This window comes from Streptomyces sp. NBC_00459, from assembly GCF_036013955.1.
Classification (GTDB): domain Bacteria; phylum Actinomycetota; class Actinomycetes; order Streptomycetales; family Streptomycetaceae; genus Streptomyces.
Map to the genome: position 1 here is coordinate 7,037,555 of NZ_CP107903.1, position 57,671 is coordinate 7,095,225.

The 57,671-nt window shown below is 70.2% G+C and carries 50 protein-coding genes and 5 tRNA genes (2 of these 55 running past the window's edge); 40 read left to right on the plus strand and 15 right to left on the minus strand.

Annotated features, from left to right (window positions below; translation table 11 throughout):
- Positions 1-3,267, minus strand: the 5' portion of a protein-coding gene (locus OHN74_RS31215) for a sensor histidine kinase (protein ID WP_327697902.1). 600 nt of this gene lie to the left of the window's left edge; only the first 3,267 of its 3,867 coding nucleotides appear in the window; it begins with the start codon at positions 3,265-3,267; its stop codon lies beyond the left edge, outside the window.
- A gap of 608 nt (positions 3,268-3,875) precedes the next feature.
- Between OHN74_RS31215 and OHN74_RS31220 the strand changes: the two genes are divergently transcribed.
- The 10 genes from OHN74_RS31220 to OHN74_RS31265 all read left to right on the plus strand — a co-directional run bounded on the left by OHN74_RS31220 (position 3,876) and on the right by OHN74_RS31265 (position 8,526).
- Positions 3,876-4,064 carry a hypothetical protein gene (locus OHN74_RS31220; protein WP_189149967.1) on the plus strand — a complete coding sequence of 63 codons (189 nt, stop codon included), beginning with the start codon at positions 3,876-3,878 and terminating at the stop codon, positions 4,062-4,064.
- Between the two features lie 209 nt (positions 4,065-4,273).
- Positions 4,274-5,050, plus strand: coding sequence for a fumarylacetoacetate hydrolase family protein (locus OHN74_RS31225; RefSeq protein WP_327697903.1), 777 nt, complete (start codon positions 4,274-4,276; stop codon positions 5,048-5,050).
- Complete coding sequence (gene gltX / locus OHN74_RS31230) at positions 5,043-6,527, plus strand: glutamate--tRNA ligase (protein ID WP_327697904.1); 1,485 nt, start codon at positions 5,043-5,045, stop codon at positions 6,525-6,527. The genes OHN74_RS31225 and gltX overlap by 8 nt, the downstream gene beginning before the upstream one ends.
- A gap of 121 nt (positions 6,528-6,648) precedes the next feature.
- Entirely contained in the window at positions 6,649-7,158 is a 510-nt protein-coding gene (locus OHN74_RS31235; RefSeq protein WP_327697905.1) for an RICIN domain-containing protein, read from the plus strand.
- Positions 7,159-7,188: 30 nt separating this feature from the next.
- Positions 7,189-7,920, plus strand: coding sequence for an HAD family hydrolase (locus tag OHN74_RS31240; protein WP_327697906.1), 732 nt, complete (start codon positions 7,189-7,191; stop codon positions 7,918-7,920).
- A gap of 91 nt (positions 7,921-8,011) precedes the next feature.
- Positions 8,012-8,083, plus strand: a tRNA-Gln gene (locus OHN74_RS31245).
- 49 nt (positions 8,084-8,132) lie between these two features.
- Positions 8,133-8,205: transfer RNA gene (locus OHN74_RS31250), tRNA-Glu, on the plus strand.
- 62 nt (positions 8,206-8,267) lie between these two features.
- A tRNA-Glu gene (locus OHN74_RS31255) sits at positions 8,268-8,340 on the plus strand.
- 20 nt (positions 8,341-8,360) lie between these two features.
- Positions 8,361-8,432 (plus strand) — tRNA-Gln (locus tag OHN74_RS31260).
- A 21-nt stretch (positions 8,433-8,453) separates the two neighbouring features.
- Positions 8,454-8,526, plus strand: a tRNA-Glu gene (locus OHN74_RS31265).
- 93 nt (positions 8,527-8,619) lie between these two features.
- Here OHN74_RS31265 and OHN74_RS31270 read toward each other — a convergent pair.
- Positions 8,620-9,261 carry a MerR family transcriptional regulator gene (locus OHN74_RS31270; protein ID WP_327697907.1) on the minus strand — a complete coding sequence of 214 codons (642 nt, stop codon included), beginning with the start codon at positions 9,259-9,261 and terminating at the stop codon, positions 8,620-8,622.
- Positions 9,262-9,358: 97 nt separating this feature from the next.
- Here OHN74_RS31270 and OHN74_RS31275 point away from each other — a divergent pair, with 97 nt between their 5' ends.
- Complete coding sequence (locus OHN74_RS31275) at positions 9,359-9,859, plus strand: DUF4188 domain-containing protein (protein ID WP_327697908.1); 501 nt, start codon at positions 9,359-9,361, stop codon at positions 9,857-9,859.
- A gap of 151 nt (positions 9,860-10,010) precedes the next feature.
- On the opposite strand, the gene ndgR is transcribed toward OHN74_RS31275, so the two are convergent.
- A complete protein-coding gene (gene ndgR / locus OHN74_RS31280) occupies positions 10,011-10,727 on the minus strand; it encodes an IclR family transcriptional regulator NdgR (RefSeq protein WP_055524291.1) in 717 nt (238 codons plus the stop codon).
- Positions 10,728-10,922: 195 nt separating this feature from the next.
- Between ndgR and leuC the strand changes: the two genes are divergently transcribed.
- From leuC to OHN74_RS31300, 4 genes are all read left to right on the plus strand, one after another.
- Positions 10,923-12,353, plus strand: coding sequence for a 3-isopropylmalate dehydratase large subunit (gene leuC / locus OHN74_RS31285; protein WP_327697909.1), 1,431 nt, complete (start codon positions 10,923-10,925; stop codon positions 12,351-12,353).
- A 6-nt stretch (positions 12,354-12,359) separates the two neighbouring features.
- Positions 12,360-12,953, plus strand: a complete 594-nt coding sequence (gene leuD, locus OHN74_RS31290; protein ID WP_327697910.1) for a 3-isopropylmalate dehydratase small subunit — start codon at positions 12,360-12,362, stop codon at positions 12,951-12,953.
- A gap of 266 nt (positions 12,954-13,219) precedes the next feature.
- Positions 13,220-13,450, plus strand: a complete 231-nt coding sequence (locus tag OHN74_RS31295; RefSeq protein WP_327697911.1) for a hypothetical protein — start codon at positions 13,220-13,222, stop codon at positions 13,448-13,450.
- A 138-nt stretch (positions 13,451-13,588) separates the two neighbouring features.
- On the plus strand, positions 13,589-14,245 hold the full coding sequence (locus OHN74_RS31300; protein WP_327697912.1) for an HU family DNA-binding protein: 657 nt from the start codon (positions 13,589-13,591) through the stop codon (positions 14,243-14,245).
- A gap of 112 nt (positions 14,246-14,357) precedes the next feature.
- On the opposite strand, the gene OHN74_RS31305 is transcribed toward OHN74_RS31300, so the two are convergent.
- The gene (locus OHN74_RS31305; protein WP_327697913.1) at positions 14,358-14,582 is read right to left on the minus strand and encodes a hypothetical protein; all 225 of its coding nucleotides are present in this window, start codon (positions 14,580-14,582) and stop codon (positions 14,358-14,360) included.
- A gap of 9 nt (positions 14,583-14,591) precedes the next feature.
- A complete protein-coding gene (gene cofC, locus OHN74_RS31310; RefSeq protein ID WP_327697914.1) occupies positions 14,592-15,230 on the minus strand; it encodes a 2-phospho-L-lactate guanylyltransferase in 639 nt (212 codons plus the stop codon).
- Positions 15,231-15,445: 215 nt separating this feature from the next.
- Between cofC and OHN74_RS31315 the strand changes: the two genes are divergently transcribed.
- Genes OHN74_RS31315 through OHN74_RS31325 form a run of 3 tightly spaced genes read left to right on the plus strand, consistent with a single transcriptional unit; the run spans position 15,446 to position 18,584 of the window.
- Complete coding sequence (locus OHN74_RS31315) at positions 15,446-16,360, plus strand: lysophospholipid acyltransferase family protein (RefSeq protein ID WP_327697915.1); 915 nt, start codon at positions 15,446-15,448, stop codon at positions 16,358-16,360.
- Entirely contained in the window at positions 16,357-17,367 is a 1,011-nt protein-coding gene (locus OHN74_RS31320; RefSeq protein WP_327697916.1) for an NAD(P)H-dependent glycerol-3-phosphate dehydrogenase, read from the plus strand. The genes OHN74_RS31315 and OHN74_RS31320 overlap by 4 nt, the downstream gene beginning before the upstream one ends.
- Before the next feature lie 59 nt (positions 17,368-17,426).
- Positions 17,427-18,584, plus strand: coding sequence for a D-alanine--D-alanine ligase family protein (locus OHN74_RS31325; protein ID WP_327697917.1), 1,158 nt, complete (start codon positions 17,427-17,429; stop codon positions 18,582-18,584).
- A gap of 83 nt (positions 18,585-18,667) precedes the next feature.
- Here OHN74_RS31325 and OHN74_RS31330 read toward each other — a convergent pair whose 3' ends face one another.
- The gene (locus tag OHN74_RS31330) at positions 18,668-19,171 is read right to left on the minus strand and encodes a DUF3515 domain-containing protein (protein ID WP_327697918.1); all 504 of its coding nucleotides are present in this window, start codon (positions 19,169-19,171) and stop codon (positions 18,668-18,670) included.
- A 20-nt stretch (positions 19,172-19,191) separates the two neighbouring features.
- Positions 19,192-19,425, minus strand: coding sequence for an Lrp/AsnC family transcriptional regulator (locus OHN74_RS31335; RefSeq protein ID WP_006376792.1), 234 nt, complete (start codon positions 19,423-19,425; stop codon positions 19,192-19,194).
- A 217-nt stretch (positions 19,426-19,642) separates the two neighbouring features.
- Here OHN74_RS31335 and OHN74_RS31340 point away from each other — a divergent pair, with 217 nt between their 5' ends.
- Both OHN74_RS31340 and thiD read left to right on the plus strand, forming a co-directional pair.
- A complete protein-coding gene (locus OHN74_RS31340; protein ID WP_327697919.1) occupies positions 19,643-20,608 on the plus strand; it encodes a thiamine-phosphate kinase in 966 nt (321 codons plus the stop codon).
- On the plus strand, positions 20,605-21,396 hold the full coding sequence (thiD, locus tag OHN74_RS31345) for a bifunctional hydroxymethylpyrimidine kinase/phosphomethylpyrimidine kinase (protein ID WP_327697920.1): 792 nt from the start codon (positions 20,605-20,607) through the stop codon (positions 21,394-21,396). Before OHN74_RS31340 ends, thiD begins: the two co-directional genes overlap by 4 nt.
- Before the next feature lie 109 nt (positions 21,397-21,505).
- Here thiD and rpmB read toward each other — a convergent pair whose 3' ends face one another.
- Positions 21,506-21,691 carry a 50S ribosomal protein L28 gene (gene rpmB, locus OHN74_RS31350; RefSeq protein ID WP_073491182.1) on the minus strand — a complete coding sequence of 62 codons (186 nt, stop codon included), beginning with the start codon at positions 21,689-21,691 and terminating at the stop codon, positions 21,506-21,508.
- A 277-nt stretch (positions 21,692-21,968) separates the two neighbouring features.
- Here rpmB and OHN74_RS31355 point away from each other — a divergent pair, with 277 nt between their 5' ends.
- On the plus strand, positions 21,969-23,693 hold the full coding sequence (locus OHN74_RS31355; protein ID WP_327697921.1) for a DAK2 domain-containing protein: 1,725 nt from the start codon (positions 21,969-21,971) through the stop codon (positions 23,691-23,693).
- 133 nt (positions 23,694-23,826) lie between these two features.
- Here OHN74_RS31355 and OHN74_RS31360 read toward each other — a convergent pair whose 3' ends face one another.
- Together OHN74_RS31360 and OHN74_RS31365 are read right to left on the minus strand one after the other, a co-directional pair.
- Complete coding sequence (locus OHN74_RS31360) at positions 23,827-26,778, minus strand: tetratricopeptide repeat protein (RefSeq protein WP_327697922.1); 2,952 nt, start codon at positions 26,776-26,778, stop codon at positions 23,827-23,829.
- Positions 26,775-28,628, minus strand: coding sequence for an HSP90 family protein (locus OHN74_RS31365; RefSeq protein WP_327697923.1), 1,854 nt, complete (start codon positions 28,626-28,628; stop codon positions 26,775-26,777). Before OHN74_RS31365 ends, OHN74_RS31360 begins: the two co-directional genes overlap by 4 nt.
- A 171-nt stretch (positions 28,629-28,799) precedes the next feature.
- On the opposite strand from OHN74_RS31365, the gene recG reads away from it, so the two are divergent.
- The 8 genes from recG (at position 28,800) to mutM (ending at position 36,298) form a co-directional block, all read left to right on the plus strand.
- Positions 28,800-31,028 (plus strand): ATP-dependent DNA helicase RecG, encoded by a 2,229-nt coding sequence (recG, locus tag OHN74_RS31370; RefSeq protein ID WP_327697924.1) that lies wholly within the window; start codon positions 28,800-28,802, stop codon positions 31,026-31,028.
- Between the two features lie 187 nt (positions 31,029-31,215).
- Entirely contained in the window at positions 31,216-31,797 is a 582-nt protein-coding gene (gene rsmD / locus OHN74_RS31375) for a 16S rRNA (guanine(966)-N(2))-methyltransferase RsmD (protein WP_327697925.1), read from the plus strand.
- A 26-nt stretch (positions 31,798-31,823) separates the two neighbouring features.
- On the plus strand, positions 31,824-32,303 hold the full coding sequence (coaD, locus tag OHN74_RS31380; RefSeq protein ID WP_006375441.1) for a pantetheine-phosphate adenylyltransferase: 480 nt from the start codon (positions 31,824-31,826) through the stop codon (positions 32,301-32,303).
- A gap of 125 nt (positions 32,304-32,428) precedes the next feature.
- Entirely contained in the window at positions 32,429-33,502 is a 1,074-nt protein-coding gene (locus OHN74_RS31385) for an ATP synthase F0 subunit B (RefSeq protein ID WP_327697926.1), read from the plus strand.
- Positions 33,503-33,631: 129 nt separating this feature from the next.
- The gene (locus tag OHN74_RS31390; protein WP_327697927.1) at positions 33,632-34,282 is read left to right on the plus strand and encodes a YceD family protein; all 651 of its coding nucleotides are present in this window, start codon (positions 33,632-33,634) and stop codon (positions 34,280-34,282) included.
- 2 nt (positions 34,283-34,284) lie between these two features.
- A complete protein-coding gene (gene rpmF / locus OHN74_RS31395; protein ID WP_007493396.1) occupies positions 34,285-34,458 on the plus strand; it encodes a 50S ribosomal protein L32 in 174 nt (57 codons plus the stop codon).
- Positions 34,459-34,477: 19 nt separating this feature from the next.
- Positions 34,478-35,314, plus strand: a complete 837-nt coding sequence (gene rnc, locus OHN74_RS31400; RefSeq protein WP_443060476.1) for a ribonuclease III — start codon at positions 34,478-34,480, stop codon at positions 35,312-35,314.
- Positions 35,315-35,437: 123 nt separating this feature from the next.
- Positions 35,438-36,298: a bifunctional DNA-formamidopyrimidine glycosylase/DNA-(apurinic or apyrimidinic site) lyase gene (gene mutM / locus OHN74_RS31405; protein WP_327697929.1), complete on the plus strand. Its 861-nt coding sequence runs from the start codon at positions 35,438-35,440 to the stop codon at positions 36,296-36,298.
- Positions 36,299-36,311: 13 nt separating this feature from the next.
- Here mutM and OHN74_RS31410 read toward each other — a convergent pair whose 3' ends face one another.
- Complete coding sequence (locus OHN74_RS31410) at positions 36,312-36,707, minus strand: winged helix-turn-helix transcriptional regulator (protein WP_443060477.1); 396 nt, start codon at positions 36,705-36,707, stop codon at positions 36,312-36,314.
- Between the two features lie 91 nt (positions 36,708-36,798).
- A complete protein-coding gene (locus tag OHN74_RS31415) occupies positions 36,799-37,953 on the minus strand; it encodes a CAP domain-containing protein (RefSeq protein WP_327697930.1) in 1,155 nt (384 codons plus the stop codon).
- A gap of 142 nt (positions 37,954-38,095) precedes the next feature.
- Here OHN74_RS31415 and OHN74_RS31420 point away from each other — a divergent pair, with 142 nt between their 5' ends.
- The 4 genes from OHN74_RS31420 to OHN74_RS31435 all read left to right on the plus strand — a co-directional run bounded on the left by OHN74_RS31420 (position 38,096) and on the right by OHN74_RS31435 (position 44,781).
- Entirely contained in the window at positions 38,096-38,377 is a 282-nt protein-coding gene (locus tag OHN74_RS31420; RefSeq protein WP_327697931.1) for an acylphosphatase, read from the plus strand.
- A gap of 401 nt (positions 38,378-38,778) precedes the next feature.
- Positions 38,779-38,982: a hypothetical protein gene (locus tag OHN74_RS31425; protein WP_006375438.1), complete on the plus strand. Its 204-nt coding sequence runs from the start codon at positions 38,779-38,781 to the stop codon at positions 38,980-38,982.
- A 312-nt stretch (positions 38,983-39,294) separates the two neighbouring features.
- Positions 39,295-43,146 (plus strand): AAA family ATPase, encoded by a 3,852-nt coding sequence (locus tag OHN74_RS31430; RefSeq protein WP_327697932.1) that lies wholly within the window; start codon positions 39,295-39,297, stop codon positions 43,144-43,146.
- Positions 43,147-43,362: 216 nt separating this feature from the next.
- Positions 43,363-44,781 (plus strand): sugar porter family MFS transporter, encoded by a 1,419-nt coding sequence (locus OHN74_RS31435; RefSeq protein ID WP_327697933.1) that lies wholly within the window; start codon positions 43,363-43,365, stop codon positions 44,779-44,781.
- Positions 44,782-44,902: 121 nt separating this feature from the next.
- Here the strand turns inward: OHN74_RS31435 and OHN74_RS31440 are convergent, their stop codons facing one another.
- Positions 44,903-45,874, minus strand: a complete 972-nt coding sequence (locus tag OHN74_RS31440; protein WP_327697934.1) for an LLM class flavin-dependent oxidoreductase — start codon at positions 45,872-45,874, stop codon at positions 44,903-44,905.
- A 134-nt stretch (positions 45,875-46,008) separates the two neighbouring features.
- On the opposite strand from OHN74_RS31440, the gene ftsY reads away from it, so the two are divergent.
- Positions 46,009-47,205: a signal recognition particle-docking protein FtsY gene (ftsY, locus tag OHN74_RS31445; protein WP_327697935.1), complete on the plus strand. Its 1,197-nt coding sequence runs from the start codon at positions 46,009-46,011 to the stop codon at positions 47,203-47,205.
- Between the two features lie 115 nt (positions 47,206-47,320).
- On the opposite strand, the gene OHN74_RS31450 is transcribed toward ftsY, so the two are convergent.
- Entirely contained in the window at positions 47,321-47,983 is a 663-nt protein-coding gene (locus OHN74_RS31450) for a bifunctional DNA primase/polymerase (RefSeq protein ID WP_327697936.1), read from the minus strand.
- Between the two features lie 457 nt (positions 47,984-48,440).
- On the opposite strand from OHN74_RS31450, the gene nsdA reads away from it, so the two are divergent.
- The 5 genes from nsdA to ffh all read left to right on the plus strand — a co-directional run bounded on the left by nsdA (position 48,441) and on the right by ffh (position 56,097).
- Positions 48,441-49,925 (plus strand): transcriptional repressor NsdA, encoded by a 1,485-nt coding sequence (nsdA, locus tag OHN74_RS31455; protein WP_327697937.1) that lies wholly within the window; start codon positions 48,441-48,443, stop codon positions 49,923-49,925.
- A 309-nt stretch (positions 49,926-50,234) separates the two neighbouring features.
- Positions 50,235-51,575 carry an ammonium transporter gene (locus tag OHN74_RS31460; protein ID WP_327697938.1) on the plus strand — a complete coding sequence of 447 codons (1,341 nt, stop codon included), beginning with the start codon at positions 50,235-50,237 and terminating at the stop codon, positions 51,573-51,575.
- Positions 51,572-51,910, plus strand: a complete 339-nt coding sequence (locus OHN74_RS31465; RefSeq protein ID WP_006379495.1) for a P-II family nitrogen regulator — start codon at positions 51,572-51,574, stop codon at positions 51,908-51,910. Before OHN74_RS31460 ends, OHN74_RS31465 begins: the two co-directional genes overlap by 4 nt.
- Before the next feature lie 27 nt (positions 51,911-51,937).
- Positions 51,938-54,415 carry a [protein-PII] uridylyltransferase gene (locus OHN74_RS31470; protein ID WP_327697939.1) on the plus strand — a complete coding sequence of 826 codons (2,478 nt, stop codon included), beginning with the start codon at positions 51,938-51,940 and terminating at the stop codon, positions 54,413-54,415.
- Between the two features lie 122 nt (positions 54,416-54,537).
- Entirely contained in the window at positions 54,538-56,097 is a 1,560-nt protein-coding gene (gene ffh / locus OHN74_RS31475; protein ID WP_327697940.1) for a signal recognition particle protein, read from the plus strand.
- Positions 56,098-56,198: 101 nt separating this feature from the next.
- Here ffh and OHN74_RS31480 read toward each other — a convergent pair whose 3' ends face one another.
- Entirely contained in the window at positions 56,199-57,044 is an 846-nt protein-coding gene (locus OHN74_RS31480; RefSeq protein WP_327697941.1) for an SAM-dependent methyltransferase, read from the minus strand.
- A 200-nt stretch (positions 57,045-57,244) separates the two neighbouring features.
- On the opposite strand from OHN74_RS31480, the gene proS reads away from it, so the two are divergent.
- Positions 57,245-57,671, plus strand: the 5' end (the start) of a protein-coding gene (gene proS, locus OHN74_RS31485) for a proline--tRNA ligase (protein WP_327697942.1). It continues 989 nt past the right edge of the window; only the first 427 of its 1,416 coding nucleotides appear in the window; it begins with the start codon at positions 57,245-57,247; the stop codon falls past the right edge of the window.

Consider the following 57,671-nt stretch of genomic DNA (forward strand, 5'->3'; position numbering starts at 1 on the left):
GCCGGTGGACGACGGGTCCTGGCGGCGGGGCACCGGGCCCCGGCCGTCGAAGCCGGTGGGCGCGGGGAACTGGCCGGTCGAGCCGGAGTCGTACCCGGTCGGCACGGGGAACTGGCCCGTCGAACCGCTGTCGTACGACGACGGTGTGAACTGCCCGTTGCCCTGCGGGTTCTGAGGTCCGCCGGGCGGGGTGCCGAAGACGTCCGAGCGGACGTACGACCCGTTGTTCTGCCGGCCGTTGGTGTCGCCGGAGCCGTTGTAGCCGGGCAGCGGGAACTGGCCGGTGTCCGAAGGGCCGCCCGGCCGCGGGGCGTTGAAGTCGGGGCGGGCGAACTCGGAGGTGACACCCGGGTTCTGGAGATCGTCGAGGCGCGGAACCACCGGCATCTCCGACGTCGAGGCCGGGCCGTGCCGGTCGTCGACGCGGGGCATCCGCGAGGTGGAGTCCGGCTCCTCGTGACCGCGCGGGGTGTCCAGCGAGGCACGCGGTACCGGAGGCTGCGCGTTCTCGTCGCTCCAGCTCGGACGCGCCGGCGCGTTGCCACCGGGCAGTTCCGGACGCGCACCGCCCCGGGGCGGGAGCTGCGGACGGCGCCCGCCGCCCTGGCCCTCCCCGCGCTGAGGCGGTACGGGACCACGCGAGCCGCCGAAGGAGTCCTGACGTCCGTTGGTGTTGCCGTTGTTGCCGAAGGCGTCCTGGCCCTGGCGTCCGCCCGGACCGTCACCGAAGCCGCCGGCGGCCTGGAGGCCCTGCGGAGCACCCGGTGCCTGGCCGCCGAAGCCGCCCGCACCCGCGCCCGCCGGAGCCGGCCTGCCGCCCTGCTGAGGAGCACCGGGACCCTGGGGCCCGCGCGGCGCTCCGCCCTGGCCACCCGGGCGACCGCCCGCGTCCCGGCCGGGCAGTGCGGCCCGTGCACCCTGGCCCGAGCCGACCTGGCCGCGCGGCGCGCCACCGGCGCCGAGGAGCCCGCCACCGGCGGGAGCGCCCTGGCCACCGCCCCGGCGAGCCGCGGCCACACCGGCGGCGGCCTGCGCCGCCGCGGGACCGCCCGCGGGGGCACCGCCCTGGCCGGCCTTGCCCGGAGCGGGCTTCTTGCCGCCCTGGGCGACATCGACGGGAAGCATGACCAGCGCGGTCGTACCACCGGAGTCGGACGGACGCAGCTGGATCCGGATGCCGTGGCGCTGCGAGAGGCGGCCGACCACGAACAGACCCATGCGGCGGGAGACCGACACGTCCACCGTGGGCGGCGCGGCGAGCCGCTCGTTGATCGCCGCGAGGTCCTCGGGCGAGAGGCCGATGCCGGTGTCGTGGATCTCGATCAGGACGCGGCCGTCGGGCAGCGCGTGACCGGTGACCTTGACCTTGGTCTGCGGGGAGGAGAACGACGTGGCGTTCTCCAGCAGCTCGGCGAGCAGGTGGACGAGGTCGTTGACGACCCGGCCGGCCACTTCGGTGGTCGGCACGGACGACAGTTCGATGCGCTCGTACTGCTCCACCTCGGAGGCGGCGGCGCGCAGCACGTCCACCAGCGGGACCGGACGGGTCCAGCGGCGGCCGGGCTCCTCACCGGCGAGGACGAGAAGGTTCTCGCCGTTCCGGCGCATACGGGTCGCGAGGTGGTCGAGCTTGAAGAGGGAGGACAGCTGGTCCGGGTCGGCCTCGCGGGACTCCAGTTCGGAGATGAGCGACAGCTGACGCTGGATGAGGCCCTGGGAGCGGCGCGAGAGGTTGGTGAACATCGCGTTGACGTTGCCCCGCAGGAGGGCCTGCTCGGCGGCCAGCCGGACGGCCTCGCGGTGCACGTCGTCGAAGGCCGCGGCCACCTGGCCGATCTCGTCCCGGGAGTGCACACCGACCGACTCGACGGACGTGTCGACGTCCTGCGGGTCGGACTCGGACAGCTGCTTGACCAGCTCGGGCAGCCGGTCCTGGGCGACCTTGGTCGCGGTGTCCTGGAGCCGGCGCAGCGAGCGGATCATGGACCGGGCGACGACGAATGCGCCGACCAGGGAGACACCGAGCACGAGCAGGATCAGCGCACCGGAGATGATCGCTTCCTGCTCGGCCTCGTTGCGCAGCTCACGAGCCTTCTGCTCCATCTCGCTGAGCAGCGTGATCTCGATGGTCTTCATCTGCTGGATCTTCGCCGAGTCGTCGTCGATCCAGTCCTTGTAGGAGCGCTTCTGCAGCCCCTGGATACCTTCCTTGCTGTCCAGGATGCGCTTGGCGTAGACGTCGGCGGCGGTGATCGTCGGGCTGCCGTCGTCGATCGGCTTGAGGAGGTCCTCGGAGCCGTCGCCGTAGATGCTCTTGAAGCTGTCGAGCTCGGAGTCCTGGCTGTTCAGCGCCGACTCGGCGTAGAGCCGGTCGTTCTCCGACAGCTTGCCCTGCGTCTTGTTGTCCTCGGGCAGCGCCGCCGCGATGACCGCGCGCTGGATCGACGCGTACTCCTTGGCCGAGGAGAAGGCGGCCAGTGAGCGCGTACGCGTGATCATCTCGGGGTTGCTGGTCGCCTCGGCCATGTCCTGGGAGAGGTCGAGCAACTGGGTGACGAGCCGGTGGTAGGCCTCGACCGTCTGCGTCGAGTTGTTCCGGTCCTCGAAGGCGTTGCTTCGGATCTCGCTGAGATTGCCGAGCGCGGAGACGAGGCCCACCAGGCTGTCGCGAACACCCTGGAGGTTGCCGCTCTTGCTGGCGGCGTCGATCTCCTCGGAGCCGTCGATGAAGTTGGCGAGGGCCCGGTCGGTCTTGTCGCGTACGCCCTTGACGCTGTAGTCGGTGGCGGGGGCGCCGTGCGCGAGCGGACCGGCCGACTGGTCGCGCTCCTCCTGGAGCGCGGCGGAGAGCTCGGTCGCCTGCTTGGTGATGTCCGTCAGCAGCCGCATGTTGTCGAGCTGCTGGATGTCGTCCATGTTGTCGCTGATGCGCAGCGCGCCGAGCGAGGTCGCCGCGACCACGGGGAGCGCGAGCAGCGAGACCAGACGGGTCGAGATACGCCAGTTGCGCAGGGCTATTCGCGCACCGGGGCCGGTCGAACCCTTGGCGGGCTTCACCGGCGGCGCGGCGGGCGCGGGCCCACCGGTGGCCGAGCCCTTGCCGCCGGGCGCACCACTGCCGAGACGCGCCGACCGCTCGCCGTTGTCGCCGGTCAGAGCTGCCTGGCCCGGGTTCTGGGCGTGCTGGGGGGAGGAACCGTTACCGGCTCCGTTGTGTGGCTCCGGCTCCGCCGAAGCGCTGCCATCCCTCTTGAAACGTCCCTGCACTAGCGTCGCAACCTCTGGACCAGGCGCCCTTCCGCGTGAACGGACGGACGGTGTCGGCGTCTAGGGGGCGCCCTGAAATACGCCCCCCATGGTGGTCGTGAGTAACCCGGCGCGGTTCCCCCTAACGTGCCGCCGCTCGGCGCTGCGTTCGCGCCCCCTGTGCGCCGGCTCGTCATCCCGCGGCGGTTCGTGGAATTCCAGCACAGTGCCGGATCTCCAACAAGGCCAACGGGTCACGGTGTGACGACGATGACGCCTCGTGAGCGTTGTGTCACGAGGCGTAGAAAGCGATTCCCCGCATACCGGACGAAAATCCACGAGTCGCATGGATAGTCCGGGTGTCCAGGTCGCCATGATCAGGAGCGGAATGAGGGCTTCAGTGAAGCAATGTCCGTTTCGTGGAGGGGGGTTGGGGGCCGGAATTGACCCGTTTGCCCATGGATTCGTGAGCAAACTCACATGCTGTTCGGGGGTCTCGATGACCTCCCCGGGGAAGCGCGTGTTTAGCCTGACGCTTTACAGAGATGGCAAATCCGACAACCCGTGCGCGGACGGCGGCTCCCCGCCCGTCCGGGCGCCCGGACACGACAGGGTCGAGGGCTACAACAGTGAAGACGACGACGATGTTCCACAACATCGCAAACCCGCGCCGCACGACGCTGGCGCACCTGACGGACGCCGACGAGCTGACGCCCGTCGAGCAGCCGGAACACTCCGTGGACCTCCCCACCCAGACCGCCAACCCCCGCCGCACCATTCTCATGGACGCCCCCGTCGCGGCCTCCGTCGGGGAGTAGTACGCGCGAGTGCCGCCCGCTGCTCAGGGCGGACCCCGTGAATGTCCGTCTGTCAAGGGCGCCTGTGCCTCCTCGTGTCCGCTCTCCGCAGGGCGGAGGTCCACGAAGGGCTCGGGCGCCCTCGCCATATTGCGCGAGGCGCCCGGCCACGGCGCGTTAGCCTGGACCGTCAGACTCCAGCCGGACCAGCAGAGGGGCGCAGGAATCCCGTGCGCATCGCCAGATTCTCCATCGACGGGAACGTCGCCTTCGGCGCGGTCGAGGGCGACAAGCCGGACGAACTAGTCCTCGACATCATCAAGGGCATCCCGTTCGCCGACTTCGAGCTCTCCGGCACGAAGGTCCCCCTCGACAAGGTCCGGCTGCTGCCGCCGGTGCTCCCCAACAAGGTCGTGGCCTACGGCCGCAACTACGCGGAGCACGCGAGGGAACTGGGCAACGAGGTACCCGACGTCCCGTTCGCCTTCTTCAAGCCGTCCACCTCGGTGATCGGCTCCGGCGACGACATCCGGTACCCCTCCTTCACCGAGGAACTGCACCACGAGGCCGAACTCGCCGTGGTCATCGGCCGGATGTGCCGCGAGGTCCCGCGCGAGCGCGTCAAGGACGTCATCCTCGGCTACACCTGCGCCAACGACATCACCGCGCGGGACGTCCAGAAGCGCGAGAAGCAGTGGGCCCGGGCGAAGGGCTTCGACACCAGCTGCCCCCTCGGCCCCTGGGTGGAGACGGACCTCGACCCGTCCGACCTCACGATCCAGCTCACGGTCAACGGCGAGCAACGCCAACTGGGCCGCACCAGCGAGATGATCCACTCCATCGAGGACCTGATCGTCAACATCACCGAGGCCATGACGCTGCTCCCCGGCGACGTGATCCTCACGGGCACCCCGGCAGGCGTCGGACCGCTCACCGTCGGCGACGAGGTCGCCGTCACCATCGAAGGCATCGGCACTCTCACCAACAAGGTTGTCAAGCGTGGCTAGCGCATCCGACCCCGCCGTCCGAGTACGGTTCTGCCCGTCGCCCACCGGTAACCCCCACGTGGGCCTGGTCCGTACGGCCCTGTTCAACTGGGCGTACGCCCGCCACACCGGCGGCACCTTCGTCTTCCGCATCGAGGACACCGACGCGGCCCGCGACTCCGAGGAGTCGTACGAGCAGCTGCTGGACTCGTTGCGCTGGCTGGGCTTCGACTGGGACGAGGGCCCCGAGATCGGCGGCCCGCACGCCCCGTACCGCCAGTCGCAGCGCATGGACACCTACAAGGACGTGGCGGCCAGGCTCCTGGAAGCGGGCCGCGCCTACCACTGCTACTGCTCGACGGAGGAGCTGGACGCCCGCCGCGACGCCGCCCGCGCGGCCGGCCGGCCCTCCGGCTACGACGGCCACTGCCGCGAACTGACCGACGAGCAGGTGTCGGCGTACACCGCCGAGGGCCGCAAGCCGATCGTCCGCTTCCGGATGCCCGACGAGACGATCACCTTCACGGACCTGGTCCGCGGCGAACTGACCTTCACGGCCGAGAACGTCCCGGACTACGGGATCGTACGAGCCAACGGCGCACCCCTGTACACGCTGGTCAACCCGGTCGACGACGCGCTGATGGAGATCACGCACGTCCTGCGCGGCGAGGACCTGCTGTCGTCGACGCCGAGGCAGATCGCCCTGTACAAGGCGCTGATCGAACTGGGCGTCGCGAAGTCCGTGCCCTCCTTCGGTCACCTGCCGTACGTGATGGGCGAGGGCAACAAGAAGCTCTCGAAGCGCGACCCGGAGTCGTCGCTGAACCTCTACCGGGAGCGCGGCTTCCTCCCGGAGGGCCTGCTCAACTACCTCTCCCTCCTGGGCTGGTCGCTCTCGGCCGACCAGGACATCTTCGCGATCGACGAGATGGTCGCCGCCTTCGACGTGTCGGACGTGAACCCCAACCCGGCCCGCTTCGACCTGAAGAAGTGCGAGGCGATCAACGCCGACCACATCCGGCTGCTGGACGTGAAGGACTTCACGGAGCGCTGCGCGCCCTGGCTCCGCGCCCCCTTCGCCCCCTGGGCGCCGGAGGACTTCGACGAGACGAAGTGGCTGGCGATCGCCCCGCACGCCCAGACCCGCCTGAAGGTCCTCTCGGAGATCACGGACAACGTCGACTTCCTGTTCCTGCCCGAGCCGGCCTCCGACGAGGCGTCGTGGGCAAAGGCGATGAAGGAGGGCAGCGACGCCCTGCTGATCACGGCGAGGGAGAAGCTGGAGGCCGCGGACTGGACCTCCGCCGAGTCCCTGAAGGAGGCCGTCCTGGCCGCCGGCGAGGCCCACGGCCTCAAGCTCGGCAAGGCCCAGGCCCCGGTCCGCGTGGCCGTCACCGGCCGCACGATCGGTCTGCCCCTCTTCGAGTCCCTGGAGATCCTGGGCAAGGAGAAGACGCTGGTCCGCATCGACGCGGCACTGGCGAAGCTGACGGCGTAGCACGGCACCCAAACGCGGGGCGGCGGCCGTGGTCGCCCGCCCCGCGTTGTTCGTGCGGTGGTTATGGCATGTTCACAAATGATTCATGAGGGCGCTCGCCGCTCGCGGAATCGTCGCGATCATGACTTCTCGGAGAAGGACACTGCGAGTCACCGTCCCCGTGGGGCTGGGCGCCCTCATGCTCGCCGCCGCGGGCTCCCTGTCCACCGCGTCCGCCGAGACCTGGTGGTCGTACTCGAACGAGCGCACCGGTGCCTGTATCACCTCGTCGACCGTGAGCGACGCGGTCTGGGGAGCCACCTGCAACGACGCCCTCGACACCCGTAACTGGTCCTGGGGCAGCGACACGTACACCAACGTCTACGGGGTCAACCGCAGGTTCGTTAGCAGGGCCAACGGCGAATGCCTCACCACCGACGAGAAGACCGTCACCAACTCGGTCTGGACCAGCCCTTGCGGGAGCGCGGGCGGGCAGTGGTGGAACGGCGACGACCACAGGTTCCGGAACGCCAACGGCAACTACCTGCGCACCTCCTCCAGCGGTGACGGCCTCTACACCAGCCCGTACAGCGTGGTCGAGCAGTACGGCATCGAACCGTCCCGGTTCACGTGGTGGGGCCAGCACGACTGACCGTTCCGCTCGGGCGGTACCGTCGGTGTCATGACGATCCGAGCCGTGGTCTGGGACATCGACGACACCCTCTTCGACTACACCACGGCGAACCGCGCCGGCATGCGGGAGCAGCTCGCCGTCGAGGGCCTGCTCGACGGGTACGCCACCGTCGAGCAGGCCCTCGACCGCTGGCAGGAGGCCACCGACCGGCAGTGGGCGCGGTTCGCGGCGGGGGAGGTCGACTTCCAGGGGCAGCGCCGTGAGCGGGTGCGGACGTTCCTGGGCGAGGAGCTGACCGACGCAGAGGCCGACGCCTGGTTCGACCGCTACGTCGTGCACTACGAGGCCGCGTGGGCGCTCTTCCCGGACGTGCTGCCCGTCCTCGACCTCCTCGCCGCCAGCCACCGGCACGGGGTGCTCTCCAACTCCAGCCTCCGCGTGCAGGACCGCAAGCTGCGCGTGCTCGGCGTCCGCGACCGTTTCGAGGCGGTCCTGTGCGCGGCCGAGCTGGGTGTCCACAAGCCGGACGCCCAGGCCTTCCACGCCGCCTGCGACGCCCTGGGCCTGTCTCCGGAGCAGGTGGCGTACGTCGGTGACCATCCGGAGATCGACGGACGGGGCGCCGTCGACGCCGGGATGCTGTCCGTGTGGATCGACCGCGGCGGCCCCGGCGGCGCGGAGCAGGCTTCCACCGGCCCGCACCGGATCGCCTCTCTCGCCGAACTCCCCGCGATCCTCGGCGCCGATACCCGTTTTGGAGCGCCGTCCACCTTCGGGTAATGTTCTTCCTGCGCCGCCGGAGAGCGGGCCGAAAGGCCGGGAACCGGGGGTGCAAGCTAGAACAGGAGCTCCGCAGGGGCTCGCGTTCCAGTGGCCTATGGTGTAATTGGCAGCACGACGGTTTCTGGTTCCGTTAGTCTTGGTTCGAGTCCAGGTAGGCCAGCTCGCAGATTGCTTCAAATCTGCACCCGTGGAGATCAGAATCCACACAAGCCCCCGTTGTGTAGCGGCCTAGCACGCTGCCCTCTCACGGCAGTAGCGCCGGTTCGAATCCGGTCGGGGGTACAGATCCTTCCCGGAGGGTCAGACCGGGTCGCACCCGCTGACTCTCATGCAGGATCGCTAGGGCCCCCGTTGTGTAGCGGCCTAGCACGCTGCCCTCTCACGGCAGTAGCGCCGGTTCGAATCCGGTCGGGGGTACGATTTACTCTAAATCGCCTTGGTCTATGGTGTAATTGGCAACACTACGGTTTCTGGTACCGTCATTCTTGGTTCGAGTCCAGGTAGACCAGCTCAGATCCACTCAAGATCTTGCCCCCGTTGTGTAGCGGCCTAGCACGCTGCCCTCTCACGGCAGTAGCGCCGGTTCGAATCCGGTCGGGGGTACGTCAGGCACAGTGGCCCTCCGCTTCGGCGGGGGGCCATTCTGCATGTGCGGTCATGTGTGGGCGTCCTGCGGCCACGTGCCCAGGCGCCCGCCTACAGCCCGTACCGCCGCGCCGACTCCTCCTCCTGGGCCAGCCGGTGCAGTGCCGTGAGCACCGGTTCGAAGAGCACGGTCGCCGCGACCGCCGTCTCGACCCGCTCCGCGTCCGACGCGTGCGTCTCCAGATAGTCCAGGTCCCGTCTCGCCACCTGGTGCATCAACTCCGCGTACGGCGCCATCAGTTCGGCGTCCCAGGGATACCCCAGCCGGATCAGCGCGGCCACCGCCACCACCAGCGAGCGGTGCACGGGGGAGAGAGGGCTCAGCTCACGCGCGGTCTCCCAGCCGAGGCTCGCCAGCAGTCGGTCCACCTCCCGGCGGGCGGCGACCACGGCGGGGTCCTCCTCGTCCGGCTCGGCGCCCTGCGGCAACGCCCACAAGGCCGCGCCCAGGCGGATCGTGCGGCCCAGGGAATCGTCGTCGACGTGGCCGAGCACCTCACGGGCGGTGGCGACCGGGATACGGCCCACCTGGATCAGCGCACGCACCAGTCGCAGTCGGCGCAGATGACCCTCGTCGTACTCCGCGGTCGTCGTGTTGATCTGCCGGCCGGGCGCCAACAGCCCCTCGCGCAGGTAGTACTTGATCGTGGCGGTGGACACACCGCTGCGCTCGCTCAACTCGGCCAGCCGCATGCCTTGTGCCTTTCCTCGGACAACGGCACGATCCAAGCACGCGGTGGTCGGATAGTGCCGCTAGCCAACGGGACGCGGTCCCGACGGGGGAGGTTCCATGTTCGCGAAGCCCAACGCGGGCCGTACGACAGCGGCAGCCGAGGGGGATGTCGTCGTTCTGCTCATCGGAATGCGCATCAACCATTTCTGGGCCGTGCATCACTGGCTCCCGGTGTTCACGGCCATGCCGCGGATGCTGCGGGAGCTGACGAAGGATCCTTCGCGCGGGCTGCTGAAACACGTGATGCTGACGGCGTCGCCACGGACGTACTACGTCGTCCAGTACTGGGAGTCCAAGGAGAAGCTGTACGCGTACGCCTCGGCGTCGGACATGTTCCATCACAAGGCGTGGGGTGCCCTCAACCGCAAGGAGCGGGAGGGGAAGGTTCGGCAGCATGTGGGGCTGTGGCACGAGACGTATGTGGTGCCTGAGGGGTCGTACGAGTCGATCTACGCGGACATGCCGGCGTTCGGGCTGGCGGCGGCGCACGGGGTGTTGCCGGTGGAGCGGCGGGGGCGTACCGGTAAGGAGCGGTTTGCTCATCGGTCGGCGCCGTAGGGGTTCTGTTGTGGGGCGGGTGCGGGTGCGCTGTGGCTGGTCGCGCGGTTCCCCGCGCCCCTGAAAGCAGGCGGCTGTCCCTCGGTGCGTTTGTCAGTGAAGGCTCGCCGCGGCGTTGAGGCTGGCCTTCTCCTGACGTTCGTACCCTCTGTCAGCCTGTGCGGCGCAGGGCCTCCGACAGGCGGGCCGCCGCGTCGATGACCGCCTGGGCGTGCATACGGCCGGGGTGGCGGGTCAGGCGTTCGATCGGGCCCGAGACGGAGACGGCGGCCACCACGCGGTTCGACGGGCCCCGGACGGGGGCGGAGACCGAGGCGACGCCCGGTTCGCGCTCGCCGATGGACTGGGCCCAGCCCCGGCGGCGCACGCCCGACAGCGCTGTCGCGGTGAAGCGGGCGCCCTGGAGACCGCGGTGCAGACGCTCCGGCTCCTCCCACGCCATCAGGATCTGGGCCGACGAGCCCGCCTTCATCGTGAGCGTCGAGCCGACCGGGACCGTGTCCCTGAGGCCCGAGAGGCGCTCGGCCGCGGCGACGCAGATGCGCATGTCGCCCTGGCGGCGGTAGAGCTGCGCGCTCTCGCCCGTCAGATCGCGGACATGGGTGAGAACCGGGCCGGCCGTCGCCAGGAGGCGGTCCTCGCCCGCTGCCGCCGCCAGTTCCGCCAGGCGGGGGCCGAGAATGAAACGGCCCTGCATGTCGCGCGCCACCATGCGGTGGTGTTCCAAGGCCACGGCGAGACGATGTGCCGTGGGTCGTGCCAGTCCGGTCGCCGCGACCAGACCCGCGAGGGTGGCCGGACCGGACTCCAGAGCGCTCAGGACAAGGGCTGCCTTGTCCAGAACGCCGACGCCGCTACTGTTGTCCATGAAACGATACTCGCGTCTCACTCTGTGAAACGCAAGTTCATTTTCCGGTGGAACGCGCCACTCTGGAAGACACAGCGGCCCGCCGACCAACGGGCCCGGCGGCGGATGCCCGGACAAGGGGTACGGGCGGTTCGCCTCCACAAGATCTCTATCTAGATGGGCCGGCGCCCACACAGGCCGGCCGGAGGGAAAGCGATGGGTAGGACACTCGCGGAGAAGGTCTGGGACGACCACGTCGTCCGGCGCGCCGAGGGCGAGCCCGACCTCCTCTTCATCGACTTGCACCTGCTGCACGAGGTGACCAGCCCGCAGGCCTTCGACGGTCTGCGCCAGAACGGCCGTAAGGTGCGGCGCCTCGACCTCACCATCGCGACCGAGGACCACAACACCCCGACCCTCGACATCGACAAGCCCATCGCCGACCCGGTCTCCCGGGTCCAGCTGGAGACGCTGCGCAAGAACTGCGCCGACTTCGGTGTGCGGCTGCACCCGCTGGGCGATGTCGAGCAGGGCGTCGTCCACGTGGTGGGACCGCAGCTGGGGCTGACCCAGCCGGGCACCACCGTCGTCTGCGGCGACTCCCACACCTCCACGCACGGCGCCTTCGGCGCGCTGGCGTTCGGCATCGGCACCTCGCAGGTCGAGCATGTGCTGGCCACCCAGACGCTGCCGCTGGCCCGACCCAAGACCATGGCCATCACGGTCGACGGCGAACTGCCCGACGGAGTCACCGCCAAGGACCTGATCCTCGCCATCATCGCGAAGATCGGTACGGGCGGCGGCCAGGGCTACATCCTGGAATACCGCGGTTCCGCCATCGAGAAGCTCTCGATGGAGGCCCGGATGACCATCTGCAACATGTCGATCGAGGCCGGCGCCCGCGCGGGCATGATCGCCCCCGACGAGACCACCTTCGAGTACCTCAAGGGCCGCCCCCACGCGCCCGCCGACGCGGACTGGGACGCGGCGGTGGAGTACTGGAAGACGCTGCGCACCGACGACGACGCGGAATTCGACGCCGAGGTCGTCATCGACGGCGCCGCGCTCGCGCCGTTCGTCACCTGGGGCACCAACCCCGGCCAGGGCGCGCCGCTTTCGTCGTCCGTCCCCGACCCTGCTTCGTACGAAGACGCTTCGGAGCGCCTCGCCGCCGAAAAGGCCCTGGAATACATGGGGTTGGAGGCCGGGCAGTCGCTGCGCTCCATCAAGGTGGACACCGTCTTCGTAGGTTCGTGCACCAACGGCCGCATCGAGGACCTGCGCGCCGCCGCCGCCATCGTCGGGGGCCGCAAAGTCGCCGACGGGGTACGGATGCTGGTCGTCCCCGGCTCGGTGCGGGTCGGTCTGCAGGCCGTCTCCGAGGGCCTGGACGTGGTCTTCAAGGAGGCCGGCGCCGAATGGCGGCACGCGGGCTGCTCGATGTGTCTGGGCATGAACCCCGACCAGCTGGCCCCCGGTGAGCGCTCCGCGTCCACCTCCAACCGCAACTTCGAGGGCAGGCAGGGCAAGGGCGGCCGCACGCACCTGGTGTCGCCGCAGGTCGCCGCCGCGACGGCCGTACTGGGCCATCTGGCCTCCCCGGCCGACCTGTCCGACGCCGATGCCCGTACGCCCGCTGGAGTCTGATCAGCCATGGAAGCATTCACCACGCACACCGGCCGGGCCGTCCCGCTGCGCCGCAGCAACGTCGACACCGACCAGATCATCCCTGCTCACTGGCTCAAGAAGGTCACGCGGGACGGGTTCGAGGACGGATTGTTCGAGGCCTGGCGCAAGGACGAGAACTTCGTCCTCAACCGGCCCGAGCGCAAGGGCGCGACGGTCCTGGTCGCCGGCCCCGACTTCGGTACGGGCTCCTCGCGCGAGCACGCCGTCTGGGCGCTGCAGAACTACGGCTTCAAGACCGTCATCTCGTCGCGCTTCGCCGACATCTTCCGCGGCAACTCGCTCAAGAACGGCCTGCTCACGGTGGTTCTGGAGCAGAAGATCGTGGACGCGCTGCAGGTGCTGACGGAGAGCGACCCCGAGGCCGAGATCACGGTCGACCTGGAGGCCCGCGAGGTGCGCGCCGAGGGCATCACCGCGGCCTTCGAGCTCGACGAGAACGCCCGTTGGCGGCTGCTGAACGGGCTGGACGACATCTCCATCACCCTGCAGAACGAGGGCGAGATCTCGGCGTACGAGGCGAAGAGGCCCTCGCACAAGCCGTGGACGCTCAAGGTCTGAGCCGGAAGGCCCTTCGCAAGTAGGGTTTCGGCCACTGCAACACCCCGTCTGTACCCCCGATCGCCACGATTGGGGGTACAGCTGTTTCTGCCTCCGGGCCCTCTTGCGCACCACGCCAGGACCTCCCAACTTCCCATGTTAGAAAGGGTGTTGATGGGGTACGCGGGTCTTGACACATCGACGTCGAGGTGGACACGGAAGGCCGTTTGAGGCGGCAGTTGCCCCCTGAGCAGGCGACAACTCGCCCCAGATGGCACAATCTGTGCATGGAACGCGACGGCCAACTCGAGCTCTACACGGCGGTCGCGGCCCAACTGAAGGAAGCGCACACAAGAGTGCGCGCACTGCAAGTCCCGGAGGGCGTACGGATGGCGCTGACCCGGAAGCTGCTGGTCATTACGGCCGCGGCCAAGCACGATCTCGCCGACGCGACAAGGCGGCTGGAACGCTTCACGGCGGACCTCGACGAGGGTCGAATCCCCGACGAGGACCGCTGAGGAACTCCGTGACAGCCCGAGTTCGTTGCGGCACAAGGGTGATTAGCCCGTTTCGTGTTTGATTTGCGGTATATATCTGCCTAACGTGCGAAAAAGCTTGAACACTTTCGTTCTGGCAATGTCTCCGAAGGGGAAGACGTGAACAAGGCGCAGCTCGTAGAAGCCATTGCGGACAAGGTCGGTGGCCGTCAGCAGGCCGCCGAGGCGGTCGACGCGGTCCTGGACGCCATCGTCCGCGCGACGGTCAGCGGGGACCGGGTCTCGGTCACCGGCTTCGGATCCTTCGAGAAGGTCGACCGCCCGGCCCGTTACGCCCGCAACCCGCAGACGGGTGAGCGGGTTCGGGTCAAGAAGACCTCCGTCCCCCGCTTCCGTGCGGGCCAGGGCTTCAAGGACCTGGTGAGCGGCTCGAAGAAGCTCCCGCGTGGCGGCGAGGTCGCGGTCAAGAAGGCGCCCAAGGGCAGCCTGACCGGCGGCAGTGCTGCCGCAACGGTCAAGAAGGCCGCGGCGAAGAAGGCCACCACCGCCAAGAAGGCGACGGCCGCGAAGAAGACCGTGGCCAAGAAGGCGACGCCGGCGAAGAAGACGACGGCGACGGCGAAGAAGACCACGGCCAAGAAGACCACGGCCACGGCGAAGAAGACCACGGCCAAGAAGACCACGGCCACGGCGAAGAAGACCGCCGCGAAGAAGGCCCCGGCGGCCAAGAAGGCGACGGCGGCGACCAAGGCCCCGGCCCGCAAGTCGGCGGCTCGCACCACCACCGCCAAGAAGGCCACCGCCCGCACCAAGTAGGGGCGCAAGGGCACTCACGCGCCGGGCCGGACTTCCCGAGGGAGTCCGGCCCGCGGCGTGTCCGGACCTCCTGGAGGCGCTCGGAAGGGGCGGCGCCCGGAAGGTCGGTGTCTCAGAAGGTCTGCAGCGTGATGAGCGTGATCCGGGGGGTGCCCCCGGGCCCGCCCTGGGAGCCGTCCGCTCCCTCGACCTCGATGCGCACCCGCTGCCCGGGCCGCAACAGCCTCAGCCCGCCCGCGTCGAACGCCGGCGCGTCGAAGGTGACGGGGGTGCCGTCGTCGAGCAGCACACTGCCGCTGCGTGTTCCGGCGTCGTAGGTGTACGCGGTCGCCTGCATGGAGGCAGCCTACTGGCCCGCGATCAGCAGTCCCTCGACGGCGGTCGCCGTCCGTGTCCCCACGCCCAGGGCGAGCGCCGCCCGCAGATCGTCGCCGGTGTCCACGTCCTGGCGTACGGAATTCACCGAGGTGAGTCCGAGTTCCACGGCGCCGGAGTCCTGGTGGCGGATACGGGAATGCGGACCGAAATGCGGAAGCAATTCCTGACCGGGCCGGGCGGTCAGCAGAGTGGTGCCGACGGTGGCCGCGTCCGCGAGGAAGGCGCGCGGGAATTCGGCGGCGGCAGTCAGGACGCGGGCAAGCTCCGGGGGGCGCAGGGCCGGCAGATCGGCGTTCAGGGCGGCTACAGGGCTGTCGGGCCGTCGAGTCCGTACGACCGCCGCTCCGTGCGCCAGAGCGGCGTTCAGGCCGCCCAGGGGCTCGTCGGAGACGATCGCGGCTCCCAGGGCCGCCAGCTCACGGGCGGCCAGGGCGTCGTTCGTGACGACCGCCACATCGTGGACCGCCGTGCAGGCGAGCACCGCTGCCACCGTGTCCTGGGCGAAGGCCAGGGCGAGACCGGGGCGGAGTCCGTCGTGGGCGGTGTCCGCGAGCCTGCTCTTGGCCCGAGCCAGGGGTTTGAGGGGTATGACCACTGTCCACTGCACGAGCGTTCCGTCCCTCCCTCGTCCACCCCGGCTGCTCAACCGGTGCTCTCCTGGCCGCAACCATTGTCACCTGGCTGTCATCAAAGCCCATCCGGCGGTGTCGGTACCGGGGCGTACGGTGTTCTCGACAGACCGGAAGCCCGGGGCGACACTTGTGCGGCCCCCGGGTCCACCGGCAGAGGTCCTGGTCCAGGCCTTAGAGGAAGGTGTCCCGCGTGCCCCGCCGCAGAATCGGCTTCTGGTACCGCCTCGCGGCGGTCATCTGCAAACCGCCGTTGGTGGTTCTGATCAACCGGGACTGGCGCGGAATGGAGAACATTCCGGCGGCGGGCGGATTTATCACCGCGGTGAACCACAATTCGCATGCGGACCCCTTCGCCTACGCGCACTACCAGTACAACAGCGGCCGTGTTCCGCGTTTTCTGGCGAAGAGCGGGCTTTTCAGGAAGGGATTCGTCGGCACCATGATGCGTGGCACCGGACAGATCCCCGTCTACCGCGAGACCACCGACGCGCTGAGCGCCTTCCGTGCCGCGATCGCCGCCGTGGAGCGCGGCGAATGCGTCGTCTTCTATCCCGAGGGCACCATCACCCGCGATCCGGACCAGTGGCCCATGACCGGCAAGACCGGCGCGGCCCGGGTCGCCCTGCAGACCAGGTGCCCGGTGATCCCGGTGGCCCAGTGGGGCGCGAACGAACTGCTGCCGCCGTACGCCAGGAAGCTCAACCTCCTTCCGCGCAAGACCCACCATGTCCTCGCGGGCCCGCCCGTGGACCTGACGCGGTTCTACGACAAGGAGATGAGCCCCGACCTCCTGAAGGAGACGACGGAGGTCATCATGGCCGCGGTCACCCGCCTGCTGGAGGAGATCCGCGGCGAGAAGGCGCCCGAGATCCCCTACGACCCGCGCCAGGAGCGGATCGAGCAGCGCCGCCGCACGGCCGCGGAAGAGGCGCAGGACGCGCTGGACGCGCAGGAGAGAGCCGTCGCCCGGGCGGCCGGAGAAGGACCGCGGGCGCAGTCGGCGGCCGTGCACGAAACCGCGGTGCACGAAGCCGCGGTGCAAGAAGCCGCAGTGCCAGAAGCAGCAGAAACACGGGAAGTTCAGGAAGAGGGGCAGGGCAAGTGAGCGAGCCGGTCAAGGCGGCGGTGTTCAGCGCTGGATCATGGGGGACCGCCTTCGGCATGGTGCTCGCCGACGCCGGCTGCGAGGTGACCCTGTGGGCGCGGCGCCCCGAACTCGCCGAGGCGATCAACTCCACGCGGACGAACCCGGACTACTTCCCGGGTGTCGAACTCCCGGAGAACCTCCGTGCCACCACGGACCCGGCGGAGGCAGCGCGCGACGCCGACTTCACGATACTCAGCATCCCCTCGCAGACCCTGCGCGGGAATCTGGCCGAGTGGACACCCCTGCTCGCCCCCGACACGGTCCTCGTCTCCCTCATGAAGGGTGTCGAACTCGGTTCCGCGATGCGGATGAGCGAGGTCATCGAGGACGTCGCCAAGGTGGGCCAGGACCGCATCGCGGTCGTCACGGGCCCCAACCTCGCCCGGGAGATCGCCGCCCGGATGCCGGCCGCCGCCGTGGTCGCCTGCACGGACGACGCCGTGGCCCAGCGACTCCAGAGCATCTGCCACACCCCGTACTTCCGCCCGTACACCAACACCGACGTGGTCGGCTGTGAACTGGGCGGCGCCGTCAAGAACGTGATCGGTCTGGCCGTCGGTATCGCGGACGGCATGGGCCTCGGCGACAACGCGAAGGGTTCGCTCATCACGCGAGGCCTCGCCGAGACCACCCGCCTCGGCCTCGCGATGGGCGCCGACCCGCTCACCTTCGCCGGACTGGCGGGCCTGGGCGACCTGGTGGCGACCTGCTCCTCGCCCCTCTCGCGCAACCACACCTTCGGCACCAACCTCGGCAGGGGCATGACCCTCCAGGAGACCATCGCGGTCACCAAGCAGACCGCCGAGGGCGTCAAGTCCTGTGAGAGCGTGCTGGATCTGGCCCGCAGGCACGGTGTCGACATGCCGATCACGGAGACGGTCGTCGGCATCGTGCACGAGGGGAAGCCTCCCGTCGTGGCTCTCAAGGAACTGATGTCGCGCAGCGCCAAGCCCGAACGACGCTGAGCAACAGGGGTCTGCGGGCGCTGACTCAGCGCACCGCCACCGGGTACCCTCAACCCGATATGAGCACCGAGAACCTCCCCCAGAGCCCCGGGCAGCCGTCCCGTAAGCCGCGTGTGGCCGTCGTCTTCGGCGGTCGCAGTTCCGAACACGGGATCTCCGTGGTCACCGCCGGCGCCGTGCTGCGTGCCATCGACCGGACGAAGTACGACGTCCTGCCGATCGGCATCACCCAGGACGGCCGCTGGGCGCTCACCGCGGACGAACCGGAGCGCATGGCGATCGTCGACCGCAAGGCGCCGAACGTCGACCAGCTCGCCGAGTCGAGGGAGGGCGGAGTGGTCCTCCCCGTCGACCCGTCGAACCGCGAAGTCGTCTACAGCGAACCGGGATCGGTGCCCAAGGCCCTCGGCGAGGTGGACGTCGTCTTCCCCGTGCTGCACGGCCCGTACGGCGAGGACGGCACCCTCCAGGGGCTGCTGGAGCTCTCCGGTGTCCCGTACGTCGGCGCGGGCGTGCTCGCCTCTGCCGTCGGCCAGGACAAGGAGTACATGAAGCGGGTGTTCACGTCGTTCGGCCTCAAGGTCGGCCCGTACGTGGTGATCCGGCCGCGTGAGTGGGAGCGCGACGAGTCGGCCGCCCGCAAGAAGATCATCGACTTCGCCGGCGAGCACGGCTGGCCGCTGTTCGTGAAGCCCGCGCGCGCGGGATCGTCGTTCGGCATCACCAAGGTCGACGAGCTGAGCGGCCTCGACGAGGCGATCGCCGAGGCCCAGCGCCACGACCCGAAGATCATCGTGGAGGCCGCGCTGCGCGGGCGCGAGATCGAGTGCGGGGTGCTGGAGTTCGAGGACGGCCCGCGTGCCTCCGTACCCGCCGAGATCCCGCCCGTTCAGGCGCACGCCTTCTACGACTTCGAGGCCAAGTACATCGACTCGGCCGACGGCATCGTCCCGGCCCCCCTCACCGAGGACCAGACGGCGGAGGTCCGCCGCCTCGCGGTCGAGGCCTTCGACGCGGCGTCCTGCGAGGGTCTCGTCCGCGCGGACTTCTTCCTCACGGAGGACGGCGAGTTCGTCATCAACGAGATCAACACGATGCCCGGCTTCACCCCGATCTCCATGTACCCGAGGATGTGGCAGGAGACGGGAGTGGACTATCCCGAGCTGGTGGATCGCCTGGTGCAGGCGGCGCTGCGCCGCTCAACAGGCCTGAGGTGAAGCGCCCCTGAAGGGGCGCGGGGAACTGCGCGACCAGCCACGACGGACGCGCACCCAACAACGCAACAGGCCACATACAGCGCCTAGTTGGCAATCCCTTCCGGCACTGCCTTCTTGATGGCCGCAGCCAGATCGACAAGCGCCCCCGAGGTGTCCCGACCCGACGGAACAGTCACCTCGACATAGGCGAGCCGCGACGAAGTCGTGAAGCGGGACGACCCGTCGTCCCGCTTCTCCATCAGCCACCCGACCCCGTTCACCTCACCCCCCACCGCATCCGGATCCGCACCGGTGGCGACCTTGGGGTCGGTCATCCTGGGCGGCCGTACGACACCGCAGCGCAGTATGATCGCCGGGCTGCTGCCCCAGCCCGCGGTCAGTGCGGACCGGGGCTCGGGATCGTCGCGGCTCAGGCCGTCCACCTTCGACGGCAGCGACTTGTCCAGGTTCCGGCACAGCTTCGCGGCCTTCCCGTCCGGCACGGGAACCGTGACCGCGGCGCTGTCGTCTGCTGAGGAGCAGCCCGTGACGACGATCAACAGGGCGAGCGCGGGCAGAGCGAGCGGCCGGTGACGCAAGAAGTTCACCGGCACAGGGTAGACGGGGGCTACAGGTGCACCACCGGGCAGGTCAGAGTGCGGGTGATGCCGTCCACTTGCTGGACCTTCGCGACCACCATGCGGCCGAGGTCGTCCACGGTGTCGGCCTGGGCGCGCACAATCACGTCGTACGGTCCTGTCACGTCCTCGGCCTGGGTCACCCCCGGGATCTTGCTGATCGTCTCGGCGACGGTCGACGCTTTGCCGACCTCGGTCTGGATCAGGATGTACGCCTGTACCACGGAACCTCCAGGGCGGCCACGAGGATCATGTGGGGAAAAGGAACGCCACGGTATCGCGTCGTCACGCGCCACGGGGAGACCTGCGGCGACCGGGAACCCGCACCGGGGTGCACACGCGGCACAGGTTGACGGTCACCTCGACCGTACAGAGGTCCATGGGGCCTCGCGACCGGGCAGGAACAGCAACGGGGACAGCACCAGAAGGGGACGTACGACTATGAAGGGCACTGTGGGCGAACTGGGGGAGTTCGGGCTCATCAGGGAGCTCACCTCCCGGCTCACCACCACCCCGGCGGTCCGGGTCGGTCCCGGCGACGACGCCGCCGTGGTCGCCGCGCCCGACCGCAGGGTCGTGGCGAGCACCGACATCCTCCTGGAAGGGCGGCACTTCCGCCGCGACTGGTCCACCGCGTACGACGTGGGCCGCAAGGCAGCCGCCCAGAACCTCGCGGACATCGCCGCCATGGGCGCCGTACCGACCGCGCTGCTCCTCGGCCTGGTCGTCCCCGCCGAACTCCCGGTCACCTGGCCCGTCGAACTGATGGACGGTCTGCGGGACGAGGCCCAGGTCGCGGGCGCCGCCGTGGTCGGCGGTGATGTCGTACGGGGGGACACGATCATGGTCTCCATCACCGCGCTCGGTGATCTCCGCAACCACGAGCCGGTGATCCGCGGTGGTGCACGGCCCGGTGACGTCGTCGCCGTGACGGGCTGGCTGGGCTGGTCGGCGGCCGGGCACGCGGTGCTCTCGCGCGGCTTCCGCTCGCCGCGCGCCTTCGTCGAGGCCCACCGTCGTCCCGAACCGCCGTATCACGCGGGCCCGGCGGCGGCCGGCCTCGGCGCGACCGCGATGTGCGACGTGAGCGACGGGCTGATCGCCGACCTCGGGCACATCGCCGAGGCCAGCAAGGTCCGTATCGACATCCGTTCGGGCGCGATCGACATCCCCACCCAGATGAACGACATCGGGCAGGCCGTGGGCGTCGACCCCATGCAGTGGGTGCTCACCGGCGGCGAGGACCACGCGATCGTGGCGACCTTCCCGCCGGACGTGAAGCTGCCCGCCCGCTGGAAGGTGATCGGCGAGGTCCTCAACCCGTCGGCGCTGCCCCAGGTGACGGTCGACGGGGCACCGTGGACCAGCAAGGGCGGCTGGGACCACTTCGCGGACATCGAGTCGTGACCGCGCTTCCGCGCGTCCTCACGGTCGCGGGCTCCGACTCCGGTGGCGGCGCCGGGATCCAGGCCGACCTGAAGACGATGCTGGCGCTCGGAGTGCACGGCATGAGCGTGCTCACGGCGGTCACCGCGCAGAACTCCCTGGGCGTACAGGGTGCTTGGGAGCTGCCGGTGGAGGCGGTGCGGGCCCAGTACCGCAGCGTCGTCGGCGACATCGGAGTGACCGCGGTGAAGACCGGGATGCTCGCCTCGGCCGAACTGGTCGAGGCGGTCGCCGAGTTGATCGCGGCGACGGACGTGCCGACGGTCGTCGACCCGGTGGGCGTCTCCAAGCACGGGGACCCGCTGCTGGCCGCGTCCGCACTCGATTCCGTACGGACGCTGCTGCTGCCGGTGGCGACCGTGGCGACGCCGAACCTCGACGAGGTGGCGCAGCTCACGGGCGTACGCGTCGAGTCGGAGGGCCAACTGCGCGAGGCCGCTGCCGCCGTGCTGGCGTACGGGCCGAAGTGGGCGCTGATCAAGGGCGGCCATCTGCCGGGCGAGGCCGTCGACCTGCTGACGGACGGGTCCGAGGAGCACTGGCTGCGCGCCCCGCGCCTCGACAACCGGCACACGCACGGCACGGGCTGCACGCTGGCGTCGGCCATCGCGTCGGGGCTGGCGAAGGGCGAGTCGGTACCGGAGGCGGTGGCGGCGGCGAAGGAGTACGTCACCGGGGCGATCGCGGCCGGGTTCGCTCTGGGGGGCGGGATCGGTCCGGTGGACCACGGGTGGCGGTTCCGGGCGTAGAGAACATCCGTCGGGGCGCATCTGCTCTGCGGGTACGGCAAAAAGCCGGCCCACCGAGGTGGACCGGCTCTGTGCAGCGAACCAACAGTGGCCGCGCGCTAGCTGAGCGTCAGCGCGAGACCTTGCCGGCCTTGATGCACGAGGTGCAAGCGTTCACGCGCTTCGGCGTCCCACCGACCACGGTACGTACGCGCTGGATGTTCGGGTTCCAGCGACGGGGTGTACGGCGGTGCGAGTGGGAGATGCTGTTGCCGAAGCCCGGCCCCTTGCCGCAGACGTCGCAGTTGGCAGCCACGGGTCACTCCAAAGACTTCAGATGCTCTTACGGGTTGATCCCGGCACGCCGGGATCAGGATCGGAGGATCTGAGTGGCAGTACCAGGGAGAAGGCCCGATGTGCGACGGCCATCTGGGATGGCCTTCTCGATCGGGCAACCGGAGCAGCATACAACGACTGCGCCAGTACAACGAAACTACCATGGCTGATCAGGGCTTCACTCCCGGCCCCGGGCCACCCGGCATTCACCCGGGGTCTACGCTGCGTGCCACGTCCAGCAGCTCAAGGAGGCGCAGGTGCCGCAGGTGCCGCAGACATTCTTCGATGCTCTCGCGGTCCGCACCTGGTGCGGACTCGCGCTGGCCGCGCTCGGGCGGGCGCGCGAGGAGATCGACGCGATCAATGTCTACCCGGTCGCCGACGGGGACACCGGCACCAACCTCTATCTGACGCTGGAGTCGGCGTGCGCGGCGGTCGAGGCCGCCTTCGCCGGGCACGAGACGGGGGCCGGACCGACTGGCACGGCCGGGGCTCCGACCCTGGCCGACGCGACCCGGGCGATGGCCCACGGCGCGCTGATAGGGGCGCGCGGCAACTCCGGCACGATCCTGGCGCAGCTGCTGCGCGGCATGGCCCAGGTGCTGGCCGCCGACGCGGACGGTGGGAGCGCTCGCATCGACGGCCCCGGCCTGTGCCTGGCCCTGCGGCACGCGGCGGAGGCCGCCCGGCAGGCCGTGGCCCACCCGGTCGAGGGCACGGTCCTCACGGTCGCCTCCGCGGCGGCCGACGCCGCGACGGAGGCGGAGGGCGACTGCGGGACGGTGGCAAGAGCCGCGTACGAGGGCGCCTCGGCCGCGTTGGCCGCCACCCCGGGCCAGCTGGCCGTCCTGGGGCGCGCGGGCGTCGTCGACGCGGGCGGACGGGGACTGGTGGCGGTGCTCGGGGCGCTGGTGGAGACGTTCACGGGGGAGGCGCCGGGAGGTGGCGCGACAGGGGCCGCGTGGGCGGCACGCGTGCGCGTGCCGGCTCGTTCCGACGCCCTTGGGACGGCGACGCCGGTGCCCGACGGCCCGGACGACTGCGCGGAGGACGCCTCCGGGCCCGCCTTCGAGGTCATCTACCTCCTGGAGGCCGAGGACACGGCCGTCGCCCGGCTCCGGGAGCGGCTGGACCGGCTCGGGGACTCGCTCGTGGTGGTCGGGGGCGACGGGCTGTGGAACGTGCACGTGCACGTCGACGACGCAGGCGCCGCCGTGGAGGCGGGAGTCGAGGCGGGGCGGCCGTACCGGATCAGGATCACGCACTTCGGGATCGGTGACGTACACACCGGTGGCGTCGGACGGCCGCCCCGGGAGCGGGTGCAGCGGGCCGTCGTGGCCGTCGTGCCGGGGGAGGGGCTGGCCGGGCTGTACGGCGAGGCCGGTGCCACCATCGTGCTCGCGCGGCCCGGGGAGCCACCGGCGAGCGGGGAGCTCGTCGAGGCCGTGCGGCGGGCCCACGCGCGCGAGGTCGTCCTGCTGCCCAACGACGCCGACCTGCGCCACACCGCCGCCGCGGCGGCCGAACAGGCCCGCACGGAGGGCATCCGCGTGGCCCTGATCCCGACGCGGTCGGCGGTCCAGGGCATCGCCGCGCTCGCCGTGCACGAACCGGAACGCCGGTTCGACGAGGACGTCGTCGCGATGACCTCCGCGGCCGGCGCGACCCGCTACGCCGAACTCGCCGTCGCGGAACGCCAGTCCTGGACGATGGCCGGCATCTGCCAGACCGGTGACGTCCTCGGCCTGATCGACGGTGACGTCGCCGTGATCGGCTCGGACGTCACGGCCACCGCGGAGGCCGTCATCGACCGCATGCTCCAGGCGGGGGGTGAGATGGTCACCCTCGTCCTCGGGGACGAGGCGCCCGAGGACATCGCGGGCCACCTGGAGGCCCGGGTCCGTGAGGGGTATCTCGCCGTCGACACCGTGGTCTATCGGGGCGGGCGGCAGGGGGCGTTGCTGCTCATCGGGGTTGAGTGAGGGAGGGTGCGCGTCGGAGGGGTTTCGCCCCCGCCGCCCCTACCCGTCCCATCCCGTTCCTGGGGGCTGCGCCCCCAGACCCCCTTCGCGCTGAACGCGCTCGTCCTCAAACGCCGGACGGGCTGAAGCGCCCCTAGTCCGCCTCCTGCTCCTCCATGAGCTGGAGCATCTGTTCCGCCTCGGCCCGGCGGGACCGGACCGTTTCGGCCTCCTCCTCGTAGGGCTCGAAGTTCTCGTACGCGGTCAGCACCCCGCGCGCGCGTGCCGCCGCGTCCGACGGGCGGCTCAGGTCCGCCTCCAGCCAGCCCGCGGCCAGTTCGGCGCCGGTGCGGCCGTGCAGGCCCTCCTCGCCGAGGGAGGAGAACACGGCGATCGCCTTCGTCATCTGGGCCAGCGCCGCCTCGAACGCGGCCTCGATCGCGCCGTCCTCGGCGTCCTCCGCGGCGGAGCGGGCCAGCAGGTCGCCGAACTGGCGGTGGGTGTGGGCGAGTTCGGCGCCGAGCTGCTCGCGGGACTCCAGCTCCTCCGCCTCGGACAGGGCCTGCGCGCACTCCCGGACCGCTTCGCCCATCCGCTGCCGGGCCCCGTCGAGGCCCGCCTCCATCCGCAGCGCGAGCCACGCGCGGGCGCGCAGGGCACGCACCAGGCCGTGCACGTTGCCGAGCGAGCGCCACAGCTCGCCGGCGCGTTCGTAGGCCTGGTCCGCCTCGGCGGGCAGCCCGGCCTGGCCGAGGGACTCGGCGGCCAGGTGGGCGAGGGTCGCGTGGTCCTGCTGCTCGGGCCAGTGCCGGGCGATCTCCGCGGCCCTCAGCCGGCGTTCGGCGGACTCACGGTGCTCGCCCAGCTCGCCCAGACAGTCGCCGAGCCACCACAGCGTCTGTACGACCGCTCCGTCGCCGTGCGTCTCCGTCCCGAGGTCGGGCAGCGCCGACTCCAGCACCTCGGCAGCCTCCGCCCACCGGCCCTGCCGCAGCAGGAAACCGCCGAGCAGGTGCCGGGCCCAGGCGCCCAGGGTCGGGCCCTCGCCCGCCTCGTCGGCCCAGTGCGCGGCCTCCAGGGCGCGGTCCGCGGCCTCGGCGATCTCGTCGCGCGCCCCGAGGATCTCGGCGAGCTGCAGGTTCAGCTGGGCCTGGCCGGCCGCCTCCAGATACGCCCCGCCGTGCTCCAGGGCCCCACGCAGCGCCCGCTCGGCCCCGGCGATGTCGCCGAGATGGTGGGCGAGGCCGGCCAGCCGTGCCTCGTACTCGACCGCGAACCACGGCAGCCCGGCCGCGACGAACGCATCCGTCGCCCAGGTGAACAGCTCCGCGGCCCCCGCCAGGTCCCCGGTGCGCGTCGCCAGTTCCCCGAGCATGGCCTGCGCCTCCGCGCCGCGTGAGGCGAGCCGCACATCGTTTCCGGCGTGCCCGTCGACGAGTGCCAGCAGCTCCCGTACGGCGTTCTCCGCGGCGGCCAGGACCTGGTCGGTGCCGTCCTCCTCGACCTGCCGCATGAGGATGCGGGCGCGCCCCATCAGGACGGCCGCGGCCTGCCGTACGCCGGTGCGCTCGTCGGAGTAGAGCGCGAGGACCTCCTCGTACGGCTCGGAGACGGTCGCCAGGGCCTCGTCGATGTCGCCCTCCAGGGCGCGTGCGTACGCGGCGCGGGCGCGGGCGGCCAGAGCCTCGCCGGGGTCGCCCGCCTCGGCGTACAGCTCGGCGGCCCGCTCGAAGAGCGCGATGCCCTCAGGGCCGCCCTCCATGGCCCTGTGATCGACGATCTCCGCCCGGTCGGCCGCCGGTAGGTCCATGTCCTCGGCGGCCCGCCAGACGGCCGCCCACGCCTCCATCGCGTGCGGCAGCAGCCCGTCCGACATCCGGCGCGCGTCGGCGAGCAGCGCGGGCAGGTCGTCCGGGGCGTCGGCCGGCTTCGCCGCGAGGCCCGGGGACACCGTGGACCCCGCGGGCGCCCTGCGGGGCGCGGGGACGCCCCGCGCCGCCCGCACGCCCAGCGGCAGCCGCTCCACCAGCGGAGCCTGGTCCATGCGCGCGCGGACGTTCTCGCCGACGTACGACGTGCCGTTGCGCAGGTCGAAGCGCTCGGACAGGGAAAGGGTCTCCTCGCGCGCGTGGACGGCGAGTTCGCGGGCGGTCCAGTCACGCTCGGCCGGACCGGGGACCGACTGGTCGCCCATACCCATGGCGGTCAGCCGGTCCATGAGGAGGGTCACGGCGGCCAGGAAGTCCATCCCGCTGCGCGGCTGCCCGGAGTCCGTGAAGTACGCGGGGCGCTCCGCGAGCAGTTCCAGGCCGCGCGCCTCGTTGCCGGTCAGCGCGCAGAACTCGACGTGGTCCGCGTACGCGCCCCGCATGCTCTCCATGGGCCGTACCAGCCGGAAGCCCCGAAGGTGATGCGCGCGGGCCTCGTCCAGGCGGCCCAGGCGCAGCAGCGGGGCCAGGGAGGACGCCAGGACGGTGTGCGGTTCGTGGGCGCACGTGAACTCGCCCTCCAGGACCGGCCGCCACAGGTCGAGCGCCTCGGCGTCGGCGCCCCGCTCGGCCTGCCACCAGCCCTGGCTGTGCAGTTCGCAGGCGTGGCAGTCGGCCATGCTGTCGCGGTCGGCGGCCAGCCAGGCGGCGTACGCCCGTTCGGCCCGCGGCAGATCGCCGATATGCGCGGCCACACTGAACTCGGCGCCGCGCACGGCCCGTTCGGAGTGCCCGGCGAGCCGGTAGCGGTGCTCCATCTCGCCGAGCCACTTCTCGATGGAGGCCAGCGGGATGTGCGGCTGGTCCAGCATGCCCGTGGTCATCCACTTGAAGACCCAGTGCAGCGTGTGGACCTCGTACTCGTCGAAGTCCTCGGGCCGCTCGTCCCACATGCGCAGCAGACGCGCGAAGGGGACGAACATCCGGTCCTTCTCGGAGCTGTAGTTGTAGGCCTTCAACTGGTGCCCGAGCGCCTCGATCACGGCGAGCGGGATGTTCAGCTTCTCGGCCTCGGCCAGCAGCTGCTCCGCGCGCGCGTTGCGGGCCGGTCCCTCCGGCTGCTCCGAGTTCAGCGCCATGGCCTCGCGGAGCGCGTCGAAGTCCTTGATCTCGCTCATCGTCGGCCGTCCTCCGTGGGCTCCGTGGGATCGCTGTGGGTGGCCCACTCCAGGAGGCCGATGAACGCACGGTTCAGCAGCGCGGAGTCCGCGGGCCGCAGCGGGCGCTGCGCCATGAGCAGGGCCTGCCCGTACAAGGACTCCGTGGCGGTGCCGATCAGTTCCCGGTCCTCCAGCGAACTGATTCTCCGGATCAGCGGGTTGAGATGGTTGAGCACCAGCCGCGCGCGCGGGGCGCTGCCCCGCAGCGAGCCGAGGATGCCGGCCCACAGGTCGTCGGCCTGCTCCTCGGCCTCCGCGCGCGCCTGCTCGTGCCGGGCCGCCCGGTCGTCCAGATGCAGCGCGGGCACGGACAAGGGGTGGAAGGCGCGCAGGACGACATCGCACCCCAGGGGGTCGAGTTTGGCGCGCGCGGCCCCCAGGAAGGCCGCCAGGGCCAGCTCCTCGGCCGGGTCGACCGAGTCCAGGTGCGCGGTCACGGTGTCGGCGTCCAGCTCGGCGACCACTGTCCCCGGGCGCACCGACGGCAGCGCCTCGATCAGCTCACTGTCGTAGGTGTAGCCGCCGTTGACGACGCCGACGCCCTGCGCGGACGCGATCGGCGCGACCTGCCGGTACTCCTCGACGGTGCGGGTGAAGTGCACCACCGGGTGCCGCTGCGCGAACTCCTCCAGCGACAACTGCCCGTCGGTCGTCTCGAAGGGGAGCCACGGCAGCATCGTGCGCAGCATCTCCTTGTCGTGCCTGGCCAGCGACTTGACGCCCAGGTGGTGCACCGACAGGAACGCGGCAAGCCGCTCCGGATCCCCGGCGGCGAGCCCGGTGAGCCAGGAGCGAATCCTTTCGCCCAGCGCCTCGCGTACCGCGGCCAGCGTCTCGTCCTCGTACAGCGACTCGCGCGAAGCCGTCGGCCGCAGGCTGTCGGTGTCGAGCACGCACCGCACGAAGAACGCCCAGTCGGGCAGCAGCTGTTCGGCCCGCTCGGTGAGCAGCATGCCCTTCAGGTGCACCCGGTGACTCGCGCGCTGCGCCGGACTCACGGAGGACGGCAGGACGTACGCCACCCCGCGAATCCCCGCGAGCGGCACGTCCAGGTCGATCGAGTCCAACGGCGTGAACCCGAACAGGTCGTGACAGTGCCGCTGGAGGGCCACCCTCCGGGTGGCGGGCGACGGATACGGACGGTTCCAGGGCGCCGGCAGATCGGTGACGGCCTCGTCGCCGACCCGCACGTCGTACGGCAGCAGCGACCCGAAGTCCCGCGCCAGCGCCAGCACACGCTCCTCGGTGAGCCACTCGCCGGCCCCGGGCCGCGCCACCAGGTGCACGGTCGTGCCCGGTTCGGGCCGGGCCGCGTCGGGCAGCGTACGCACGGTGTACGAACCGTCGTCCGCGGCCGTCCACTCCACAGGAGGTGCGTCCGGCGTACGGGCGCTGCGGCTGACGACCCGGATCCGCTCGGCCACGACGAAACAGGCAAGCAGCCCGATGCCGAACTGGCCGAGGAACTCCGAACGTGCCTCCTGGATGCCGCCGGGATCCGCCCGCTTGGAACTACGGCCGATGGTCGCAAGCAGGTTGTGCACGTCCGCCTCGGTGAGGCCGACCCCGGAGTCCTCGACCCGCAGGGTGCCGCCCTCCGCGTACAGCCGAACCCGCGCCGGGGCGTCGGGCTGCTCGGCGCGGCGGGCGGTGATCGCGTCCACGGCGTTCTGCAGCAGCTCGCGCAGATAGACCCTGGGGCTGGAGTAGAGGTGATGGGAGAGCAGGTCCACGAGGCCGCGCAGGTCGACCTGGAACGTATGCGGTGACTGGGATGCCTGGGATGACTGTGAGGTCTGGGAGTCCATCGTCGCAGCGCCGGAGGGGGGACCAGGTTCTGGCGACGGCGCGGGGTCGGGCGGTCCCGGTGAGGCGGTGACCGCGGGGGATGGCCGGGCGCGCCATCCTAGGCCCCGAACGAGCCGTCTGACCAGCGGATTCCCAGTACATATACGGCAATGTCAGTGGCGTGGTGTGCAATGGATCTCGTGCCCGCACTGGAAGAACCACTGAAACAGCCACTGAAGTCAGTGCTCGGCCCCGCCACCGCGAAGGTGATGGCCGAGCACCTCGGCCTGCACACCGTCGGCGACCTCCTGCACCACTATCCGCGCAGGTACGAGGAGCGCGGCCAGCTCACCCACCTGGCCGACCTCCCCATGGACGAGCACGTGACGGTGGTCGCGCAGGTGGCCGACGCACGCCTGCACACCTTCGCGTCCTCGAAGTCCCGAGGGGGCAAGGGACAGCGCCTGGAAGTCACCATCACGGACGGCAGCGGCCGGCTCCAACTGGTCTTCTTCGGCCACGGAGTCCACAAGCCCCACAAGGAACTCCTCCCAGGCACCCGGGCACTGTTCGCGGGCAAGGCCTCGGTCTTCAACCGCCGCCTCCAACTGGCCCATCCGGCGTACGAACTGCTGCGCGGCGACACCGACGAGGCGGCGGAGGCGGTCGACTCCTGGGCGGGCGCCCTGATCCCGCTCTACCCGGCCACCGCGAAACTGGAGTCCTGGAAGATCGCCAAGTCGGTGCAGACGGTGCTGCTCAGCGCCCAGGATGCCGTCGACCCGCTGCCCCCCTCCCTCCGGGAGGGCAGGGGCCTGGCCACTCTCCCCGAGGCCCTGCTGAAGATCCACCGCCCGCACACCAAGGCGGACATCGAGGACGCGCGCACCCGCCTCAAGTGGGACGAGGCCTTCGTCCTCCAGGTCGCACTGGCCCGCCGCCGCCACGCGGACGCCCAACTCCCGGCGGTCCCGCGCCGACCGTCCCCGGACGGCCTCCTCACCGCCTTCGACGCGAAACTCCCCTTCACCCTCACCGAAGGCCAGCAGAAGGTGTCGAAGGAAATCTTCGACGACCTGGCGGCGGAACACCCGATGCACCGGCTGCTGCAAGGGGAGGTCGGTTCGGGGAAGACAATGGTGGCCCTCCGAGCCATGCTCGCCGTCGTCGACGCGGGCGGCCAGGCCGCGATGCTCGCGCCCACCGAGGTGCTCGCCCAGCAGCACCACCGGTCGATCACCGAGATGATGGGGGAGTTGGCGGAGGGCGGGATGCTCGGCGGCGCCGACAAGGCCACCAAGGTGGTGCTCCTGACCGGTTCCATGGGCACCGCGGCCCGCCGTCAGGCGCTGCTCGACCTCGTCACGGGTGAGGCGGGGCTCGTGATCGGCACGCACGCGCTGATCGAGGACAAGGTCCAGTTCCACGACCTTGGACTGGTCGTCGTCGACGAGCAGCACCGCTTCGGCGTCGAACAGCGCGACGCCCTGCGAGGCAAGGGCAAACAGCCCCCGCACCTCCTCGTCATGACGGCCACGCCGATTCCGCGCACGGTCGCCATGACCGTCTTCGGCGACCTGGAGACGTCGGTCCTGGACCAGCTCCCCGCCGGCCGCTCGCCGATCGCCAGCCATGTCGTCCCGGCCGCCGACAAGCCCCATTTCCTGGCGCGCGCGTGGGAGCGCGTGCGCGAGGAGGTGGGCAACGGGCATCAGGCGTATGTGGTCTGCCCCCGTATCGGCGACGAGGAGGACGACCCGAAGAAGGCCGGCAAGAAGAAGTCACCCGAGGACGAGGCCGAGAAACGCCCGCCGCTCGCCGTCGTGGAGGTGGCCGAGCAGCTGACCCGGGGCCCTCTCCAGGGGCTGAAGGTCGAGATCCTGCACGGCCGTATGCACCCCGACGACAAGGACGCCGTGATGCGCCGCTTCGCCGCCGGGGAGACGGACGTGCTGGTGGCCACCACGGTCATCGAGGTCGGCGTCAACGTGCCCAACGCGACCGTGATGGTGATCATGGACGCCGACCGCTTCGGTGTCTCCCAGCTCCACCAGCTCCGGGGCCGCGTCGGCCGAGGCTCGGCCGCCGGTCTCTGCCTCCTGGTCAGTGAGATGCCCGAGGCCAGCCCCGCCCGCCAGCGTCTCAACTCCGTCGCCGCCACTCTCGACGGCTTCGAACTGTCCCGTATCGACCTCGAACAACGCCGCGAGGGCGACGTCCTGGGGCAGGCCCAGTCCGGCGTCCGTACGTCCCTGCGGATGCTCACCGTCATCGAGGACGAGGAGATCATCGCGGAGGCGAGGGAGGAGGCGGCGGCAGTGGTCGCCGCAGACCCGGACCTGGAGAACCTCCCCGGTCTGCGTACGGCCCTGGACGCGCTGCTGGACGAGGAGAGGGAGCAGTACCTGGACAAGGGGTGAGGAACCTTGTCCGACCGGGCTCCGGGGACTGGCCCTGGAGGCAGCCCCGCAGGGGCGCTGCAGGGGCGCGGGGAACTGCGCGACCAGCCCCCGGGCCCGGCTGTCGCCCACAACACAAAGCACCCTCCACCCCCGCCTGCGAAACTGGACCCGCAATCACCTCCACGGCCACGGACAAGGACCCCAGATGACCCGCGTGATCGCCGGCACAGCCGGCGGACGACGCCTAGCCGTCCCGCCGGGCACCGGCACACGCCCCACCTCCGACCGCGCCCGCGAGGGCCTCTTCTCCACCTGGCAGGCCCTCCTCGGCCCCCTGGACGGTGAGCGCGTCCTCGACCTGTACGCCGGATCGGGAGCCGTCGGCCTGGAGGCACTCAGCCGCGGTGCCGGGCACACCCTGCTCGTGGAGGCCGACGCCCGCGCCGCCCGCATCGTCCGCGAGAACGTGAAGGCGCTCGGCCTGCCCGGCGCCGAGGTCCGGGCCGGCAAGGTGGAACAGGTGGTTCAGGCGGCTGCCGCACAGTCGTACGACATCGTCTTCCTCGACCCGCCGTACGACGTTCCGGACGACGATCTTCGGGAGATTCTGCTCACACTCCGGGCCGGGGGCTGGCTCGCGGCCGAAGCCCTCGTCACCGTGGAGCGCAGCACCAGAGGCGGTGAATTCCCGTGGCCGGACGGCTTCGAAGCGCTCCGGTCCCGTCGCTACGGCGAGGGAACGTTTTGGTACGGTCGCGCCGCCTCTACGTGCGAAGACGCACGATGACCGGACCGGAGAGCGAGGGATCACAAGTGCGCCGCGCCGTCTGTCCCGGGTCGTTCGACCCGATCACCAACGGACACCTCGACATCATTTCCCGCGCCTCCCGTCTGTACGACGAGGTCTATGTCGCGGTCATGATCAACAAATCGAAGAAGGGCCTCTTCGAGGTCGACGAACGGATCGACCTGATCCGCCAGGTCACCGCCGAGTTCGGAAACGTCCGGGTCGAGTCCTTCCACGGCCTTCTCGTCGACTTCTGCAAGCAGCGCGACATTCCGGCCATCGTCAAGGGTTTGCGCGCTGTCAGCGACTTCGACTACGAACTCCAGATGGCCCAGATGAACAACGGGCTGTCCGGTGTCGAGACGCTCTTCGTGCCGACCAACCCCACCTACAGTTTTCTCTCCTCCTCGCTCGTCAAGGAGGTCGCCGCCTGGGGCGGGGACGTCTCCCACCTCGTGCCGCCACTCGTCCTGGAAGCCCTCGACGGACGTCTCAAGAAGGACTGACGAACGGGCTGACGAAGAACCGACGACGGACTGACAAACCGTCACTCGGTGTCGGGCGGGTCGGCGGGAGTCGTACAGTCGACCCGTCCGTCTTCATCACAGCTGTAGAGAGTGGCGAGCACACGGTGGACGTGCAGAAGAAGCTCGACGAGATCGTCTCCTCGGTCTCCAGTGCCCGGTCGATGCCCATGTCGGCCTCGTGCGTGGTCAACCGCGCCGACCTGCTCGCGATGCTGGAAGAGGTGCGCGCGGCTCTGCCCGGCTCCCTCGCGCAGGCACAGGAGCTGATCGGCGACCGGGAACAGCTGGTCGAGCAGGCCCGCCATGAGGCCGACCGGATCATCCGGACCGCGCACGAGGAGCGCGGCTCCCTGATCTCCGACACGGAGGTCGCCCGCCGCTCCCAGAACGAGGCGGACCGCATCCTCGCCGAGGCCCGCAAGGAGGCCGAGGACGTTCGCGCCGAGGCCGACGACTACGTCGACTCCAAGCTCGCCAACTTCGAGGTCGTCCTCACCAAGACCCTCGGCTCGGTCGGCCGTGGCCGCGAGAAGCTGCTCGGCACCGGCCCCGGCCTCGACGACCAGGGATACGAGGACGAGGACGCCCCCGAGCGCAGCCACGACCCCGAGACCCTGCGCCTCAACGCCGACAAGTACGTCGACGTGAAGCTCGGCGCCTTCGAGGCCGTCCTCGCCAAGACCCTTGAGGCGGTCGGCCGCGGTCGGCAGACCCTGCACGGCCGTATCGCCAGCGACGACCTCGGCGCCCTCGGCCAGGACGACGACGGCACCCCCAGGCAGCACACCAGCGACGCCGACTACCTGGCCGACCTCGCCGACTCCCCGGACTCCCTCGGCGAACAGCCCCGGGCGGCGGAGATCCCGGCCCAGCAGCAGTACGGCCGGCAGGACCAGTACGGCTACCAGCAGCCGGCCGACCCCTACGGCGGCTACCAGCAGGCGTACGCCCAGCAGCAGGACCAGTACGGCTACCAGTCCGCCGACCCCTACGCCTACCAGGCGTACGACGGCTCGCAGGCCGCCTACGACCCCGCCCAGGTCCAGCAGGGCTACGCCCAGCCGGAACAGCAGCAACAGCAGCAGGCGCACGCCCTCGACGAGACCAGTCTCTTCGACACCGGCATGATCAGCGCCGAGCAGTTGCGCGCCTACGAACAGGGTCGCGGCGGGCAGTGAACGCCCGCGCGGGGACCGGATTGGGCCGTGGGCGGAAGGTCCAGTATCCTGGCTCTTCGGTCGCGTGTACTTCTGCGATCACCGCTGCCCGGATGACGAGCAGCTGAGCATCGAAGATCGAAAGCAGGAATGGCTCTGAACGCCCGCCTCGACCACCGCAACCCTCTTGTGTTCGACACACACGAGCTGGGGCGGCGTCCTGGCGCGCTGCAGCGCCTGACCCGTGAGATCGACGCTCCCAAGGATCTCGGGATCCAGGGAGTCATCGGAGTGCCGGAAGGTACGCCGGTGGAGCTCAAGCTCCGCCTGGAGTCGGTCATGGAAGGTGTGCTTGTCACAGGCACCGCCCGTGCACGGGCCAAGGGGGAGTGCGTAAGGTGTCTGGAGCCGCTCGAGCAGGAGCTCACGGCGGACTTCCAGGAGATGTTCTCGTACCCTGACGCCGACGACCGGGGCCGTGTGAAAGCGGAGCCGGCCGACGACGCCGAGGACGACGAGGACATGCTCTTCATCGAGGACGGCTTGTTCGACCTCGAATCCGTGCTGCGTGATGCGGTGGTGCTCGCACTGCCGATGCAGCCGGTGTGCCAGGACGACTGTCCCGGCCTGTGCTCCGAGTGCGGGGCGCGGCTGGCGGACGACCCGGAACACCACCATGACGCCGTCGACATCCGTTGGGCGGCACTGCAGGGACTCGCAGGTTCACTCGAACCCGGCGAGAAGGACGAGATCAGCGACGCCGAAGCGGAAGCGGGCGTCGACGAGAAGCAGGAGAAGTAGCCGTGGCTGTTCCGAAGCGGAAGATGTCGCGCAGCAACACGCGCCACCGCCGGTCGCAGTGGAAGGCTGCGGTCCCCACCCTGGTTGCGTGCGAGCGCTGCCACGAGCCCAAGCTGCAGCACATCGCGTGCCCGTCTTGCGGCACTTACAACAAGCGCCAGGTCCTCGAGGTCTGAGCGGCCGGTGAGAGGCTCCATGTCTGACGCCCAGGCGGACTCGACCGCCAAGAAAAAGGCGGACACAGCCTCGTCCCACACGCTTCTGGAAGGGCGGCTCGGCTACCAGCTGGAGTCCGCCCTTCTGGTGCGTGCGCTGACCCATCGTTCGTACGCGTACGAGAACGGCGGTCTGCCGACCAACGAGCGGCTGGAGTTCCTCGGGGACTCCGTGCTCGGTCTGGTGGTCACGGACACGCTGTACCGCACTCACCCCGACCTCCCAGAAGGCCAGTTGGCCAAGCTGCGGGCCGCGGTGGTCAATTCTCGTGCGCTCGCGGAGGTGGGCCGTGGGCTCGAACTCGGCTCCTTCATCCGGCTCGGCCGTGGTGAAGAGGGCACGGGCGGGCGGGACAAGGCGTCCATCCTCGCCGACACCCTTGAAGCGGTGATCGGCGCTGTCTATCTCGACCAGGGTCTCGACGCGGCGGGCGAACTCGTCCACCGTCTCTTCGACCCGCTGATCGAGAAATCCTCGAACCTCGGTGCCGGCCTGGACTGGAAGACCAGTCTCCAGGAACTCACCGCGACCGAAGGACTCGGCGTGCCCGAGTACCTGGTCACGGAGACCGGTCCGGACCACGAGAAGACCTTCACTGCTGCCGCCCGCGTCGGAGGCGTCTCGTACGGCACCGGCACCGGCCGCAGCAAGAAGGAGGCGGAGCAGCAGGCCGCAGAGTCGGCCTGGCGTTCCATCCGAGCTGATGCGGATGAACGTGCGAAGGTCGCTGCCGCTGAGGCGGTGGCTGAAGCCGCGGCTGAGGCTGCGGTGCCTGTTGAGGATGATGTTGAGGCGTCTTCCTCCACGTCTGCCTGAGTTTGCGCGCACCAGTGCCTGTCCCTGGCGGGACGGGCACTGGTGTTTTCGGTTGTTCCTTGGCCGCGGGTCCGTCGGTGCTTGTCGCGCAGTTCCCCGCGCCCCTAAGAACAGGGGGTTTCCATGCCCGAGTTGCCTGAAGTCGAGGTTGTACGGCGGGGGTTGGCTCGGTGGGTTGCTCAACGCACCGTTGCCGATGCCGAGGTGCTCCACCCGCGTGCCGTGCGACGGCATGTCGCCGGGGCCGATGACTTCACGCATCGACTCAAAGGGCATCGCATCGGGACGCCCAGCCGGCGCGGGAAGTATCTGTGGCTGCCGCTGGAGGACACCGGGCAGTCGGTGCTGGCGCATCTCGGGATGAGCGGTCAGCTTCTGGTGCAGCCGCACGAGGCCGCCGACGAGAAGCATCTGCGCATTCGCGTCCGGTTCGCCGACGACCTGACCACCGAGCTGCGCTTCGTCGACCAACGCACCTTCGGTGGACTGTCGTTGCACGACAACACTCCCGACGGGCTGCCCGACGTCATCGCCCACATCGCGCGTGACCCCCTCGACCCGCTGTTCGACGACGAGGCCTTCCACCAGGCGCTGCGCCGGAAGCGTACGACCATCAAACGGGCCCTGCTCGACCAGTCGTTGATCAGCGGCGTGGGCAACATCTACGCGGACGAGGCGCTTTGGCGCTCCCGCGTCCACTACGAACGTCCGACCTCGGGCTTCACCCGTCCGCGTACGGCCGAACTCCTGGGCCACGTACGGGATGTGATGAACGAGGCGCTGGACGTGGGTGGCACGAGTTTCGACAGCCTCTACGTCAACGTCAATGGCGAATCGGGGTACTTCGACCGCTCGCTCGACGCCTACGGACGCGAGGGACTGCCCTGCAGGCGTTGCGCGACGCCGATGCTGCGTCGCCCCTGGATGAACAGGTCCAGCTACTTCTGCCCGAAGTGCCAGCGGGTGCCGCGCGCTTCGGCGTAGACGGGCACGGGTTCTACGGGCGAGGGGCGCGCGTTTCGTCGTACCTCTCGCGTGCTGCCAGTACGGAGTCCATACGGCCCTCCACGAAGTGGATGAGCGCCAGCAGGCGTTCGGCGACCTCGTGACCCAGGGGGGTCAGCTCGTAGTCCACGCGGGGCGGGTTCGTCGGCTGGGCCTCGCGGTGGACCAGGCCGTCGCGCTCCAGGGCCTGGAGGGTCTGGGAGAGCATCTTCTCGCTCACGCCGTCGACGCGGCGGCGCAGCTCGTTGAAGCGGAGCGAGCCCTCCTGGAGAGCGCCGAGGGTGAGCGCGCCCCAGCGGCCCGTGACGTGCTCCAGCGTGCCGCGCGACGGACAGGCCTTGGCGAACACGTCGTAGGGGAGGGGCTGCTCCTCCGTGGCGTTCATCATGACCCCAGGGTACGCGAGCACTGCGCTGACCTGAAGATTGCGCTAACCAATGGTTAGCGCAATCTTCGGTCGGCTCAGGCGATGGCGCTGGTCAGTAACCGAAGTCCTGCGTCCACCAAGGGCCGCCCGAGCCGAAGTGGACACCCACTCCCAGCGTCTTGAAGTCGCAGTTCAGGATGTTCGCCTTGTGGCCGGGGCTGTTCATCCAGGCCTCCATCACCGCGGCCGCGTCGGCCTGCCCCCGGGCTATGTTCTCGCCGCCGAGGCTGGTGATGCCGGCCTTGTCCGCCCGGTCCCAGGGGGAGAGGCCGTCGGGGTCGGTGTGGTCGAAGAAGTCCCGGGCGGCCATGTCCTCGCTGAAGGCCTCCGCCAGATCCCGCAGCGCACTGTTCGCGGACACCGCGCTGCAGCCCACCTTCGCCCGCTCCTCGTTGACGAGCTGGAGCACCTCCGCCTCGGCGGCGGCCTGCGCGGACACCGTGATGGGGGCGGAGGACTGCTGCCTGGCCTTCTCCGTCGACTCGGTCGGAGTGGGCGTCGGAGTCGTCTTCGGTGCCTCGCTGGGCGTGACCGCCGACTTCTTCGGAGGAGCCTTGGTCGTCGGGGCGGCCGACGGGGACGACTGCGAGGGGGACGGGGAGGCGGGTGACGTGTCGCGATCGGTGTCGCGGCTCGTCGACGTACCGCTGTCGCGGTCCTCGTCGGCGTTGCCCGATGTGCCGCCCTGCTGGGTCTCGGCGTTCGTCGGGGAGTCGGCGGCCTCGACCTTGTCGCCGCTGCTGCTGCCACCGATCGTGTACTTGTCACCGCCGGGCAGGACACCCGTGGCGACCGCGACGGTACCGAGAGCGACCGCGGCGGAGACGCCCAGCAGGCCCGTGCGGACCGGCCTGGACGACCGCTTCTTGCGGCGCCGGCGGGTACCGCCGTTCCGGGATCCGTCGTAGAACCCGTCGCCGTTCGTCACCGCGTGGGCGCCCGTGTCGTCCGGGGCGAAGAGGTAGGCGTCGCTCGTCGCGTAGGCGTTCGAGGGCGCCTCGGGGTTCAGATACGAGGCGATGCCCACGGTCGTGGGCGCGTCCTCCCACAGCGTGCTGTAGGCGGTGTGAGGAGTGTGAGGGACAGGGGAGTCGTACGGTCCGTGGTCCGATCCGTAACCACCCGTGTCCGAATCGTATGTTTCCGTGACCCCCGTGGCGCGACCTGTGGTGGCGCTTCCGGCGGCGGAGCGTCGGTGGCGTCCCATGTTGTGGCCTTCCTCGTCCTTGCGGTCAGGGCTACTCACTCGAACGAGTGAGTTTCATATGAGATTCGTTGGGTGGGGACGGTACCCCATGGCGCAAGAGGAGGAAGTGCTCAGAGAGACATTGGCCCGTTAGCGTGCATCCATGAACGAGGATGTACGACTGGTCGTCTGGGTGCGCGGACGCGTCCAGGGCGTGGGTTTCCGCTGGTTCACGCGGGCCAGGGCCCTGGAGATCGGCGGGCTGAGTGGTTTTGCTCTCAATTTGGACGACGGACGTGTGCAAGTGGTCGCGGAAGGCACGCGTCAGGGCTGCGAAGGACTGCTCGACTGGCTGCGCGGTGACGACACGCCCGGCCGCGTGGACGGCGTCACCGAGATCTGGGACACACCGCGCCGGATCTACGACGGCTTCGCCATCCGCTGAGGCGGTTCTGTAAAGCGGCCCGGGCGGCACCCCGTAGACATGCCGCGACATGCCGGGCGCACCTGTCCACCGCGGAAACTGCCTGGTGGTTGCCAAGAAGCGCAGGTCGTGGCAGGCTCCGCAGAAAACGCTTGTCGCCGAGCCCTCGGGCCCCGCCGGAGTCGCCGCGCCGCCCACCAGGGGCCGCGTGCCCCGTGCCGCCCGCCAATACGGGGCGTGATCGTGTTGACCGTCAAACTTTTTGGTGAGACGCTGAAAGCCCCGCGCACCTTAGCTGTTTGGCATGTATGAACGGCAGTAAAAACTCAAGCAAGCGCTCCACAGTGCCAAGCATCGCGGGTGCGATTCCCTCACGACCCACACCGCTTCGGTCGGTCACTCAGTGTGGAGGACCATCCATCATGGCAAAGGCGCTTCTCGGTTACGTCGGCGGCTCTGACCCGCGACTCCTCGCCGAGATGCGACGGCTCCAGCAGCGCGTACAGGACCTGGAATCCGAACTCGGACGCATCCAGGCGGAGAACGACGAGCTGACGGCTGCCGCTTCTCACGATTCGCTTCTCGAGAGCATCGACGCACGCCAGGCAGAGCCCGCGCTCACCTGATCACTGCATCGGTAACGCATTGCATCAGCACTGCGCATCGCACCGGACACTCAGTGGTAGAGCTGCTCGTAACACTCGTACCAACCGCTGAGCTGTCGGAGTTTGGCCAGAGTATTGCAAGGGACGCTTCGGCGTCCCTTCTTTATTTCCCCGTGCTGCCCGTCTGCTCCCCCATGGTCCAGAGTGGTTGTTTCCCGAAGGTGTCCACCCTCTTTAACGTCTGATGTGCCCTGCACGTTCATCGGTGAAACCGCCGGGGGGTATCCAGGGGTTCATCGTGTGACATACCGGCGGAAGGTAGAGTCCAGCGGCGTGCACCTCAAGGCCCTGACCCTCCGAGGGTTCAAGTCGTTCGCCTCGGCGACCACGCTCCGGTTCGAACCGGGCATCACGTGTGTCGTGGGGCCCAACGGCTCGGGTAAATCCAACGTCGTGGACGCCCTCAGCTGGGTCATGGGCGAGCAGGGCGCCAAGTCGTTGCGCGGCGGCAAGATGGAGGACGTCATCTTCGCCGGCACCACCGGACGCCCGCCGCTGGGCCGCGCCGAGGTGTCCCTCACCATCGACAACTCCGACGGCGCGCTGCCCATCGAGTACGCCGAGGTCACCATCACGCGGATCATGTTCCGCAACGGCGGCAGCGAGTACCAGATCAACGGCGACACCTGCCGGCTCCTCGACATCCAGGAACTGCTGTCCGACTCCGGCATCGGCCGCGAGATGCACGTCATCGTCGGCCAGGGCCAGCTGGACTCCGTACTGCACGCCGATCCGATGGGCCGCCGCGCCTTCATCGAGGAGGCGGCGGGCGTACTGAAGCACCGCAAGCGCAAGGAGAAGGCGCTGCGCAAGCTGGACGCGATGCAGGCGAACCTCGCCCGCGTCCAGGACCTCACCGACGAGCTGCGGCGCCAGCTGAAGCCGCTGGGGCGGCAGGCTGCGGTCGCGCGCCGGGCCGCGGTCATCCAGGCGGATCTGCGCGACGCCCGGCTCCGGCTCCTCGCCGACGATCTCGTAAGGCTGCGGGGAGCCCTCCAGACGGAGGTCGCGGACGAGGCCGCGCTCAAGGAACGCAAGGACGCGGCGGAGGCCGAGCTGAGGAAGGCGCTCCAGCGCGAGGCGCTGCTGGAGGACGAGGTACGGCAGCTCACGCCGCGCCTCCAGCGCGCCCAGCAGACCTGGTACGAGCTCTCCCAGCTCGCCGAACGGGTGCGCGGCACCGTCTCACTGGCCGACGCGCGCGTGAAGAGCGCCACCTCCGCCCCCGACGAGGAACGGCGCGGACGTGAGCCCGAGGACATGGAGCGCGAGGCCGCGCGCATCCGCGAGCAGGAGGCCGAGCTGGAGGCGGCTCTGGCGGCGGCCGAACACGCGCTGGAGGACACGGTCGAGCACCGGGCCGGGCTGGAGCGCGAACTCGCGGTCGAGGAACGGCGGCTGAAGGACGTCGCCCGCGCGATCGCCGACCGCCGTGAGGGCCTGGCCCGGCTGAACGGCCAGGTCAACGCCGCCCGTTCGCGTGCGGCCAGCGCCCAGGCCGAGATCGACCGCCTCGCCGCAGCCCGGGACGAGGCGCAGGAACGGGCGGTCGCGGCCCAGGAGGAGTACGAGACGCTGCAGGCAGAGGTCGACGGCCTCGACGCGGGCGACGCGGACCTGGCGGAGCAGCACGACACGGCGAAGGCGGCCCTCGCCGACGCGGAAACGGCCCTCACGGCGGCCCGTGAGGCGGCCACGGCGGCGGAACGCCGGCGCGCCGCCACGCAGGCCCGTCACGAGGCCCTGGCACTCGGCCTGCGCCGCAAGGACGGAACCGGCGCGCTGCTCGCCGCGCAGGACCGTCTCACCGGCCTGCTGGGACCGGCGGCGGAGCTGCTCACGGTCACCCCGGGCCACGAGGTCGCCGTGGCCGCCGCCTTCGGCGCGGCGGCGAACGCGATCGCGATGACCACCCCGGCCTCCGCGGCAGCCGCGATCCGGCTCCTGCGCAAGCAGGACGGAGGGCGCGCTTCGCTGTTGCTGGCGGGGGCACCGGAGGAGGCGGAGGCACCGGCGGTGCCGGGAAGCGGACTGCGCGGGCCGGGTCGTCAGGTGGGGGAGTGGGACACGGGCGCGCGTGGCTCGGCGGGGCACGAGGGTGCTGCCGGTGGGCGGCCCGGCGGTGGGGTGGGTGCCGGGTTCGGGTCTGCGGATGGTTCGCCGGGTTCGGGGTCCGGTGTTCCGGGTGTGGGAGATGCCCTCAGCGACGGCTCCGGGCCGGCCGGTGCTGCAGCCTCCGGCGGTACCCGCGATGCCGGTGCTGCCGACGGGCCGGGCTCCGCGCCCGGCGATCGTCCGGGAGCCCCGGGGCGTGGGCCGAGCGGGCCGCTCCCCGTCGCGGACCTCGTCCGTGGCCCCGCCGAACTCATGCCCGCCGTACGCCGGTTGCTGCGCGGGATCGTGGTCGTCGGGACGCTTGAGGACGCCGAGGAACTGGTGTACGCGCGGCCGGAGTTGACCGCGGTGACCGCCGAAGGGGATCTGCTGGGCGCCCACTTCGCGCACGGTGGGTCCGCCGGTGCGCCGAGCCTGCTGGAGGTGCAGGCCTCCGTCGACGAGGCCGCCGCCGAACTCGACGAACTGGCCGTGCGGTGCGAGGAGTTGGCCGGGGCGCAGCGGGTCGCCGGGGAACGGCGGAAGGAGTGTGCCGCGTTCGTCGAGGAGTTGGGGGAGCGGCGCCGGGCCGCCGACCGGGAGAAGTCGGCCGTCGCACAGCAGCTCGGGCGGCTCGCCGGGCAGGCCAGGGGCGCCGCCGGAGAGGCCGAGAGGTCCACCGCGGCCGCTGCGCGTGCGCAGGAAGCGCTCGACAGGGCCGTACAGGATGCCGAGGAGCTCGCCGAACGGCTGGCTGTCGCCGAGGAGATGCCCGTCGAGGAGGAGCCCGACACGGGAGTACGGGATCGGCTCGCCGCCGACGGCGCCAACGCGCGCCAGACCGAGATGGAGGCCCGGCTCCAGGTCCGTACGCACGAGGAGCGGGTCAAGGGGCTGGCCGGACGGGCCGACTCGCTCGACCGGGCGGCGCGTGCCGAACGGGAGGCACGCGCGCGTGCCGAGCAGCGGCGGGCGCGGCTCAGACACGAGGCGGCCGTCGCCGAAGCCGTCGCCTCCGGGGCGCGGCAGTTGCTCGCGCATGTCGAGGTCTCCCTCTCCCGGGCCGACGAGGAACGCACCGCGGCCGATGCCGCCAAGGCGCGGCGCGAGCAGGAGCTGACCGCAGCTCGTGCCGCCGGACGTGATCTCAAGGCCGAACTCGACAAGTTGACGGATTCGATGCACCGCGGTGAGGTACTCGGCGCCGAGAAGCGGCTGCGGATCGAGCAGCTGGAGAACAAGGCGCTGGAGGAACTCGGTGTGGAACCGGAGGGGTTGGTGGCCGAGTACGGCCCGCACCAGCTGGTGCCGCCCTCGCCCCCCGCCGAGGGCGAGGAGCTGCCCGAGGACCCGGAGCACCCGCGCAACCAGCCCAAGCAGTTCCACCGGGCCGAACAGGAGAAGCGGCTCAGGGCGACCGAGCGGGCCTACCAGCAGCTCGGCAAGGTCAATCCGCTGGCCCTGGAGGAGTTCGCGGCACTGGAGGAACGCCACAAGTTCCTCAGCGAGCAGCTCGAAGACCTGAAGAAGACGCGCACCGACCTGCTTCAGGTCGTGAAGGAGGTCGACGAGCGGGTCGAGCAGGTCTTCACGGAGGCGTTCCGGGACACGGCGGTGCAGTTCGAGGGTGTCTTCAGCCGGCTGTTCCCCGGCGGCGAGGGACGGCTGATCCTGACCGATCCCGACAACATGCTCACCACGGGCGTGGACGTGGAGGCCCGGCCGCCGGGCAAGAAGGTCAAGCGGCTGTCGCTACTCTCCGGTGGCGAGCGCTCGCTCACCGCCGTAGCGTTGCTGGTGTCGATCTTCAAGGCCCGGCCGAGTCCCTTCTACGTGATGGACGAGGTCGAGGCTGCCCTCGACGACACCAACCTTCAGCGGCTCATCCGCATCATGCAGGAGCTCCAGGAAGCCTCGCAGCTCATCGTGATCACGCACCAGAAGCGGACGATGGAGGTCGCCGACGCGCTGTACGGCGTCTCCATGCAGGGCGACGGCGTGTCGAAGGTGATCTCGCAGCGGCTCCGCTAGCCCTGCTTCCGCTTTTCGGCCTTCCCCCTTCCCTCCTTTTCTTATTCAAGACTTGAACACGGTTCGGTCGATCGTGTCTTCCATCTCACATCATTCGCATGATTGATTTCGAAACTTGAAGGCATACTCTCGGCAATGTCGTTTTTACCTTCAGGTACCACCTACCTGGGAGGGTCCCCCACCCGGCGGCGTTGCCGGTGGCCCGAGGAGTTGTACGTGACCAGCGCTGAGCAGACACTCAAGTCAGGAGCCGGGACGGCTCATCCCGAGCATCTCGGACATGTCATCTTCATCGCGGCGGCGGCCGCGATGGGTGGTTTTCTCTTCGGTTACGACAGTGCCGTGATCAACGGTGCCGTCGAGGCCATCCGGAGCCGCTACGACGTCGGCTCGGCCGCTCTGGCGCAGGTCATCGCCATCGCGCTGATCGGCTGCGCCATCGGCGCCGCCACCGCGGGACGCATGGCCGACCGCATCGGCCGTATCCGCTGCATGCAGATCTCCGCGGTGCTCTTCACGATCAGCGCCGTCGGCTCCGCGCTGCCCTTCGCGCTGTACGACCTCGCCTTCTGGCGGATCATCGGCGGCTTCGCCATCGGTATGGCCTCAGTGATCGGCCCCGCCTACATCGCCGAGGTCGCCCCGGCCGCCTACCGGGGGCGGCTCGGGTCGTTCCAGCAGGCCGCGATCGTCATCGGCATCGCCATCTCGCAGCTGGTCAACTGGGGCATCCTGAACGCGGCGGGCGGTGACCAGCGCGGCGAGCTGTTGGGCGTCGAGGCCTGGCAGGTCATGCTCGGTGTGATGGTCGTACCGGCGGTGCTGTACGGGCTGCTGTCCTTCGCGATCCCCGAGTCGCCGCGCTTCCTGATCTCCGTCGGCCGGGACGAGCGCGCCCGTGAGGTGCTGCGCGAGGTCGAGGGCGACAGCATCGACCTGGACGCCCGGGTCGCCGAGATCGAGCACGCCATGAAGAGCGAGCACAAGTCGACCTTCCGGGACCTGCTCGGGGGCACCTTCTTCTTCAAGCCGATCGTCTGGATCGGTATCGGACTCTCGGTCTTCCAGCAGTTCGTCGGCATCAACGTCGCGTTCTACTACTCCTCGACGCTCTGGCAGTCGGTCGGCGTCGACCCGACGGAGTCGTTCCTCTACTCCTTCACCACGTCGATCATCAACATCGTCGGCACCGTGATCGCCATGATCTTCGTCGACCGCATCGGCCGCCGGCCGCTCGCGCTCATCGGTTCCGTCGGCATGGTCATCGGGCTCGCGCTGGAGGCCTGGGCCTTCTCCTACGACCTCGTCGACGGCAAACTGCCCGCCACGCAGGGCTGGGTCGCCCTGGTCGCCGCCCATGTGTTCGTGCTCTTCTTCGCCCTGTCCTGGGGTGTCGTCGTCTGGGTCTTCCTCGGTGAGATGTTCCCGAACAGGATCCGCGCCGCCGCCCTGGGCGTGGCCGCGGCCGCCCAGTGGATCGCCAACTGGGCCATCACCGCGAGCTTCCCGTCGCTGGCCGACTGGAACCTCTCCGCGACGTACGTGATCTACACGATCTTCGCCGCGCTCTCGATCCCGTTCGTGCTCAGGTTCGTCAAGGAGACGAAGGGCAAGACGCTGGAGGAGATGGGCTAGGCCCTGCACCTCCCCACGACTCGGGGAGAAGGGCCAAGACCCCGCTGCCCTTCTCCCCGTATCCACCGCCGCTTCCGGCTCGGCCACTGCCCGGGCCGGGAGCGGCTTTCTCGTGGGTCCGTCAGGCCGTCAGTTCCGGCACCACGCGTTCCCCGAACAGCCGTAGACTCCGCCACCCCTCCTCCACCGGCATCCCGCCCGACAGCGGGTGCAGTACGTGGTTGTCCAGCCCCTGCGCCACACACTCCTCGGGCGTCACCATCCGGTAGACGCCCTCGGCGCGCAGTTCCTCGACCGTCGTGGCCGCCGACTTCACGGCGGACCGGATGTCGCCGGACTGCCAGGAGGCGTACGTCCGGGCCTCGTGCAGGAAGTGGTGGCCGTACTCGGCCCACGCCCGGTCCGGGTCCTCGGTGATGTGCAGCAACGGGGTCTCGGCGGCCGGCATCATCGTCCAGCCCTCCGTGCCGTACTCGACGAGCTGTTCCTTGTAGTAGGCCTCCAGCTCGGGCAGGTGCGCGCTGGGAAAGAGAGGGAGCCCCAGACGGGCCGCCCGCCGGGCCGCCGCCTTCGACGAGCCGCCGACCAGGAGGAGCGGGTGCGGGTCGGTGCACGGGCGCGGAGTGACCCGTACCGTACGGCCCCGGTATTCGAACTCTTCCCCGGTCCAGGCCTTCAGGAGCGTCTCCAGCAGCTCGTCCTGGAGCTTGCCGCGCCGCTTCCAGTCGGCGCCGAAGTGCGCGTACTCCTCGGGCCGGTATCCGATCCCGGCGACCGTGACCAGCCGTCCGCCGCTCAGCAGATCGAGTACGGCGATGTCCTCGGCGAGCCTCAGGGGGTCGTGCAACGGGCCGATCACCGCGGACACGGTCACCGCGATCCGCCGCGTCGCCCCGAACACCGCGCCGGCGAAGGCGAACGGCGAGGGCAGCCAGTTGTTGGCGACGCCGTGGTGCTCCTCGGTCTGGACGGTGGTGATTCCGTGGGCGTCGGCGTACGCGGCCATCTCGATGGCGGCCTGGTAGCGGGCGCGGAGATCGGCTGGGGTTGCGTCGGGGGCGACCAGGTTGAAACGTACGACGGTGACGGGCATGGGGGTCCCTTCCGGCGGGTGTGCCGGGGGAGATTAGCTGACGGAGTGTCAGATCGCCAGGGGTGCGGAGAGAGGGCCGGGCGGCCTACCGGGACCGGACGCGCCCGAGGGTGGTCGCGCATACTGGTCGGGCTATGGAAACCATCATCCTTGCTGTAGTCATCGCCGTGGTCGTGCTCGGTGTGCTCGGTGGGCTCGTCGTCGGCAGCCGCAGGAAGAAGCCGCTGCCCCCGGCGCCCCCCACGACACCCGACCTCACCGCCCCTCCGGCCGAGCCGCACGTCGGCGACGAGGCCGAGACGCCGCGCGACGAACCGCGCCGCACGATAGAGGAGGTGGATCTCCCGGGCGCGGACGGCTCGTCCGTCGCCGTCGAGGAACCTCCCGTCCCGGTCATCGAGGTGCCGGAGCCCACCGCCGGGCGGCTGGTCCGGCTGCGTGCCAGGCTCTCCCGGTCGCAGAACGCGCTCGGCAAGGGGCTGCTCACGCTCCTCGCGCGCGAGCACCTCGACGACGACACCTGGGAGGAGGTGGAGGACACCCTCCTCACCGCCGACGTAGGCGTCCAGCCCACCCAGGATCTGGTCGCGCGGCTGCGCGAGCGCGTGAAGGTGCTCGGCACCCGCACTCCCGCCGACCTGCGAGGGCTGCTGCGCGAGGAGCTGCTCCAGATCCTCGAACCCGGGTTCGACCGGACCGTGAAGACCGACTCGAACCTCGACACCCCGGGCATCGTGATGGTCGTCGGCGTCAACGGCACCGGCAAGACCACGACCACCGGCAAGCTCGCTCGGGTGCTCGTCGCCGACGGGAAGAACGTCGTTCTCGGTGCCGCGGACACCTTCCGGGCCGCCGCCGCGGACCAGCTCCAGACCTGGGGCGACCGTGTCGGAGCCCGTACCGTGCGCGGTCCCGAGGGCGGTGACCCCGCGTCGATCGCCTTCGACGCCGTCAAGGAGGGCATCGAGGCCGGTGCCGACGTCGTACTGATCGACACGGCCGGGCGGCTGCACACCAAGACCGGGCTCATGGACGAGCTCGGCAAGGTCAAGCGCGTCGTCGAGAAGCACGCCCCGCTGGACGAGGTGCTGCTCGTGCTGGACGCCACGACCGGGCAGAACGGGCTCGTCCAGGCCCGCGTCTTCGCCGAGGTCGTCGAGATCACCGGCATCGTGCTCACCAAGCTCGACGGCACCGCCAAGGGCGGCATCGTCATCGCCGTACAGCGTGAGCTGGGTGTGCCGGTGAAGCTGATCGGGCTCGGCGAGGGGGCCGACGATCTGGCTCCGTTCGACCCGGAGGCGTTCGTTGACGCTCTTATCGGAGAGTGATCACCACCCTGGTCACTGCCTCCGGAAAACCGTAGGTCCACGAAGAGACGCCCGTCCCCAAGGTGCAGTTGGGGACGGGCGTCCTGCTGTGCGGCCCTGCGTCGTGGCCTGGGCGCTACGCCCGCGACCGGTGCGCCACGTAGGCCAGCGTCCCCAGCAGCAGCCTGGCCGCCGGGGGTTTGGTCGCCGTGTCCAGGGCGGGTGGGCGGAGCCAGGTGACCGGGCCGAGACCGCCCCGGTCGGAGGGGGGTGCCGTGAGATACGTACCGGTGCCCAGGCCGTGCAGGTCGAGGGCCGCGTCGTCCCAGCCCATGCGGTAGAGGAGCTCGGGGAGTTCGGCGGCGGCACCGGGGGCGACGAAGAAGTGGGCGCGGCCCTCGGGGGCGGCGCTGACCGGGCCGAGGGGGAGGCCCATGCGTTCCAGCCGGACCAGGGCGTGGCGGCCGGCCGGCTCGGCGACCTCGATCACGTCGAAGGCGCGGCCCACGGGGAGCATGACCGCGGCGCCGGGGAACTGGCCCCAGATGTCGGTGACTTCGTCGAGTGTGGCGCCGGCCGCGACCCGGGGTGCGAAGCTCAGGGGGTGGGCGCCAGGTGCGGGGCAGTCGGTCAGGCCGCAGGAGCAGGCGCCGCCCGCCGCGCGGGCACCGGCGACCACGTCCCAGCCCCAGAGGCCGGTGTACTCGGCCACGGCGGTGCACTCGGACGACCGGCCGCGGCGACGCGTGCCGGGTCGGATCTCGCGGATACCCCGGCTGCTGCCGATCGTGAAGCCCATGCCCCCTCCAACGGGTCCGACGCACCGATGGTTACGAGCTGCGACCAGAACGTAACCCTGCGTTTCCGACTGCCCGTCACCCCTGGCCGCCCTCACCCGATCCGGTCGGCGCCCAGAAGTGCCTCGGGTAGTGCGCTCGGCGGCGTGCGCCCTCGCGTGCATCGCTCCGCCCACTCCCGACCGTCCACTGTCAAGTGAATCCTGTGCAGCCGCCCGTGAGTTCATTCGAAGGGGTGGCGAATGGTGGCGTTTCCTGGATCGCCATGGCCGGAGCCGTGATCGTAGGATTACTTTGAGTGCACGAGGCCTGGGGGCACATGCGCTTGTGGGTATGCCGGAGGCAAGTCGGCTTCCCGTTCGAAGGGTGAGAACTGTCGGACACGGAGCCTATTTACCGGCATTCTGATAGGGCTTGGCGCACTCGGCGACAAGTGGTCTCAGGGATGGGGGCGTTCCAGTGGGCGGCAACGGCGGAAGCGCGACGACACCGGCCAGCGCCGACAAGCGCCCGAATGAGCTGCTCGGCTCGTGGTTCGTGCGCAGCGGCTGGTCGAAGGGCGAGCTGGCGCGCCAAGTGAACCGCCGGGCACGCCAGTTGGGTGCCAACCACATCTCGACGGACACCTCGCGGGTCCGGCGCTGGCTCGACGGGGAGAACCCGCGCGAGCCGATCCCGCGCATCCTGTCCGAGCTGTTCTCCGAGCGGTTCGGCTGCGTCGTCTCCGTCGAGGATCTCGGACTGCGTGCCGCCCGCCAGTCACCGTCCGCGTCCGGCGTCGACCTGCCCTGGACGGCCCCTCAGACCGTGGCCCTGCTCAGCGAGTTCTCGCGCAGCGACCTGATGCTGGCGCGCCGCGGCTTCCTCGGGACCGCGCTGTCCCTCGCCGCGGGCCCCACCCTCATCGAACCCATGCAGCGCTGGCTCGTCCCGGTGCCTCCCGCCCCGCCCGAGGAGCCCGAGCACCCCTCCGCCGCGCGCCGGGCCGGCCGCCTCTCCAAGCCCGAGCTGGAGCTGCTGGAGTCCACCACCGCGATGTTCCGGCAGTGGGACGCGCAGTGCGGTGGCGGCCTGCGCCGCAAGGCGGTGGTCGGACAACTGCACGAGGTGACGGACCTCCTCCAGGAGCCCCAGCCCGAGTCCACCACCCGCAAGCTGTTCAAGGTCGCCGCCGAGCTGGCCGAACTCGCCGGCTGGATGTCGTACGACGTGGGGCTCCAGCCGACCGCGCAGAAGTACTTCGTCCTGGCCCTGCACGCGGCCAAGGAGGCCGGCGACAAGCCGCTCGGCTCGTACGTCCTGTCGTCCATGAGCCGCCAGATGATCCACCTCGGGCGACCGGACGACGCCCTCGAACTGATCCATCTCGCGCAGTACGGCAGCCGTGACTGCGCGAGCCCCCGCACCCAGGCCATGCTGTATGCGATGGAGGCGCGCGCGTACGCCAATATGGGGCAACCCGGAAAGTGCAAGCGGGCCGTGCGGATGGCCGAGGACACGTTCGCGGACGTACACGATTGGGACGAGCCCGATCCCGACTGGATCCGCTTCTTCTCCCAGGCCGAGCTGTACGGCGAGAACTCCCACTCGTTCCGCGACCTGGCCTATGTCGCCGGCCGCAGCCCCACCTACGCCTCCCTCGCCGAACCCCTGATGCGGAACGCCGTCGACCTGTTCGCGAAGGACACCGATCACCAGCGGTCGTACGCGCTGAACCTGATCGGCATGGCCACGGTCCACCTTCTCCAGCGGGAGCCCGAGCGGGCCGCGGTGCTGGCCATGGAAGCCATGGAAATCGGCAAGAAGGTGCGCTCCGAGCGCGTGAACACTCGTATCCGAAAGACCGTCGACACGGCCGTACGCGACTTCGGGGATCTCGCCGAGGTCGTCGACCTGACCGACCAGCTCGCGATCGATCTGCCCGAGACCGCCGAGGCGGTCTGAACCCCCGGAACCCCGGCCGCGGCAGGCCTTCCCGACAGCCCGACTCGGCTCCCCCGCCAGGTCATCGGAAGGCCGGCCGCGGTCGGCCCGCGGCCACGGACGAAGGTTGCGCCACGATAACGATCGGCGCGTCCAACATCCGGCAGTTCATCGATCCGTAACACGCGAGGCACCTTCGTCACTGCGGCGAAACATCGAGGGGCGTCGACCGAAACGGCGCTGCGTCAATGTCTGGCGCATAACCGGCCCACCCCTCAATCCGCTCAGGCTTCGCCCGCACGGGGCCGTACCAATGACGAGGAGACGCCGATGGCATCAGCCGCCATCACGCTAGCCGCAGAGGCTCCCAAACTCTCTGCCGCCAACACCGGGTTCATGCTGATCTGTTCGGCCCTGGTGTTGCTCATGACCCCCGGTCTTGCCTTCTTCTACGGAGGCATGGTCCGCGTCAAGAGCACCCTGAACATGTTGATGATGAGCTTTATCAGCATCGGCATCGTCACCATCCTGTGGGTGGTGTACGGCTTCTCGCTCGCCTTCGGCACCGACAAGGGCGGCTTGATCGGCTGGACCTCGGGTTGGGTCGGTCTCAGTGACATCGGCACGGCCGACCTGTGGGACGGCTACACCATCCCGATCCTGGCCTTCATGGTCTTCCAGATGATGTTCGCGGTCATCACGCCGGCCCTGATCAGCGGTGCCCTCGCGGACCGCGTCAAGTTCTCGGCGTGGGCGCTGTTCGTCGCCCTGTGGGCCACGATCGTGTACTTCCCCGTCGCCCACTGGGTCTGGGGCGCCGGCGGCTGGGCCTTCGAGCTGGGCGTCATCGACTTCGCCGGTGGTACGGCGGTCCACATCAACGCGGGTGCCGCGGCGCTCGGCGTGATCCTGGTCATCGGCAAGCGCGTCGGCTTCAAGAAGGACCCGATGCGCCCGCACAGCCTCCCGCTGGTCATGCTGGGCGCCGGTCTCCTCTGGTTCGGCTGGTTCGGCTTCAACGCCGGCTCGTGGCTGGGCAACGACGACGGCGTCGGCTCGCTGATGTTCGTCAACACGCAGGTCGCCACCGCCGCCGCCATGCTCGCCTGGCTCGCCTACGAGAAGATCCGTCACGGCGCGTTCACCACGCTGGGCGCCGCGTCCGGCGCGGTCGCGGGTCTGGTCGCCATCACCCCCTCGGGCGGTGCGGTCTCCCCGATCGGCGCGATCGCGGTCGGCGCCATCGCCGGTCTGCTCTGCGCCATGGCTGTCGGCCTCAAGTACAAGTTCGGTTACGACGACTCGCTCGACGTCGTCGGTGTCCACCTCGTCGGTGGTGTCGTCGGCTCCCTGCTCATCGGCCTCTTCGCCAGCGGCAAGGGCCAGTCGGAGGTCCAGGGCCTCTTCTACGGCGGCGGCCTCGACCAGTTCTGGAAGCAGTGCGCCGGCGTCTTCGCCGTCCTCGGCTACTCCCTGGTCGCCTCCGCGGTCCTCGCCTTCCTCCTCGACAAGACGATCGGCATGCGCGTCTCCGAGGACGACGAGATCGCCGGCATCGACCAGGCCGAGCACGCCGAGACCGCATACGACTTCAGCGGCGCCGGCGGCGGCGCGGCCCGTACGTCCGTCACGGCGGCCGTCGGTGGCGAGAGCAAGAAGGTGGACGCATGAAGCTCATCACCGCCGTTGTGAAGCCCCATCGGCTCGACGAGATCAAGGAGGCCCTCCAGGCCTTCGGGGTCCACGGTCTGACGGTCACCGAAGCGAGCGGCTACGGTCGTCAGCGGGGACACACCGAGGTCTACCGCGGTGCCGAGTACACGGTCGACCTGGTTCCCAAGATCCGTATCGAGGTCCTGGCCGAGGACGACGACGCCGAGGGTCTGATCGACGTCATCGTCAAGGCGGCCCGGACCGGCAAGATCGGTGACGGCAAGGTCTGGTCCCTCCCGGTCGAGACCGCAGTCCGGGTCCGGACCGGCGAGCGCGGCCCGGACGCGCTCTGAGGCAGAAAAAAGAACAGGAGTCGCTGGGTGACGAGTACGGACGTGCGTAAGGATGCAGAGGACTCGGGACCCAGCGGCTATGCGGCGGCCCGGCTGCGCCTCCTCACTGAGGGGGTGCGGTCCGGGCCGCCGCGCCGTGCGGCCCTGGCCGAACTGACCGACGAGTGGCTGACCGGCCTGTTCACGGCGGCTGCCGAAGGCCTGCCAGGGCTGCGCGGAGTCTCCCTGGTCGCCGTCGGCGGCTACGGCAGAGGTGAACTCTCCCCACGCAGCGACCTGGACCTGCTCCTCCTGCACGACGGCAGCGACTCCGCCGCCGTCGCGGCCCTCGCCGACCGCCTCTGGTACCCCGTCTGGGACCTGGGCCTGGCCCTGGACCACTCCGTCCGGACACAGTCCGAGGCCCGGAAGGTGTCCGGCGAGGACCTCAAGGTGCAGCTGGGCCTGCTGGACGCCCGCCACCTGGCCGGCGACCTCGGCCTCACGGCCGGCCTGCGCACCTCCGTCCTCGCCGACTGGCGCAACCAGGCACCCAAGCGCCTCCCCGAACTCCAGGAGCTCTGCGCCGAACGGGCCGAACGCCAGGGTGAGCTGCAGTACCTCCTCGAACCCGACCTCAAGGAGGCCCGCGGCGGTCTGCGCGACGCCACCGCCCTCCGTGCGGTCGCGGCCTCCTGGCTGGCCGACGCGCCCCGCGAGGGCCTCACGGAGGCGCGCCGCCGTCTGCTGGACGTCCGCGACGCCCTGCACCTCGCCACCGGCCGTGCCACCGACCGCCTCGCCCTCCAGGAACAGGACCAGGTAGCCGCCGAACTCGGACTCCTCGACGCCGACACCCTCCTGCGGCAGGTGTACGAGGCGGCACGCGTCGTCTCGTACGCGAGTGATGTGACCTGGCGCGAGGTGGGGCGCGTGCTCCGGTCCCGCGCCGTACGCCCGCGCCTGCGCGCCATGCTGGGTGGCGGCAAGCCGGTGGCGGAACGTTCCCCCCTGGCGGAGGGCGTCGTGGAGCAGGACGGCGAGGTGGTCCTCGCCCGTGCCGCACGCCCCGACCGCGACCCCGTACTCCCGCTGCGCGCCGCCGCGGCAGCCGCCCAGGCGGGCCTGCCGCTGTCCCTGCACGCGGTCCGCCGTATGGCGGCGGCGGCCCGGCCGCTGCCGACCCCGTGGCCGGCGGAGGCGAGAGAACAGCTGGTCACCTTGTTGGGCTCGGGAAGCCCGACCATCGAGGTCTGGGAGGCGCTGGAGGCCGAGGGCCTGATCACCCACTTCCTCCCCGACTGGGAACGCGTCCGCTGCCGCCCGCAGCGCAACGCCGTCCACATCTGGACGGTCGACCGCCACCTGATCGAAACGGCCGTCCGGGCCTCCGAGTTCACCCGCCGGGTCAGCCGTCCCGACCTCCTGCTCGTCTCCGCACTGCTCCACGACATCGGCAAGGGCTGGCCCGGCGACCACTCCGTGGCGGGCGAGATCATCGCCAAGGACGTGGCCGCCCGCATCGGCTTCGACCGCGCGGACGTGGCGGTACTGGCGACTCTCGTACGTCACCATCTGCTGCTCGTCGACACCGCCACCCGGCGTGATCTGGAGGACCCGGCCACCGTGCGCTCGGTCGCCGACGCGGTCGGCACACAGAGCACGCTGGAACTGCTCCACGCGCTCACCGAGTCCGACGCGCTGGCGACGGGCCCGGCCGCCTGGTCGACCTGGCGCGGGTCGCTCGTCGCCGATCTGGTGAAACGGGTCGCCGCCGTGCTCGCCGGGGACGCCCCCGAGGAGCCCGAGGCCGCCGCACCCACCGCCGAACAGGAACGGCTCGCCATAGAGGCGTTCCGCACGGGCGGCCCGGTGCTGTCGCTGCGCGCCCAGACGGAGTCCCCGGCGGACGCGGCCACCGAGGAGCCCTCGGCGTCTCCGCCGGCCGAACCCGAACCCCTCGGCGTGGAACTCCTGATCGCCGTACCGGACCAGCCCGGCGTCCTGCCCGCGGTGGCCGGCGTCCTCGCCATGCACCGCCTGACGGTCCGCACGGCGGAACTGCGCGCACTGGACCTGCCCGACGGCGTCGAGGGCGCGGTCCTGCTCCTCGACTGGCGCGTCGCAGCCGAGTACGGCTCCCTGCCCCAGGCGGCCCGCCTGCGCGCCGACCTCGTACGGGCGCTGGACGGCTCCCTGGACATCGCCGGCCGCCTCGCCGAGCGCGACGCGGCGTACCCGCGGCGCCGGGGCGTCGTGGCGCCGGCGGCCAGGGTGACCGTGCATCCGGCCGCGTCCCGGCTGGCCACGGTGATCGAGGTCCGCGCCCAGGACGCCCCGGGGCTGCTGCACCGGCTCGGGCGGGCGCTGGAGGACGCGGGGGTGCGGGTGCGGAGCATGCACGTCAGCACGCTGGGTTCCAACGCGGTGGACGCCTTCTACGTGACCAACCGCAAGGGCGCGCCGCTGCCCGGGGACGAGGCGTCGTCGGTGGCACGGAAGCTGGAGGAGATGTTGCGGGCGTGACCGCCGGCGCGGGATTTTCCGTCCCCGCCTGCTGAATACGCAGGCGGGGGCGAATCGCTTGCGAGGCCGGATACCCTGGAGGGCAACCCACTGCCCCCGACCCCTGAGGACCGACGAGCGCCGTGTTCGATACTCTCTCCGATCGCCTCTCAGCGACTTTCAAGAACCTGCGCGGCAAGGGGCGGCTGTCCGAAGCCGATATCGACGCCACGGCCCGCGAGATCCGCATCGCGCTCCTCGAGGCCGACGTGGCCCTGCCGGTCGTGCGGACGTTCATCAAGAACGTCAAGGAGCGTGCCCTCGGGTCGGACGTCTCCAAGGCGCTGAACCCCGCCCAGCAGGTCCTGAAGATCGTCAACGAGGAACTCGTCACGATCCTCGGCGGCGAGACCCGGCGCCTGCGCTTCGCCAAGCAGCCGCCGACCGTCATCATGCTGGCCGGTCTCCAGGGTGCCGGTAAGACCACCCTCGCGGGCAAGCTCGGCAAGTGGCTCAAGGACCAGGGGCATTCGCCCCTCCTCGTCGCCGCCGACCTGCAGCGTCCCAACGCCGTCAACCAGCTCAGCGTCGTCGCCGAGCGCGCCGGGGTCGCGGTCTACGCGCCCGAGCCGGGCAACGGGGTCGGTGACCCGGTCAAGGTCGCCAAGGACTCCATGGAGTTCGCGAAGACCAAGGTCCACGACATCGTGATCGTGGACACCGCCGGCCGGCTCGGTATCGACGCCGAGCTGATGCAGCAGGCCGCGGACATCAGGGACGCGGTCTCGCCCGACGAGATCCTCTTCGTCGTCGACGCGATGATCGGCCAGGACGCCGTCAACACGGCCGAGGCCTTCCGGGACGGCGTCGGCTTCGACGGTGTCGTCCTGTCGAAGCTCGACGGTGACGCCCGTGGTGGTGCCGCGCTCTCCATCGCGTCGGTGACCGGCAAGCCGATCATGTTCGCGTCGAACGGCGAGAAGCTCGACGACTTCGACGCGTTCCACCCCGACCGGATGGCCTCCCGCATCCTCGACATGGGTGACCTGCTCACCCTGATCGAGCAGGCGGAGAAGACGTTCAGCCAGGAAGAAGCCGAGGCAATGGCTTCCAAGCTGGCGTCCAAGAAGGGCCAGGACTTCACCCTGGACGACTTCCTGGCCCAGATGGAGCAGGTCAGGAAGATGGGCAGCATCAGCAAGCTGCTCGGCATGCTGCCCGGCATGGGCCAGATCAAGGACCAGATCAACAACCTCGACGAGCGCGATGTGGACCGTACGGCGGCCATCATCAAGTCGATGACCCCGGCCGAGCGCCATGAGCCGACGATCATCAACGGCTCGCGCCGCGCCCGTATCGCCAAGGGTTCCGGTGTCGAGGTCAGCGCGGTCAAGGGCCTGGTCGAGCGGTTCTTCGAGGCCCGCAAGATGATGTCCCGCATGGCCCAGGGCGGCGGCATGCCGGGGATGCCCGGGATGCCGGGCATGGGTGGCGGCCCCGGCCGTTCCAAGAAGCAGCCCAAGCAGGCCAAGGGCAAGCAGCGCTCCGGCAACCCGATGAAGCGCAAGCAGCAGGAGCAGGAGGACGCCGCGCGCAGGGCCGCAGGCGCCCAGGGCGCTCCGGGCGGCGCGTTCGGTCTGCCGGGCCAGCAGGGCGGTCAGGACTTCGAACTGCCGGACGAGTTCAAGAAGTTCATGGGCTGAGAAACCGACAGCCGGCTCAAGACGTCGGTACGTCGTGCAGGGCGCCCCTCTCCCCGGACGGGCGCCCTCATGCGTTCCGCACGACGGCTGTCAGGGGTCCCTCACGCAGTCCGGGCGATGAGGTACCGGAAGACGTTCGGCATCCAGATGGTGCCGTCCCGTCGCTGATACGGATGAAGCGCCTCCGCAAGCTCCTTGTCCACCTGCTCCTGGCTCGTCGCCGTGATCGCCGCGTCGAACAGCCCCGTCGACAGCAGCCCCCGTACGGCGCTGCCCATGTTCGCGTACCCGAACGGACATGCCACCCGCCCCGATCCGTCCGGGCGCAGGCCCGCCCGCTGGGCGACCTTCTCCAGGTCGTCGCGGAGCGCGGGGCGCCAACCGCCCGTCACACGCAGCGGATCGGCGAGCCGGGCCGCGACCCGCAGCACCGCCGACGTGGCGCATCGCTCCGGTGGCCCCCAGCCCACCAGCACCACCGGCGAGCCCCGACCGGCCGACGGCACCGCCGCCGCGAGCGTCTCGCCGAGCTCCTCGGTGTCGCCCGCGCGACAGCCGACCGGCTCGAAGGCGGTCACCAGGGTGTACGCGGGAGTGTCCGCCCGGGGGAGTCTCGACACGAGCCGGACGTCGGCACGCGCGCGCGTGAGCGCCGATTCGGGCAGTAAGCGCTCCCGCGCGAGGCCGAGCAGCTGCGGTGACGATGCCTCGACACCGGTGACGGCGGCGCCTCTTGAGGCGGCCATCAACAGGGCCAGGCCCGAGCCGCAGCCGAGGCCGAGCAGTCGGGTGCCGGTGCCCACTTCCAGCCGCTCGTAGACGGACTCGTAGAGCGGTACGAACATCCGCTCCTGGATCTCCGACCAGTCACGCGCGCGTGCGCACAGGTCCACACGGGTCGCCGGACCCGCGTGAGGCAGGTGCTGCCGCACGAGTGTAGGTGTCATCGAAAGCGCCCCAATCCGCCGAGAGTTGCCCTTGGTTCCGATGTGGTGGCCCCCGTGCAGTGCGCGTTCGCACTTCCCCCGTATGCCAGGTAACTCCGCACCCGAGCCGCCGTCCAGGGGTTGTGAGGCCGAGGTTGTGTGCTCGCTGTGCTCACGAAAAGAATTCACATGCCGGCAACGTGGGCCCGTAGCATCGCGCCATGGCAAAGGCACCCGTACTCACGCCGCAGGCAATTGACTTCCCCCGCTGGTACCAGGACCTGGTCGGCAAGGCCGAGCTGGCCGACAACGGTCCGGTGCGGGGCACCATGGTCATCCGGCCGTACGGGTACGGGCTGTGGGAGCGGATGCAGGCCGAGATGGACACACGGATCAAGGAGACGGGCGCGCAGAACGCCTACTTTCCCCTACTGATCCCGCAGTCGTACTTCGCCAAGGAGGCCGAGCACGTCGAGGGGTTCGCGCCGGAGCTGGCGGTGGTCACGCACGGCGGCGGCAAGGAACTCGAAGAGCCCGCGGTGGTCCGGCCCACCTCCGAGATGATCATCAACGACTACTTCTCGAAGTGGGTGCAGAGCTACCGCGACCTGCCCCTGCTGATCAACCAGTGGGCGAACGTGGTGCGTT

Bases quoted from the DNA above. Each gene is read 5' to 3' on its own strand.
- OHN74_RS31340 (WP_327697919.1), top strand. From the start codon at position 19,643: ATGAAGGGCACTGTGGGCGAACTGGGGGAGTTCGGGCTCATCAGGGAG.
- recG (WP_327697924.1), top strand. From the start codon at position 28,800: ATGGATCTCGTGCCCGCACTGGAAGAACCACTGAAACAGCCACTGAAG.
- OHN74_RS31450 (WP_327697936.1), bottom strand. From the start codon at position 47,983: ATGGGCTTCACGATCGGCAGCAGCCGGGGTATCCGCGAGATCCGACCC.
- ndgR (WP_055524291.1), bottom strand. From the start codon at position 10,727: ATGGACAACAGTAGCGGCGTCGGCGTTCTGGACAAGGCAGCCCTTGTC.
- OHN74_RS31360 (WP_327697922.1), bottom strand. From the start codon at position 26,778: ATGAGCGAGATCAAGGACTTCGACGCGCTCCGCGAGGCCATGGCGCTG.
- mutM (WP_327697929.1), top strand. From the start codon at position 35,438: ATGCCCGAGTTGCCTGAAGTCGAGGTTGTACGGCGGGGGTTGGCTCGG.
- OHN74_RS31425 (WP_006375438.1), top strand. From the start codon at position 38,779: ATGGCAAAGGCGCTTCTCGGTTACGTCGGCGGCTCTGACCCGCGACTC.
- OHN74_RS31325 (WP_327697917.1), top strand. From the start codon at position 17,427: ATGAGCACCGAGAACCTCCCCCAGAGCCCCGGGCAGCCGTCCCGTAAG.
- OHN74_RS31235 (WP_327697905.1), top strand. From the start codon at position 6,649: ATGACTTCTCGGAGAAGGACACTGCGAGTCACCGTCCCCGTGGGGCTG.
- OHN74_RS31420 (WP_327697931.1), top strand. From the start codon at position 38,096: ATGAACGAGGATGTACGACTGGTCGTCTGGGTGCGCGGACGCGTCCAG.
- leuC (WP_327697909.1), top strand. From the start codon at position 10,923: ATGGGTAGGACACTCGCGGAGAAGGTCTGGGACGACCACGTCGTCCGG.
- OHN74_RS31305 (WP_327697913.1), bottom strand. From the start codon at position 14,582: ATGCAGGCGACCGCGTACACCTACGACGCCGGAACACGCAGCGGCAGT.
- ftsY (WP_327697935.1), top strand. From the start codon at position 46,009: ATGGAAACCATCATCCTTGCTGTAGTCATCGCCGTGGTCGTGCTCGGT.
- rnc (WP_443060476.1), top strand. From the start codon at position 34,478: ATGTCTGACGCCCAGGCGGACTCGACCGCCAAGAAAAAGGCGGACACA.
- OHN74_RS31240 (WP_327697906.1), top strand. From the start codon at position 7,189: ATGACGATCCGAGCCGTGGTCTGGGACATCGACGACACCCTCTTCGAC.
- OHN74_RS31480 (WP_327697941.1), bottom strand. From the start codon at position 57,044: ATGACACCTACACTCGTGCGGCAGCACCTGCCTCACGCGGGTCCGGCG.
- OHN74_RS31460 (WP_327697938.1), top strand. From the start codon at position 50,235: ATGGCATCAGCCGCCATCACGCTAGCCGCAGAGGCTCCCAAACTCTCT.
- OHN74_RS31365 (WP_327697923.1), bottom strand. From the start codon at position 28,628: ATGGACTCCCAGACCTCACAGTCATCCCAGGCATCCCAGTCACCGCAT.
- leuD (WP_327697910.1), top strand. From the start codon at position 12,360: ATGGAAGCATTCACCACGCACACCGGCCGGGCCGTCCCGCTGCGCCGC.
- OHN74_RS31465 (WP_006379495.1), top strand. From the start codon at position 51,572: ATGAAGCTCATCACCGCCGTTGTGAAGCCCCATCGGCTCGACGAGATC.
- rsmD (WP_327697925.1), top strand. From the start codon at position 31,216: ATGACCCGCGTGATCGCCGGCACAGCCGGCGGACGACGCCTAGCCGTC.
- OHN74_RS31275 (WP_327697908.1), top strand. From the start codon at position 9,359: ATGTTCGCGAAGCCCAACGCGGGCCGTACGACAGCGGCAGCCGAGGGG.
- OHN74_RS31390 (WP_327697927.1), top strand. From the start codon at position 33,632: ATGGCTCTGAACGCCCGCCTCGACCACCGCAACCCTCTTGTGTTCGAC.
- OHN74_RS31415 (WP_327697930.1), bottom strand. From the start codon at position 37,953: ATGGGACGCCACCGACGCTCCGCCGCCGGAAGCGCCACCACAGGTCGC.
- OHN74_RS31410 (WP_443060477.1), bottom strand. From the start codon at position 36,707: ATGATGAACGCCACGGAGGAGCAGCCCCTCCCCTACGACGTGTTCGCC.
- OHN74_RS31295 (WP_327697911.1), top strand. From the start codon at position 13,220: ATGGAACGCGACGGCCAACTCGAGCTCTACACGGCGGTCGCGGCCCAA.
- OHN74_RS31440 (WP_327697934.1), bottom strand. From the start codon at position 45,874: ATGCCCGTCACCGTCGTACGTTTCAACCTGGTCGCCCCCGACGCAACC.
- OHN74_RS31270 (WP_327697907.1), bottom strand. From the start codon at position 9,261: ATGCGGCTGGCCGAGTTGAGCGAGCGCAGCGGTGTGTCCACCGCCACG.